Annotated in this window: 60 protein-coding genes, 1 tRNA gene and 1 riboswitch (1 of these 62 cut by a window edge); of the genes, 47 read left to right on the top strand and 14 right to left on the bottom strand. The window is 68.9% G+C overall.

Annotated features, from left to right (window positions below; all coding sequences use genetic code 11):
* On the bottom strand, positions 1-1494 hold the 5' portion of the coding sequence (gene ligD, locus J7E45_RS16640; protein WP_215070790.1) for a non-homologous end-joining DNA ligase. The gene continues 477 nt to the left of window position 1, outside the view; only the first 1494 of its 1971 coding nucleotides appear in the window; it begins with the start codon at positions 1492-1494; the stop codon falls past the left edge of the window.
* 58 nt (positions 1495-1552) lie between these two features.
* On the opposite strand from ligD, the gene J7E45_RS16635 reads away from it, so the two are divergent.
* Positions 1553-2362, top strand: a complete 810-nt coding sequence (locus J7E45_RS16635; protein WP_029262512.1) for a Ku protein — start codon at positions 1553-1555, stop codon at positions 2360-2362.
* Positions 2363-2394: 32 nt separating this feature from the next.
* Here the strand turns inward: J7E45_RS16635 and J7E45_RS16630 are convergent, their stop codons facing one another.
* From J7E45_RS16630 to J7E45_RS16620, 3 genes are all read right to left on the bottom strand, one after another.
* Positions 2395-3159 carry a DedA family protein gene (locus J7E45_RS16630; RefSeq protein ID WP_029262511.1) on the bottom strand — a complete coding sequence of 255 codons (765 nt, stop codon included), beginning with the start codon at positions 3157-3159 and terminating at the stop codon, positions 2395-2397.
* A 96-nt stretch (positions 3160-3255) separates the two neighbouring features.
* Positions 3256-3337: transfer RNA gene (locus J7E45_RS16625), tRNA-Leu, on the bottom strand.
* An 85-nt stretch (positions 3338-3422) separates the two neighbouring features.
* Complete coding sequence (locus J7E45_RS16620; RefSeq protein WP_140403302.1) at positions 3423-3638, bottom strand: hypothetical protein; 216 nt, start codon at positions 3636-3638, stop codon at positions 3423-3425.
* Between the two features lie 189 nt (positions 3639-3827).
* On the opposite strand from J7E45_RS16620, the gene J7E45_RS16615 reads away from it, so the two are divergent.
* From J7E45_RS16615 to J7E45_RS18000, 8 genes are read left to right on the top strand one after another with little or no spacing between them, the layout of a single operon-like run.
* Positions 3828-4310, top strand: coding sequence for a hypothetical protein (locus J7E45_RS16615; RefSeq protein WP_308162168.1), 483 nt, complete (start codon positions 3828-3830; stop codon positions 4308-4310).
* Positions 4226-4930 (top strand): CpaF family protein, encoded by a 705-nt coding sequence (locus tag J7E45_RS16610; RefSeq protein WP_215070785.1) that lies wholly within the window; start codon positions 4226-4228, stop codon positions 4928-4930. Before J7E45_RS16615 ends, J7E45_RS16610 begins: the two co-directional genes overlap by 85 nt.
* On the top strand, positions 4927-5784 hold the full coding sequence (locus tag J7E45_RS16605) for a type II secretion system F family protein (RefSeq protein WP_215070781.1): 858 nt from the start codon (positions 4927-4929) through the stop codon (positions 5782-5784). Before J7E45_RS16610 ends, J7E45_RS16605 begins: the two co-directional genes overlap by 4 nt.
* A complete protein-coding gene (locus J7E45_RS16600) occupies positions 5781-6719 on the top strand; it encodes a type II secretion system F family protein (RefSeq protein WP_215070779.1) in 939 nt (312 codons plus the stop codon). The genes J7E45_RS16605 and J7E45_RS16600 overlap by 4 nt, the downstream gene beginning before the upstream one ends.
* A gap of 33 nt (positions 6720-6752) precedes the next feature.
* A complete protein-coding gene (locus J7E45_RS16595; RefSeq protein WP_215070776.1) occupies positions 6753-6983 on the top strand; it encodes a hypothetical protein in 231 nt (76 codons plus the stop codon).
* A gap of 1 nt (position 6984) precedes the next feature.
* Complete coding sequence (locus J7E45_RS16590) at positions 6985-7386, top strand: TadE family protein (RefSeq protein WP_215070773.1); 402 nt, start codon at positions 6985-6987, stop codon at positions 7384-7386.
* Positions 7376-7810, top strand: coding sequence for a TadE family protein (locus J7E45_RS18005; RefSeq protein WP_308162167.1), 435 nt, complete (start codon positions 7376-7378; stop codon positions 7808-7810). Before J7E45_RS16590 ends, J7E45_RS18005 begins: the two co-directional genes overlap by 11 nt.
* Positions 7807-8247 carry a pilus assembly protein TadG-related protein gene (locus J7E45_RS18000; RefSeq protein ID WP_308162166.1) on the top strand — a complete coding sequence of 147 codons (441 nt, stop codon included), beginning with the start codon at positions 7807-7809 and terminating at the stop codon, positions 8245-8247. Before J7E45_RS18005 ends, J7E45_RS18000 begins: the two co-directional genes overlap by 4 nt.
* A gap of 13 nt (positions 8248-8260) precedes the next feature.
* Here the strand turns inward: J7E45_RS18000 and J7E45_RS16580 are convergent, their stop codons facing one another.
* Both J7E45_RS16580 and J7E45_RS16575 read right to left on the bottom strand, forming a co-directional pair.
* Positions 8261-8821, bottom strand: a complete 561-nt coding sequence (locus J7E45_RS16580; protein WP_215070769.1) for an NUDIX hydrolase — start codon at positions 8819-8821, stop codon at positions 8261-8263.
* Positions 8818-10077: an MFS transporter gene (locus J7E45_RS16575; RefSeq protein ID WP_091030350.1), complete on the bottom strand. Its 1260-nt coding sequence runs from the start codon at positions 10075-10077 to the stop codon at positions 8818-8820. The genes J7E45_RS16580 and J7E45_RS16575 overlap by 4 nt, the downstream gene beginning before the upstream one ends.
* A gap of 118 nt (positions 10078-10195) precedes the next feature.
* Here J7E45_RS16575 and prfB point away from each other — a divergent pair, with 118 nt between their 5' ends.
* Complete coding sequence (gene prfB / locus J7E45_RS16570) at positions 10196-11305, top strand: peptide chain release factor 2 (RefSeq protein ID WP_215070767.1); 1110 nt, start codon at positions 10196-10198, stop codon at positions 11303-11305.
* Positions 11306-11355: 50 nt separating this feature from the next.
* Here the strand turns inward: prfB and J7E45_RS16565 are convergent, their stop codons facing one another.
* Positions 11356-12312: a DUF2510 domain-containing protein gene (locus J7E45_RS16565; RefSeq protein WP_215070765.1), complete on the bottom strand. Its 957-nt coding sequence runs from the start codon at positions 12310-12312 to the stop codon at positions 11356-11358.
* A gap of 25 nt (positions 12313-12337) precedes the next feature.
* The gene (locus J7E45_RS16560; protein ID WP_215070762.1) at positions 12338-13390 is read right to left on the bottom strand and encodes a DUF2510 domain-containing protein; all 1053 of its coding nucleotides are present in this window, start codon (positions 13388-13390) and stop codon (positions 12338-12340) included.
* Positions 13391-13574: 184 nt separating this feature from the next.
* Between J7E45_RS16560 and ftsE the strand changes: the two genes are divergently transcribed.
* The 3 genes from ftsE to smpB all read left to right on the top strand — a co-directional run bounded on the left by ftsE (position 13575) and on the right by smpB (position 16165).
* Positions 13575-14714 (top strand): cell division ATP-binding protein FtsE, encoded by a 1140-nt coding sequence (gene ftsE, locus J7E45_RS16555; protein ID WP_215070759.1) that lies wholly within the window; start codon positions 13575-13577, stop codon positions 14712-14714.
* On the top strand, positions 14711-15625 hold the full coding sequence (gene ftsX / locus J7E45_RS16550; protein WP_091030366.1) for a permease-like cell division protein FtsX: 915 nt from the start codon (positions 14711-14713) through the stop codon (positions 15623-15625). The genes ftsE and ftsX overlap by 4 nt, the downstream gene beginning before the upstream one ends.
* 63 nt (positions 15626-15688) lie before the next feature.
* Entirely contained in the window at positions 15689-16165 is a 477-nt protein-coding gene (gene smpB / locus J7E45_RS16545) for an SsrA-binding protein SmpB (RefSeq protein WP_021199784.1), read from the top strand.
* Positions 16166-16175: 10 nt separating this feature from the next.
* On the opposite strand, the gene J7E45_RS16540 is transcribed toward smpB, so the two are convergent.
* Complete coding sequence (locus J7E45_RS16540) at positions 16176-18041, bottom strand: prolyl oligopeptidase family serine peptidase (RefSeq protein WP_215070755.1); 1866 nt, start codon at positions 18039-18041, stop codon at positions 16176-16178.
* 21 nt (positions 18042-18062) lie between these two features.
* Positions 18063-18749 carry a transcriptional repressor LexA gene (gene lexA, locus J7E45_RS16535; protein WP_215070751.1) on the bottom strand — a complete coding sequence of 229 codons (687 nt, stop codon included), beginning with the start codon at positions 18747-18749 and terminating at the stop codon, positions 18063-18065.
* Positions 18750-19039: 290 nt separating this feature from the next.
* On the opposite strand from lexA, the gene J7E45_RS16530 reads away from it, so the two are divergent.
* From J7E45_RS16530 to J7E45_RS16500, 7 genes are all read left to right on the top strand, one after another.
* Positions 19040-19408: a LysM peptidoglycan-binding domain-containing protein gene (locus J7E45_RS16530; protein WP_215070748.1), complete on the top strand. Its 369-nt coding sequence runs from the start codon at positions 19040-19042 to the stop codon at positions 19406-19408.
* A gap of 57 nt (positions 19409-19465) precedes the next feature.
* Positions 19466-20548 carry a histidinol-phosphate transaminase gene (locus tag J7E45_RS16525; protein WP_215070746.1) on the top strand — a complete coding sequence of 361 codons (1083 nt, stop codon included), beginning with the start codon at positions 19466-19468 and terminating at the stop codon, positions 20546-20548.
* An 8-nt stretch (positions 20549-20556) separates the two neighbouring features.
* Positions 20557-21174 (top strand): imidazoleglycerol-phosphate dehydratase HisB, encoded by a 618-nt coding sequence (gene hisB, locus J7E45_RS16520; protein ID WP_215070744.1) that lies wholly within the window; start codon positions 20557-20559, stop codon positions 21172-21174.
* The gene (hisH, locus tag J7E45_RS16515) at positions 21171-21806 is read left to right on the top strand and encodes an imidazole glycerol phosphate synthase subunit HisH (protein ID WP_215070742.1); all 636 of its coding nucleotides are present in this window, start codon (positions 21171-21173) and stop codon (positions 21804-21806) included. Before hisB ends, hisH begins: the two co-directional genes overlap by 4 nt.
* 103 nt (positions 21807-21909) lie before the next feature.
* Positions 21910-22656 (top strand): bifunctional 1-(5-phosphoribosyl)-5-((5-phosphoribosylamino)methylideneamino)imidazole-4-carboxamide isomerase/phosphoribosylanthranilate isomerase PriA, encoded by a 747-nt coding sequence (priA, locus tag J7E45_RS16510; RefSeq protein WP_091030386.1) that lies wholly within the window; start codon positions 21910-21912, stop codon positions 22654-22656.
* Complete coding sequence (locus J7E45_RS16505; protein WP_215070740.1) at positions 22640-23437, top strand: SseB family protein; 798 nt, start codon at positions 22640-22642, stop codon at positions 23435-23437. Before priA ends, J7E45_RS16505 begins: the two co-directional genes overlap by 17 nt.
* 24 nt (positions 23438-23461) lie before the next feature.
* A complete protein-coding gene (locus tag J7E45_RS16500; RefSeq protein WP_167635010.1) occupies positions 23462-23875 on the top strand; it encodes a hypothetical protein in 414 nt (137 codons plus the stop codon).
* A 1-nt stretch (position 23876) separates the two neighbouring features.
* On the opposite strand, the gene J7E45_RS16495 is transcribed toward J7E45_RS16500, so the two are convergent.
* The gene (locus J7E45_RS16495) at positions 23877-24275 is read right to left on the bottom strand and encodes a DUF1844 domain-containing protein (RefSeq protein ID WP_091030396.1); all 399 of its coding nucleotides are present in this window, start codon (positions 24273-24275) and stop codon (positions 23877-23879) included.
* 230 nt (positions 24276-24505) lie between these two features.
* On the opposite strand from J7E45_RS16495, the gene infC reads away from it, so the two are divergent.
* From infC to argH, 22 genes are all read left to right on the top strand, one after another.
* Entirely contained in the window at positions 24506-25156 is a 651-nt protein-coding gene (infC, locus tag J7E45_RS16490; RefSeq protein ID WP_091030399.1) for a translation initiation factor IF-3, read from the top strand.
* A gap of 72 nt (positions 25157-25228) precedes the next feature.
* Positions 25229-25423, top strand: coding sequence for a 50S ribosomal protein L35 (rpmI, locus tag J7E45_RS16485; RefSeq protein WP_017828564.1), 195 nt, complete (start codon positions 25229-25231; stop codon positions 25421-25423).
* A 35-nt stretch (positions 25424-25458) separates the two neighbouring features.
* Entirely contained in the window at positions 25459-25845 is a 387-nt protein-coding gene (gene rplT, locus J7E45_RS16480; RefSeq protein ID WP_029262486.1) for a 50S ribosomal protein L20, read from the top strand.
* Between the two features lie 84 nt (positions 25846-25929).
* Positions 25930-26742, top strand: coding sequence for an RNA methyltransferase (locus J7E45_RS16475; RefSeq protein ID WP_091030501.1), 813 nt, complete (start codon positions 25930-25932; stop codon positions 26740-26742).
* Positions 26743-26777: 35 nt separating this feature from the next.
* Positions 26778-27449 carry a response regulator transcription factor gene (locus J7E45_RS16470; RefSeq protein ID WP_167635009.1) on the top strand — a complete coding sequence of 224 codons (672 nt, stop codon included), beginning with the start codon at positions 26778-26780 and terminating at the stop codon, positions 27447-27449.
* Positions 27450-27452: 3 nt separating this feature from the next.
* Positions 27453-28829 carry a HAMP domain-containing sensor histidine kinase gene (locus tag J7E45_RS16465; RefSeq protein ID WP_215070738.1) on the top strand — a complete coding sequence of 459 codons (1377 nt, stop codon included), beginning with the start codon at positions 27453-27455 and terminating at the stop codon, positions 28827-28829.
* A complete protein-coding gene (locus J7E45_RS16460) occupies positions 28826-29788 on the top strand; it encodes a TAXI family TRAP transporter solute-binding subunit (RefSeq protein WP_215070736.1) in 963 nt (320 codons plus the stop codon). The genes J7E45_RS16465 and J7E45_RS16460 overlap by 4 nt, the downstream gene beginning before the upstream one ends.
* A 252-nt stretch (positions 29789-30040) precedes the next feature.
* Positions 30041-30790 carry an amino acid ABC transporter ATP-binding protein gene (locus tag J7E45_RS16455; protein ID WP_372466466.1) on the top strand — a complete coding sequence of 250 codons (750 nt, stop codon included), beginning with the start codon at positions 30041-30043 and terminating at the stop codon, positions 30788-30790.
* A gap of 48 nt (positions 30791-30838) precedes the next feature.
* Positions 30839-31753 (top strand): glutamate ABC transporter substrate-binding protein, encoded by a 915-nt coding sequence (locus tag J7E45_RS16450; RefSeq protein ID WP_215070734.1) that lies wholly within the window; start codon positions 30839-30841, stop codon positions 31751-31753.
* A gap of 81 nt (positions 31754-31834) precedes the next feature.
* On the top strand, positions 31835-32482 hold the full coding sequence (locus J7E45_RS16445; RefSeq protein ID WP_091030416.1) for an amino acid ABC transporter permease: 648 nt from the start codon (positions 31835-31837) through the stop codon (positions 32480-32482).
* Entirely contained in the window at positions 32479-33381 is a 903-nt protein-coding gene (locus J7E45_RS16440; protein WP_091030505.1) for an amino acid ABC transporter permease, read from the top strand. The genes J7E45_RS16445 and J7E45_RS16440 overlap by 4 nt, the downstream gene beginning before the upstream one ends.
* A 42-nt stretch (positions 33382-33423) precedes the next feature.
* The gene (pheS, locus tag J7E45_RS16435; protein WP_167635006.1) at positions 33424-34464 is read left to right on the top strand and encodes a phenylalanine--tRNA ligase subunit alpha; all 1041 of its coding nucleotides are present in this window, start codon (positions 33424-33426) and stop codon (positions 34462-34464) included.
* Complete coding sequence (pheT, locus tag J7E45_RS16430; protein WP_215070732.1) at positions 34464-36974, top strand: phenylalanine--tRNA ligase subunit beta; 2511 nt, start codon at positions 34464-34466, stop codon at positions 36972-36974. Before pheS ends, pheT begins: the two co-directional genes overlap by 1 nt.
* A 106-nt stretch (positions 36975-37080) precedes the next feature.
* A complete protein-coding gene (locus tag J7E45_RS16425; protein WP_215070730.1) occupies positions 37081-38043 on the top strand; it encodes an NAD-dependent epimerase/dehydratase family protein in 963 nt (320 codons plus the stop codon).
* Positions 38044-38049: 6 nt separating this feature from the next.
* Positions 38050-38143: riboswitch (TPP riboswitch) on the top strand.
* Entirely contained in the window at positions 38134-38982 is an 849-nt protein-coding gene (thiM, locus tag J7E45_RS16420; RefSeq protein ID WP_215070728.1) for a hydroxyethylthiazole kinase, read from the top strand. Its footprint overlaps the riboswitch before it by 10 nt.
* Positions 38979-41129 (top strand): bifunctional hydroxymethylpyrimidine kinase/phosphomethylpyrimidine kinase, encoded by a 2151-nt coding sequence (locus tag J7E45_RS16415; protein ID WP_215070726.1) that lies wholly within the window; start codon positions 38979-38981, stop codon positions 41127-41129. Before thiM ends, J7E45_RS16415 begins: the two co-directional genes overlap by 4 nt.
* Positions 41130-41369: 240 nt before the next feature.
* Positions 41370-42422 carry an N-acetyl-gamma-glutamyl-phosphate reductase gene (argC, locus tag J7E45_RS16410; protein WP_167635003.1) on the top strand — a complete coding sequence of 351 codons (1053 nt, stop codon included), beginning with the start codon at positions 41370-41372 and terminating at the stop codon, positions 42420-42422.
* Entirely contained in the window at positions 42419-43576 is a 1158-nt protein-coding gene (argJ, locus tag J7E45_RS16405; RefSeq protein WP_215070724.1) for a bifunctional glutamate N-acetyltransferase/amino-acid acetyltransferase ArgJ, read from the top strand. Before argC ends, argJ begins: the two co-directional genes overlap by 4 nt.
* Entirely contained in the window at positions 43573-44490 is a 918-nt protein-coding gene (argB, locus tag J7E45_RS16400) for an acetylglutamate kinase (RefSeq protein ID WP_215070722.1), read from the top strand. The genes argJ and argB overlap by 4 nt, the downstream gene beginning before the upstream one ends.
* On the top strand, positions 44487-45692 hold the full coding sequence (locus tag J7E45_RS16395) for an acetylornithine transaminase (RefSeq protein WP_167635002.1): 1206 nt from the start codon (positions 44487-44489) through the stop codon (positions 45690-45692). The genes argB and J7E45_RS16395 overlap by 4 nt, the downstream gene beginning before the upstream one ends.
* Positions 45689-46618 carry an ornithine carbamoyltransferase gene (argF, locus tag J7E45_RS16390; RefSeq protein WP_091030455.1) on the top strand — a complete coding sequence of 310 codons (930 nt, stop codon included), beginning with the start codon at positions 45689-45691 and terminating at the stop codon, positions 46616-46618. The genes J7E45_RS16395 and argF overlap by 4 nt, the downstream gene beginning before the upstream one ends.
* On the top strand, positions 46618-48048 hold the full coding sequence (argH, locus tag J7E45_RS16385; protein ID WP_215070720.1) for an argininosuccinate lyase: 1431 nt from the start codon (positions 46618-46620) through the stop codon (positions 48046-48048). Before argF ends, argH begins: the two co-directional genes overlap by 1 nt.
* 30 nt (positions 48049-48078) lie before the next feature.
* Here the strand turns inward: argH and J7E45_RS16380 are convergent, their stop codons facing one another.
* Complete coding sequence (locus tag J7E45_RS16380) at positions 48079-48663, bottom strand: DUF1349 domain-containing protein (RefSeq protein ID WP_215070718.1); 585 nt, start codon at positions 48661-48663, stop codon at positions 48079-48081.
* 60 nt (positions 48664-48723) lie between these two features.
* On the opposite strand from J7E45_RS16380, the gene J7E45_RS16375 reads away from it, so the two are divergent.
* Complete coding sequence (locus J7E45_RS16375; protein ID WP_091030464.1) at positions 48724-49368, top strand: SatD family protein; 645 nt, start codon at positions 48724-48726, stop codon at positions 49366-49368.
* A complete protein-coding gene (locus tag J7E45_RS16370) occupies positions 49365-50192 on the top strand; it encodes a hypothetical protein (protein ID WP_215070716.1) in 828 nt (275 codons plus the stop codon). Before J7E45_RS16375 ends, J7E45_RS16370 begins: the two co-directional genes overlap by 4 nt.
* Before the next feature lie 7 nt (positions 50193-50199).
* Here J7E45_RS16370 and J7E45_RS16365 read toward each other — a convergent pair whose 3' ends face one another.
* Positions 50200-50556, bottom strand: coding sequence for a MerR family transcriptional regulator (locus J7E45_RS16365; RefSeq protein ID WP_091030470.1), 357 nt, complete (start codon positions 50554-50556; stop codon positions 50200-50202).
* A gap of 53 nt (positions 50557-50609) precedes the next feature.
* Here J7E45_RS16365 and J7E45_RS16360 point away from each other — a divergent pair, with 53 nt between their 5' ends.
* Genes J7E45_RS16360 through J7E45_RS16350 form a run of 3 tightly spaced genes read left to right on the top strand, consistent with a single transcriptional unit; the run spans position 50610 to position 53727 of the window.
* The gene (locus J7E45_RS16360; protein WP_215070714.1) at positions 50610-51563 is read left to right on the top strand and encodes an aldo/keto reductase; all 954 of its coding nucleotides are present in this window, start codon (positions 50610-50612) and stop codon (positions 51561-51563) included.
* A 39-nt stretch (positions 51564-51602) separates the two neighbouring features.
* Positions 51603-52904 (top strand): tyrosine--tRNA ligase, encoded by a 1302-nt coding sequence (gene tyrS / locus J7E45_RS16355; protein ID WP_208617620.1) that lies wholly within the window; start codon positions 51603-51605, stop codon positions 52902-52904.
* A gap of 28 nt (positions 52905-52932) precedes the next feature.
* The gene (locus J7E45_RS16350; RefSeq protein ID WP_215070712.1) at positions 52933-53727 is read left to right on the top strand and encodes a DUF4184 family protein; all 795 of its coding nucleotides are present in this window, start codon (positions 52933-52935) and stop codon (positions 53725-53727) included.
* Here the strand turns inward: J7E45_RS16350 and J7E45_RS16345 are convergent.
* Positions 53712-55055, bottom strand: a complete 1344-nt coding sequence (locus J7E45_RS16345; protein ID WP_251054534.1) for a CoA transferase — start codon at positions 55053-55055, stop codon at positions 53712-53714. The two genes, J7E45_RS16350 and J7E45_RS16345, sit on opposite strands and share 16 nt — an antisense overlap.
* Positions 55056-55603 lie beyond the last annotated feature (548 nt).

The raw sequence follows: 55603 nt of genomic DNA, 5'->3' as shown, positions 1-55603 counted from the left end.
CCGGCTCGCGGCCAGGGCGGCATCGACGTCGTCGAAGATCGGCGGGAGCTGGACGGGAGCATCGAGATCGGCGATCACGTCCTCGAGCAGTGTGCGCCGTTCCCGCAGCGGCATGCCGGTGAGGTCATGACCGTCGAGCCGCAGCAGATCGAACAGCATGTAGACGATCGGCGTCCGGATGACCTCGCGCTCGATCTCGCGCGGTCGCGTGAGATGCATGCGGTTCTGCAACAGCGAGAAGCTCGGCCGGCCGTGGGCGTCGAACGCCACGATCTCTCCATCCACGACGGCGTCCGCGACCGGGAGGAACGGCGCCCCGTCGGCTGACAGCTCGGGGTAGCGGGCCGTGATGTCGGTGCCGCGACGCGCGTGCAGCCGCATCCGCCCGTCCGCCCACGTGCCCATCGCGCGGATGCCGTCCCATTTCACCTCGACCCAGGAGGGGGCGCTCAGCGCGCGCGCGACCCCGGGGGTGCCGTTCTCCGCGAGCATCGGTGCGAGCGTGGCGGCGGTGCCGTCGGTCGCCGGGATCGGCTCGCTCCGCGGATGGCGCGACGGTCGACGCGGCGATACCGTCGCTGCGGGCGGCGGCGTCGATTCGACGGCGAGAGGCCGAAGGCTCGCGAGGGGGTCGGTGCCGGAAGCTGCCCTGGCCAGTACCTGATCGAAGTCGAGCTGCGCCAGGGCGGGGTCGTCGAGTTCGTCCCAGGTGCGAGGGGCAGCGACCCAGGGCCGTGCGCGGCCACGGAGGGAGTACGGCGAGATGGTCGTCTTCTTGCCGTTGTTCTGACTCCAGTCGAGGAAGACCTTGCCCCCGCGCACCGCCTTCGACATGACGCTGGTGGCGAGGTCGGGGTGATCGTTCTCGATCAGGCGCGCGAGCTCTTTCACGACGGCGGAGATCTCGTCGCTGGTCTGCTCGCCCGGAAGGGCCGCATAGAGGTGGATGCCCTTGCTCCCGCTCGTGACGGGGAACGGATCGAGGCCCATGGCGGTCAGGATGACGCGGGCGAACCGGGCGATCTCCGCGCACTGCGCGAGGCCCACGCCGGGTCCCGGATCGAGGTCGAGGACCAGTCGGTCCGGACGACCGGGCAGACCCTCCGACGTGAAGCGCCATTGCGGCACGTGCAGCTCGATCGCCGCGACCTGGGCGAGCCACACCAGGGTGGGCACGTCTTCGACGAGCGGATAGTCCTTCGGTCCATCGGAGTGCTGGATCGCCTGCCGCGGAATCCACTCGGGTGCCCCGGGTTCGAGCTGCTTCGTGAAGAACGCATCGGCCGGAGCATCCTCCGTCCCGACGCCCTCCACCCAGCGCTTGCGCGTGACCGGTCGCCCGTCCAGGAGGGGGAGCAGAAGGGGAGCGATGGCGCTGTAGTAGGCGATGACCTCGCCCTTGGTGGTGCCGGTCTCGGGATAGACGACCTTGTCGAGGTTGGTCACGCGCAGACGACGGCCGTCGACCTGCACGACCTGCCCCTGTCCGACCATGCAGCCAGCGTAGTCAAGGGTCTGGCCGCGACGGCGTCGGCTGGTGTTCACTGGTCACATGAGAACGATCTGGAAGGGCGCGCTGACGTTCGGCCTCGTGAATGTGCCGGTCAAGGTGTACTCCGCGACCGAGGACCACGACGTGCCGCTGCATCAGGTGCACGAGAAGGACGGCGGGCGCATCCGCTACCAGCGCACCTGCGAGGTGTGTGGCGAGACCGTGGCCTACGCCGACATCGACCGCGCCTATGTCGAGGAGGGGCAGACCGTCGTGCTCACCAAGGACGACCTCGCCGCCCTCCCTGCGGAGAAGAGCCGGGAGATCGACGTGGTCGAGTTCGTCCCGTCCGACCAGGTCGATCTGCTCACGCTCGACAAGCCGTACTACCTCGAACCGGACTCGAAGTCTCCCAAGGCGTACGTGCTGCTGCGGAAGACCCTGGAACAGACCGACCGCACCGCGATCGTGCGGTTCACGCTGCGGCAGAAGACGAGGCTGGCGGCGCTCCGTGTGCGGGGCAAGGTGCTCGTGCTGCAGACGCTCCTGTGGGCCGACGAGGTGCGCGAAGCCGAGTTCCCCGCGCTGGACGAGGACGTCCGGATCTCGAAGAAGGAACTGGAGCTCTCGGCATCCCTCGTCGACAGCTACTCGGCCGATTTCGACCCCGAGGAGTTCGTCGACGAGTACCAGAAGGAATTGCGCACCCTCATCGACGCGAAGATCGAGGCGGGCGACACGTTCGACGTGGCCGAGACCTTCGGCGAAGCCGAGAAGGCGGCCGAGGGCGGCGAGGTCATCGACCTGATGGAGGCCCTCCGTGCCAGCGTTGCGCGCACCAAAGAGGAGCGCGCCAAGAACGCGGGCTGAGAGATCGGCTCCGCGGTGGCGGCGCCGGGTTCTCAGTGCTTGCCGTCGCCGTCCAGGTCGGGCGCGCGGTCGAACACGTCGGCGTCGAGAACGAGTTCCTGCGCCTCTTCGGCATCGGTCACGACGTCTTCACCGGCGGCCGCGGCCTTCTTCGCCTTGTGGCGCTCGGAGAAGTAGTGCCAGAGGGTCACCAGCGCGGTGCCGCCGACCGCGATCAGCAGGATCACGTCGATGTACTCGACGACGAGATCGCGCACCCACGGGATGTACGCGATCAGGTAGCCGACCATCGTGAGGCCGAAGCCCCAGATCATGGCGCCGATGAAGTTGTACAGCGAGTATCGACGCCACGGCATGTGTCCGACGCCCGCTGCGACCGGGGCGAAGGTGCGCACGATCGGGACGAAGCGCGCCAGGATGACCGTGAGACCGCCGAAGCGCTCGAAGAACGCGTTCGTCCGCTCCACGTTCTTCTTGCTGAAGAGCCCCGATTCCTTGCGCTCGAAGATCGCTGGGCCGCCCTTGTGGCCGATCAGATAGCCGACTTCGCCGCCGATGAACGCCGAGAGGGCGATCAGGAGCGAGACGACCCAGATGTTCACGCCGAACACGTTGCTGGTGTGCGTGAGCAGGCCCGCGATGATGAGCAGCGTGTCGCCGGGAAGCAGGAACCCGACCAGCAGACCGGTCTCGGCGAAGATGATGAAGCACACGACGAGAAGTGCCCACGGCCCGGCCGCGCCGATGATCGTCTGGGGGTCGAGCCAGGGGATGAGGGCGGTCGGCGCGTGCAGCATGGTTTCGAGCACTGGGGGAGTCCCGTCGGTCGTGATTGGTCGGCGGTAGAACAGAGCGATGTCGTGGCGGCCTGAGATGGCTGCCGTCGTCTCTCGTGCGGAAGGTGGGACTTGAACCCACACGCCCTGGGGCACAGGAACCTAAATCCTGCGTGTCTGCCAATTCCACCACTCCCGCGCGGTGGAATCAGTCTAGTGATCGCTGAATCCGCGTGTCTGGGGATCAGCCCGCAGTTCGCCCCCGCCGACCGAAGGGCCGCGCGTCACGCTTGAGGAGTCGAGGGCGGGATGCCGGGCTCCGACGGGTTCGGCGCGAGAGGTTCTTCGGGGTTGGGGGCCAGCGGCTCCTGGGGGTTCGGCGCCAGCGGCTCTTGAGGGTTCGGGGCCAGTGGCTCTTCCGGGTTCGGGGCGAGCGGCTCATCGGGGAAGAGCGGAGAGGGCTCGTCGGGGTTAGACGGGGACGGAGTGGTGTCGGTCATGTCGGTGTCCTTTCGCTGAGATCACGGCTTGTTCCCGCGAGTTCAGCAGCGCGACGGCTCGGTGTCTGCTCCCTTGCGCAGCGGTGACGGATGTGGTGGGGGTCGCGGTGAGGCGGCGCTCGCGCCGGTCCGCACGACGGCTGTGGATAACTTCGGACCCGCCTGGCGGATTGTTGCGAGGATGCCGGGGTGAGTCATCCTTCCGCCCTCGTCGCCGAACGCGTGCGGATGCGTCTCCGGTCCGAGGGGGTCGACCCCACCGTCGATCCGGACTCGGCCTGGCGGATCACTCACGCGGAGGTGCGTCGTCATGACGACCATGCCCTGGCGCGTGGGGAGGCCCTGATCGAGGATGAGGCGGCCTGCGTCCGCGAGGTGCTGGCATCCCTCAGTGGATTCGGGGCGCTGCAGCCCCTGCTGGACGATCCCGAAGTCGAGGAGATCTGGCTGAACGGCACCGGGCATGTGCACGTGGCTCGCGAAGGCGTAGCCGAACGAACTCCGTTGCGCCTCGGTGAGATCGCGGTGCGTGACCTCGTCGAACGGATGCTGCAGTCGACCGGACGACGCGTCGATCGCGTCTGCACGTGGCCATCGCCGATGTCGTGCGCGGTTCGTGGGCTGTCAACATCCGCAAGTTCCTACCGAAATACCGGTCTCTTGAGGCATTGACGCTTCAGGGCATGATGCCCGCCACCATCGCGGAGACCTTGAGGGGCGCGATGCACGACGGTCGCAGTGTGATCGTCTCCGGAGCGACGCATGCCGGCAAAACGACCGTGCTCGGGGCGCTGCTGGACTCGTGCGCCGGGTCGCAGCGCATCGTGACGGTCGAGGAGACGTTCGAGCTGGCTGTCGACGGCCCGGACCTCGTCGCGCTCCAGGGGCGTCAGGCCAGCCTGGAGGGCACCGGCGAGATCACCCTGCGCCGCCTGGTCAAGGAGGCATTGCGCATGCGACCCGATCGGTTGGTCGTCGGCGAGGTGCGCGATGCCGAAGCTCTCGATCTGGTGCTCGCACTCAACACCGGCGTTCCCGGCGCCTGTACCGTCCACGCGAACTCCGCCACGGAGGCGCTCGAGAAGCTGAGCATCCTGCCGTTGCTGGCCGGCCGCAACATCGATCGCGGATTCATCGCACCCGCGCTCGCGGGCTCGGTCGACCTCGTGGTGCACTGCGTGCGCGACCGCGCGGGGGAGCGGCGCGTGCAGGAGATCGTCGCCCCCACCGGCGCCGTCGAAGACGGACGCATCCTCACCACCCGGATCTATCACGCCGAGGTCGCGTCGTGACGTTCCTCCTCGGGGCCGTTCTCGCGGCCGGAGTGCTCCTGTGTGCGTCGCCGTGGCTGTGGCCGCCGAGGCCGGACGCGATCCCGACGGCCCCCAGGTCGCGCCTGATCCGGCTGAACGCCGAGGCCGGGTTCGACAGTCTCTCGGCGCGAGCGCTCATCGCCGTGATCGTCGCCGCCGGGCTCATCGGCGCCTCCACGGCGTGGTTGCTGACGGGGCTCCCCGTGCTGGTGCTGCTCGCCGCCTCGGCGGGAGCCACAGCGCCGATCATGTTCCTGCGGGGAAGACGACTGCGCCTGCGACGCCTGCGTCGGCAGCTTTGGCCCGACGTGTGCGATCTTCTGATCGCGTCGATCCGCGTCGGACTCTCCCTCCCCGATGCCGTGGCGAGCCTGGCCGAGTCCGCGCCCACGATGCTGCGGCCCGCGTTCGGCGTGTTCGCCAGAGACCTGCAAGCGAGCGGTCGATTCGAGACGAGCCTCGATCGGCTGAAGTCGTCGTTGGCGGACCCGATCGGCGATCGCATCGTCGAGACCCTGCGGATGGCGCGTCAGGTCGGCGGCACCGAGCTGGTCGGGGTGCTCCGCGCGCTCTCCGCGTCCGTGCGGGCGGATGCCGCCCTGCGGGGAGAGGTCGAGGCGCGGCAGTCGTGGATTCGCGGCGCGGCCGTGCTCGGCGCGATCGCACCGTGGGTCATCCTCGCGCTGCTGGTCATGCGACCGGAAGGCGCCTCGGCGTATGGCACACCCGAAGGCGTGATCGTCATCTGCGTCGGTGCGGGGGTCTCGGTCATCGCCTTCCAGATCATGGTCCGGATCGGGCGGCTCCCGGAACCTCGGCGGTGGTTCGGGTGAGCGGGTTCTCTGCGCTCGCCTGTGCCGTGCTCGTCGGTGGGGGCTTCGCCGCCGGGGTACTGAGCATCCTCTCCGGCCTCCCGCGCTGGAGGGCCGCTTCACTGACCGTGCGGATCGGTCCCTACGTTCGAGACGTGGTTCCGGATCAGGACCTTCCGCGGGGAGTCCTCCCGCTCGCGGGCACCCTGCCCGCGAGCGCCCGAACGTTGTGGGGCGGGCTGCGGGAAGCCTTCGAGCGCATGCTCGGAGGCGGAGAGTCACTTCGGCAGCGGCTCTCCCAGGCCGGTGTTTCGATGGAGCCGGCGACGTTTCGCGGTAGGCAGTTGGGCTGGGCGCTCGCCGGCATCGGTGCGGGCGCCGTCGTCTTGATCGTGCTCGCCCTCACCGGACGACTGTCCGTCCCCACGGGTGTCATGCCATTGCTGTGCGGCGCGGCCGCCGCGGCCGCGTACGACCTGCAGCTGTCGGCGCGGGCCAAAGCGCGCCGTGCCCGCCTCACCGATGAGCTTCCGACGACTCTGGAGTTCCTGGCCCTGTGCCTTTCGGCCGGCGAGGGCTTCCTCGATGCCCTGCGCCGTGTGGCCGCTGTCGGCTCCGGCGAGCTGACCGGCGAGCTCCGCCGGGTCGTGCTCGCGGTCGGCACCGGGTCGCCGCTGTCCGATGCGCTGGGCGAGATGGCGAGACGCCTCGACCTAACCGCGCTGTCGCGCGCCGTCGATCAGGTGATCGCCGCCCTCGAGCACGGTGCGCCACTCGCCGCGGTGTTGCATGCGCAGGCAGGAGACGCGCGGGAAGACGCGAAACGCACGCTGATCGAGCAGGCGGGACGCAAGGAGATCCTGATGCTGCTGCCGCTCGTCTTCCTCATCCTTCCGCTGTCGGTGTTGTTCGCCGTCTACCCGGGACTCTTCATCCTCCGACTCGGTATCGGCTGATCAGCCATGATGATCGGCCATGAAAGGACGACCATGTTTCCACCTTCACAGGACACCCGTCACCGACAGGGCACCCCGCGACGCTGGTGGCGCTCTGCCGCGAGCCGCGTCGACGCGTTCGCCCGCGACGAGACCGGAGACGTACCCGGCTGGGTGCTCGTCACATTGATGACCGCCGGATTGGTCGTCTTGATCTGGGCTGTCGCCGGTCCCGCGCTGACCGCCCTGTTCGAGCAGGCCATTCAGCGCGTCTCCGGGCTCTGACATGCGCTTCGCGCGGGCACTGGTCGACGAACGCGGATCCAGCCCTGTCGAGTTCCTCCTGGTCGGCACGCTCCTCACCGCGCTGACGCTCGGAGTCCTCCAGCTCGCGCTCGCCGTGTACGTGCGCAACGTCGTCCACGACGCTGCCGTGGAGGGCGCGTATCACGCGGCCCTCGCCGACACGACGCATGAGGAGGGGATCGAGCGCACCCAGGAGGTCATCACCCGGGCGATCGGTGCGTCGTATGCCGAGGACGTCCGGATCGGCTCCTCGGGCGCCCAGGGTCAGGAGACCGTCGACGTTCGAGTGCGCTCGACCTTCCCCCTGCTCGGATTGATCGGCGTACCTTTCGCGATGGAGGTGGAGGCGCATGCACCGGTGGAGGTGTTCGGTGATCGATGACGCCGGTTCCGCGGCGCTCGAGTTCATCACCGTCGGCGTGATCCTGCTGGTGCCGCTGATCTACCTCGTCGTCGCACTGGGAACGATTCAGGAGCAGATGCTCGGCGCGGAGGCGGCCTCACGCCACATCGCCCGCGCTATCGCGCAGGCCCCCGACGTCGCGTCGGCAGCGAAGCGCGGCGACCTCGTGCTCGCCGAGGTGATCGAGGAATACGGGCTCGATGCCGGCGCGGTCGACCTCACGCTGTCATGTCGCCCGACCGGCACCGACTGCCCCTCGGCCGGAGCGACGATCATCGTCACCGTCTCGACGCGAGCGCGGCTGCCCCTGGTGCCCGAGATCCTCGCCCTGGACCGATCCACCGCGGTGCCGGTGCAAGCGCAGTCCGTGCAGAAGATGTCGAGGCTGTGGGGCTCGGAGTGAGCGGGAATCGTGCTCCGGCAGTACGGGCGATCGGCGGGGACGATGACGGCAGCGCGCTTCCGTTGATCCTCGGTTACGTACTCCTCGCCCTGGTGGTGATCTTCGTGTGCGTCTGCGCCACCGACCTCTATCTCGCGCAGAAGCGACTGGATGCTCTCGCCGACTCCGCCGCGCTCGCCGGGGCGGACGGGTTCACCGTGCAGGCGATCGATGGTGAGGTTCGCGCCGAGCTGACGGATGCCGCGGTGACGGAGCAGGCGGCGGCGTTGGTAGGCGCGCTGCCGGGCGAGGCTTCCCTCGTCGCGGCCGGCACGCCGGACGGGGTCTCGGCGCGGGTGACCGTGGCGGCAGCGTGGCGCCCGCCCCTGCTTTCGCCGTTCGTGCCCGAGGGCATCCAGCTGGAGGCGACCGCGACGAGTCGCACCGCGCTGCGTTGACGAGCGGGTCGGTTCACCGCGGATCGCGCAGCTGTGCGAGCAGCCCTTCGAGTCGGGGTGCGAGCTGCGGCGGCACTGCGGCAGGCAGGGCGTCGACCGGCCACCAACGCACGTCTTCCGACTCGTCACTCACAGTGAGCGCTGCATCGCGATCGACCACGACGGCGATCCCGATGTCCAGGTGCGAGGCGCAGGCGCCGAAGCGGGAAGACAACCCATGGTGGTCGAGGTCATACGCGAGGGGAGCGGCCGGCGACTCCGTCACGATGCCCGTCTCCTCGCGCAGCTCCCGCAGTGCTGCGCTCACGACCGAGTCATCGCCGTCCTCCACGTGACCACCCGGCTGCACCCAGAATTGTCCCTTGCGATGGAAGACGAGCAGCGTGTGCTCGAGCGAAGCGTCGAAGACCACGCAGGAGGCGGTCAGATGATCCGGGCCTGCCTCGCGATGTACCGGCCCACCGTCGGCGCCGAAGAATGAGGCGAAGTCGGCCTGCGCGGCGCGGTCTCGTTCCGAGTGGGGCCTGAAGGTCGAGACCAGGCGGTGCGCGTCTGCCTCCAGAGCCGGGATCATTCTTGTTCCCCCTCAGACGAGTCGTCGCCGGACGCCGGTCGCTCCCGCGGCACGAACATCGGGATCCAGCGCAGGAACCCGGCCGCGCCGACGAGACCGACCACGCCCATGGCGGCTGCGGCGAACGGGAGTGCCGCGACGGCCGTGATGGCCGAGACGAGCAGGGGAGCGATCGCTCCGCCGGCATCCGTCAGCGTGCGCCAGGATCCGAGGAATGCTGCAGGTTCCCGCGTCGGGGCGACATCTGCCCCCAGCGTCAGCAGGATGCCGCTGGAGAGTCCGTTGCCGACGCCCAGCACCGCCGCGAACATCCCGAACCACAGCACCGCCGCATCGAGATCGTGCGTGAACGACAGGGCGAGGAAGCCGGCACCCATCAGCACCATCGCGGGCATCGCCGCCCACAGCCGCCCGAAGCGGTCCATCACCTGGCCGCTCGCGTAGAACAGCGCGAAGTCGATAGCCCCGGAGACGCCGACCACGAGGGCGATCGTCGAAGCGTCCAGGCCCAGCGAGAGGCCCCACAGGGGGAGCACGACCTGCCGTGCCGATCGCACGGCGGAGAGTGAGGCGGCGGCCAGTCCGAGTCGTCCGAGCACCGCGCGCTGGCGCCACATGGTCTGGAAGATCCCCGCGCGTTCGATGGTCGGGATCGATCCGCTCACGGCCTCGCCGGAGTCTTCCAGATAGCGGTCGTGAGTGGTCGTCGGGACAGGAGGGATCATCTTCTCCGGATCGGGACCGAACAGGACCAGGACGACCATGACCACGAGGCAGCCGAGGAAGAACCAGATCGCGGCACTCTCGCTGCCGAAGAGCTGCAGGAGCCCGGCAGCGACGAACGGGCCGATGAAGATGCCGAGCCGGAAGCTGCCGCCCAGCAGCGAGAGGGAGCGCGCACGGAAGGCGACCGGTACGCGGGTGGTCATGAAGGCATGACGGGCGAGGCCGAAGGCCGCCGCACAGATGCCGAGCAGGAAGACCGACGCCGCCAGCACGCCGAGCGACGGCGCGAACACCATCCCGACCCCCGCGATGATCGCGATCACACCGGCGATCACCATCGTGTACCGCTCGCCGATCCTGCCCACCGCCCATCCCGCAGGAAGGTTGCCGCACAGCTGGCCGATCACGAGCGCGGACGCCACGAGCGCGGCGAACGCCACGTCGGCGCCCATGGATGCCGCCAACACCGGGATGAGCGGGATCACGGCGCCCTCGCCGAGCGCGAACAGGACCGTCGGCAGGTACACCATGGGCCCGAACTGTCGAAGGACCGCTGACGCACTGCTCACGACTTCACGGTACTCCGGCTGATCAGCGGCCGAAGACGACGTCCCCGCGCAGGCAGGCGGCACGTTAGGCTGAGGTGTCATGCTCGAACTAGATCTCTCCGCCGAAATCCAGGCGCTCAGGCACACCTTCGGCGACATCAGCGAGGTCGTCGATGTCTCCCGTCTCCGCGACGACATCGCGCGTCTCAGCGAGGAGGCCGGCGCCCCCGACCTCTGGGACGACACCGAGAACGCGCAGAAGGTGACCAGCGCACTCAGCCACCGTCAGTCCGAGCTCGCCCGCATCACCGGCATCGCGCAGCGTCTCGACGACCTCGAGGTGCTCATCGGCCTCGCGAACGAGATGGGGGACGAGGAGTCCGCGCAGGAGGCCCGTACCGAACTCGCCTCGCTCACCGACCTGATCAACCAGCTCGAGGTGCAGACGCTGCTCGACGGCGAGTACGACGAGAGGAGCGCGATCATCACGATCCGCTCCGGCGCGGGCGGCGACGACGCCACAGACTTCGCAGAGATGCTGATGCGCATGTACCTGCGCTGGGCCGAGCGGCACAAGTACCCGGTCAAGGTCATGGACACCTCCTACGCGGAGGGCGCGGGCATCAAGTCGGCGACGTTCGAGATCGACGCGCCCTACGCGTTCGGCACCATCTCGGTCGAGGCCGGCACACACCGTCTGGCCCGCATCAGCCCGTTCGGATCCGCCGACAAGCGCCAGACGTCGTTCGCCGCGGTCGAGGTCATCCCGCTGATGGAGGAAGCGACCGAGGTCGACATCCCCGAGAACGACATCCGCGTCGATGTGTTCCGCTCTTCCGGCCCCGGCGGTCAGTCGGTCAACACGACCGACTCCGCTGTGCGCCTGACGCACCTTCCGACCGGCATCGTCGTGTCGATGCAGAACGAGAAGTCGCAGATCCAGAACCGTGCCGCCGCCATGCGCGTGCTGCAGACCCGCCTGCTGCTGCAGCAGAAGGAACAGGAAGCAGCGAAGAAGAAGGAGCTGGCGGGCAACATCACCGCGAGCTGGGGCGACCAGATGCGCTCGTACTTCCTCTACGGCCAGCAGCTGGTGAAAGATCTGCGCACCGGCCAGGAGTCGGGCAACCCTGCCGCCGTGTTCGACGGAGACCTGGATGACTTCATCTCCGCAGGCATCCGCTGGCGCAAGCGCAAGATCGAAGACTGAATCCATGAAGAAGGCCCCGGATCGCTCCGGGGCCTTCTTCATGTGGATCGTCAGTACCTCGCGCCCTCGAGGGTGCCGGTCACGTCTTCATGGCTGAAGAGGATGCACTGGACCGTGCGGTCGTCCGCGCGAGCCCAGGATGTCTCCGTCGGCTGATAGTTGTAGAAATCCAGCACCGAATCTTCGTAGGCGACCCCGACGTACGCGTCGAAATGAGACGCGCAGCCGTCCCATGCCGCTTCCTCGAGAGCGTCGTCGCCGGGGAAGTCCTCGCCGTCGAGCTCGAAGATGAAGTACACCTCATCCGTGTGCGGCTGATCGCACGGGACGACGGGCAGCTCGTAGATCTGCCCCGTGTCTCCGTAGTCGACGAAAGGCAGGCAGTCGCCGACCTCGAGCTCGGCGAAGGGCACCATCTCGGCGCCCTCGATCGACGAAGGGTCCGTGAGCCCCTCAGCGCTCGCGGCGTCGTCGGCCGGGACCGAGACGGTCGCGACCAGCAGCAGCGACACGGCGAGCGCCAGGAGCGCTCCGATCGCCGCCACCGACAGACCCGTGATCCCCGGCCACTTGCGGCCACGCAGGAACAGGGAGACGAGCGACAGCACGAATCCGACGCCGAGAAGCGCCCAGCCGACGATCGAGATCACCGGGATGCAGGCGCACACGACGCCGAGGACCACCACGGCGAGACCGATGACTCCGAGCACGGAGACGCCGGGCGCGGGCGGCTGCGGTGCCGGCGCACCCCACACCCCGCCGGGTGCTCCGACGGAATCGGGCGCGATCGCCTGTGCGGTCGATGCCCCCGACGATGGCAGTGCGTACGGCGGAGCGAACGGCGCGATGTCCGGAGAGCGCAGCTCGGATGCGACCGGCTCGACCGAAACTCGTTCGGGGGCCGCCGGCGCACCGTCAGTGGTCCGTACGTGCGCGGTCCACTGCGTGCCATCCCACCACCGCAGGCTGCCGGATCCGTCGTCGTACCAGCCGGCAGGCGTCGTCATCGGATGGTCCCGCTCGTCAGACGGCTCAGGGGACGAAGCACGCCGAGACCGCTTCGGTGTCGCCCAGTACCTCGGCGAAACCGTACGCGGCGTCGACATCCGTCAGCGTGCCGTCGCTCTCCGCGATCGCGCGCAGCGTCGAGTTGTCGAGGTCGGACTCGACGAGCAGATCCGAGAGGCAGGTGATCTGCGGCTCGGTGTAGCCCTCCGTGCCCTCGGATGCCAGGATCGCCGTCAGGCCGACCGCCACCTCGGACGAGGTCGGGCGCGTGGCGTCGTCGGCACCGTCCGTGCCGTCGGTCTCGCTCGGCTCGGTGGCCTCGATCGACGGAGAGGAGCTGGGCAGAGAGTCCATCTCGTCGCTCACGCCCTGTGCGATCGCGAAGAGGTAGACGAACGACATCACGACGCCGATGATCGTTCCCACGACCGCCAGGATGAGACCCGCGATGCCCGGCCACTTCTTGCCCTTGAGGAAGAGCGAGATGAGGGAGACGATGAACGCCGCGGCGAGAAGGACGAACCCGACGACGCCGACCACCGGGATGAACACCAGGATCGTTCCGACGACGGCGAGTCCGAGACCGACCAGACCCAGGACCGAGAGCTTCTTGGGTGCTTCCGGCCCGGTCTGCACATACGGCGCGGCGGCCGGATAGCCGGACGGTGCGCCTGCACCGGGATACGCCGGTGCAGCGCCCGGGTAGCTCGCCGCGAACTGGTCGGGCGCCGGCTGCTCGGATGCGGCGACCGGAGGAACCGGCGTGGCCGCTGCGGAGTAGGCGGCGACGTCATCGCCGAGCGGTGTGGTCGCCGCGGTCGGCGCCTCGGCGGAGGTGCGGATCACCGTGTCATCCGCCGAAGGCGCCTCAGACGCGTCTGCAGAGGGCGCCTCGTCGACGACGGGAACCTCGGTCGCCGGCGTCTCGATGCCGGTCGAACCCTCGGCGACATCCGGTGCCTCTGCATCGGCTGCGGCGGTCGCGTCCGGGGCGAAGTGCTCGGTCCACTGCTCACCGTCCCACCACCGCTGGCGTCCGCTGCCGTCGTCGTACCAACCTGCAGGTGTCGTGCTCATGGGTCCCCCTCGAAGACGATTCGGCCGCTCCATGGTGCGACCGCACCCTTATGTATAGCAGTGGCCGGTGACTTCGCAGGGTGTTCGGCATGGGGAGCAATCCCCATGCTCTCCCGATGCGGACGCGCCGGTGCGGGGTGTCGCTCGCGGTCAGCAGGAAGGGCGCGCTTAGGCTCGAACCGTCATGATTCGGTTCGAGAACGTCACGAAACGCTACCGCGGGACGTCGAAGCCCGCCCTCTCCGGTGTCGACTTCGAAGTGCAACGCGGGGAGTTCGTCTTCCTCGTCGGCGCCTCCGGCTCCGGCAAGTCCTCCTGTCTTCGTCTGATCCTGCGCGAAGACGTACCGACCGCGGGCCGCGTCGCCGTGCTCGGTCGGGACCTCCGCGCGCTCGCCAACCGCAAGGTGCCGTACTTCCGGCGCCACATCGGTTCGGTGTTCCAGGACTTCCGCCTCCTGCCGTCGAAGACGGTCTATCAGAACGTCGCCTTCACCCTGCAGGTGACCGGTTCCTCGCGCGGATTCATCCAGCAGGCGGTGCCCGAGGCGCTCGCGCTCGTGGGGCTCGACGGCAAGCAGAAGCGCATGCCGCACGAACTCTCCGGTGGCGAGCAGCAGCGCGTCGCGATCGCGCGCGCCCTCGTCAACCGTCCGCAGGTGCTGCTCGCCGACGAGCCCACCGGCAACCTCGACCCTGCGACCTCCGTCGACATCATGCAGCTGCTCGCCCGCATCAACGCCGGAGGCACGACCGTGCTGATGGCCACGCACGAGGCCGGCTTCGTCGACCAGATGCAGCGCCGGGTGATCGAGCTGAGTGACGGCGAGATGGTGCGCGACGAGGTGCACGGCGGTTACGGCGACACCTCCAACATCCCGCGCCTCGTTCCCGAGAAGGTGCGCGGTGCGGCCGCAGCAGCGGCGTTGACGGCAGTGCAGGAGGTCCAGCGCCAGACGGCGGATCTCTCCTCGGTCCGCGCTGCTCTCGCCGAAGAGCTCAGCTCGCAGCGGAAGGCCGCCGCAGGCGAGGGCGCGTCGGATGCTCCGGCAGGAGCGCCGCAGACGGTCGAACCTCCGCGCACGGTCGAACCCCCGGAGTCGAGCGCCGTCCCGGCGGCCAGTGTCGCTGCTGTCGTGGAGCCGCCCGCAGCGGTGGAACCACCGGCCGTCGTCGAGCCGCCGACCGCGGAGGAGCCGCCGGCGGTCATCCGCCCCCGCACCCACCCGATCACCCTCCCGACCGTCGATGTCGCGGAGCTCGGAGTCGCAGATCGTCTCGGGCTCTCCGACGAAGACGACGAGGAAGTGGGCCCGACCTCATGAGAATCGGACTCATCCTGACCGAGGCCCTGGGCGGTCTCCGGCGGAACATCTCGATGGTCATCTCGGTGATCCTCGTCACGTTCGTCTCCCTCACGTTCGTCGGCGCGGCGATTCTGATGCAATCGCAGATCGGCGTCATGCGGGGTTACTGGGCCGAGCGTGCCCAGGTCGCCGTGTACATGTGCTCCGCGGTCTCGGAATCAGACACCTGCATCGACGGGGCCGCGAGCGAGGAGCAGGTCGCCGCGGTACGTGCACAGCTCGAAGGCGACGCGCTGGCACCGCTCATCAGCTCGCTGACCTTCGACACCAAGGAAGACACGTACGCCAAGCTCGTCGAGCAGCTCGGCGAGGACCAGGCGAGTGTGCTCACGCCCGACCAGGCGTTCGAGGTCTTCTTCGTGACGATGAAGGACCCAGGGCAGTCGCAGGTGCTCGCCGAGGCATTCAGCGGCCAGGCCGGAGTGGAGCAGGTCAAAGACCAGCTCCAATACCTTGAACCACTGTTCTCTGCCTTGACCGTCGCGACGTACATCGCCGTCGGCATCGCGGTTCTCATGCTGATAGCGGCGACCCTGCTTATCGGGACGACGATCCGATTGTCGGCGTATGCACGGCGCAAGGAGATCGGCATCATGCGCCTGGTCGGCGCATCGAACCGCTTCATCCAGACACCGTTCGTGCTCGAAGGCGTGTTTGCGGCGTTCCTCGGGTCGGCGTTGGCCAGCGCCGCGGTCGTGGCCGGCATGCACTTCGGTGTGAACGGCTACCTGCGAGGCCGCGTCCCGTTCATCACGACGTGGGTGACGATGCAGGACGCGATGCTCGTGGTCCCGGTGCTGATCGGCATCGGCATCGTGCTGGCCGCGCTCTCTGCCGGCTTCGCGATCAGGCGCTGGCTCCGTACCTGATATCCTGAAAGGCTGCTCGGTCGGAACGAACGATCGAGCTCATCACGGCAACAGGAGAGCATCATGCCCAGGGAACGCGGAGAGAAGGTCGTCGCGACCAATCGTCGCGCACGTCACGACTACACGATCGAGAAGTCGTACGAGGCGGGGATGGTGCTCACCGGCACCGAGGTGAAGTCACTGCGTCAGGGGCGCGCCAACCTCAGCGACGGCTACGCGTTCGTCAAGGGCAATGAGGTCTTCCTCGACTCGGTGCACATCCCGGAGTACTCCCAGGGGCACTGGACCAATCACTCTGCGAAGCGCATCCGCAAGCTGCTGCTGCATCGCGAGGAGATCGCCAAGATCGCTCATGCCGTCTCAGCGGGCGGATACACCCTGATCCCGCTCAAGCTGTACTTCTCCGACGGTCGCGCCAAGGTCGAGATCGCCCTGGCCAAGGGAAAGCGCGAGTACGACAAGCGGCAGACTCTGCGCGAACGTCAGGACACCCGCGAGGCGGATCGTGCCATGCGGCTGCGCAATCGCGTGGGCGAGTAGCGACCGGTCGTCACAGCGTCGGCTCGAACCCGAACACGCGGCCGAGGAAGGTCAGTTCGCGTTCGAGCGCGTCGATGATCGTGTCGGCACTGCGGAAGCCGTGTCCCTCCGCGGGGTACAGCGCGTACTCGTGGTCGACGCCCCGGGCGGCCAGTGCGTCTCTGATCGCCTCGGACTGCGACGGCGGGACCACACGGTCTTCTCCGCCCTGCAGCAGCAGCACGGGGACTCCGATGCGATCCGCATGGGTGAGTGGTGACCGCTCGACGTACACGTGCTCGTACTCCGGGAGGGGCCCCACGAGACCGTCGATGTACGACGCCTCGAAGTCGTGTGTCTCGGCCACCAGCATCCGCAGGTCGGCCACGCCGTATCGGCTGATCCCCGCGGCGAAGGTCCCACCGCGCACCAGTGCGGACAGCACCGTCCACCCGCCTGCGGATCCACCGCGGATGGCGATGCGGGACGGATCGGCGAGCCCGGCATCCGCGAGGCCCTGCGCGGCGGCGATCACGTCGTCGACGTCGACGACCCCCCACTGGCCGTCGAGACGCTCGCGGTAGGCGCGACCGTAGCCGGTGGAGCCGCCGTAGTTGACGTCGAGCACGCCGATTCCCCTGCTGGTGTAGAAGGCATTGACTGCCGATGCCGCACCGGTGACGTGCGCGGTCGGGCCGCCGTGCACCAGCACCACATACGGGGGGAGCTCGTCGGCGGGTGCCGTCGCGTCGGGATTCGCCGGAGGGTAGGCGAAGGCATGCACGATGCCGTGCCGACCGTCGACCTCGATCGGCAGGGCGCGCGGCATCCAACCGGTATCCACGGGCTCGCCTCCTCGCACCGCGACGGTCTCGCCGGAGTCGACATCGACGCACCACAGTCCGGCGGTCACTCCCGAACCGTTGCCCGAGAGCAGCACGCGAGACCCGTCCACATCGTCGATGCTCACATGGCCGTCGGCCGGGATATCGATCGGGCGTGCGGCACCGTCCGGTGAGATCAGGACGACCTCGTCGCGCCCGTTCGTGCGGGTCGCGACGATGCGTCCGTCGGCGAGCGGCCGATACCAGCGGTTGCCGAGCACCCAGAGTCCGTAGCCGGTGTCGGCGTCGGCCGGGGCGAGCGCGCGCGGGGCGCCGACCGGCGAGGCGCCGTCGAGCTCGAGGCGGTAGAGCCCCCAGCGGTCGTCCGGATCATCGGCGAACACCAGCTCCGAGTCGCTGAGCCACTCGGGCTGCAATGCCGCCCGAGTAGGGATCTCGTGCACGTCGCCGCCGTCGCTCCTCGCGATCTGCAGGTGGGCGGCCTCCCACGGCATCCGTCCGCGGTGCCAGGCGACCCAGGCGACGCGGCTGCCATCCGGCGAGAGTGCGGGGTGGGCGAAGAAGCCGTCGCCCTCGGCGATCACGCGAATTCCGGACGCGTCTTCCGCGGCGGAGCCGTCGATCGGGATCTCGACGATCGCGCGGGTATGCGGTGCGGTCGACAGGTCTTCGCGCACGGCGAGCAGACGGCGCCCCTGCACGCGCAGACCGCCGTGCGCGGGACCCGCCGGTGTCAGCGGAACGGGCTCGGCCCCCGGAGCCAGCCGATGCACGCGCTGATCGCCCGCATCGACGAAGTACAGGATGCCCGTGGAATCGGCGGTCCATGCCCCGCCGCCGTACTCGTGTACGCGGGAGCGAGCGCTCCAGGGCGCTGGGAGGATCTCGGCGCCCGAGGAGCTTCGCACCGTGACCCGCCCCTTCTCGGCGGGCACGGACTCGCCCCACCAGATCTCGGCACCGACGAAGCGCGCCCCGTCGATTCTCGGGGAGGCTGCCGCGACGGATGCTGCGGAGAACGGAGAGGGCCAGGAACCGTGAGGCGACGACATGCATCGAGCCTATGGCTGACGTCAGACGGCGCGCAGCACCGCCACGACCTTGCCGAGCACCACGGACTCATCGCCGAGGATGGGCTCGAAAGAGGAGTTTCGGGGGAGGAGCCACGTGTGGCCGTCGCGACGGCGGAGCACCTTGACCGTGGCCTCACCGTCGAGCATCGCGGCCACGATCTCGCCGTTCTCCGCGTCGTTCTGCGAGCGGACGACGACCCAGTCGCCGTCGCAGATCGCCGCGTCGATCATCGACTCGCCTGAGACCTTCAGCATGAAGAGGTCGCCCTTGCCGACCAGCTGACGGGGGAGAGGGAAGATCTCCTCCACCTGCTGATCGGCGGTGATCGGCACGCCGGCGGCGATGCGACCGACCAGGGGCACGAGCGCCGCGTCGCCGACCGGAGTCGCCACGTCGGCCGGATTCTCGCCGCCTGTGCCGGGGAGGTCGATCAGGACCTCCATGGCACGAGTCTTGCCCGGATCGCGTCGCAGGTAGCCGCTCAGCTCGAGCTGGCCGAGCTGGTGGGTCACGCTCGACAGGGACTTCAGGCCGACGGCGTCTCCGATCTCGCGCATGCTCGGCGGGTAGCCGTGATGGGCGATGGAGTTCTGGATGACCTCGAGGATCGCCATCTGCTTGGGGCTCAGGCTCTTGCGGCGGCGCGTCCGCGGTGCCTCCGACTCGGGGGCCGAGTTCTCGCTCATGGTGCTCCTTAAGTGCGGTGTTCCGACGTCGCTCTTCGAATGTCGGAGGCCCGTGGTGTGGTGTTCTCATCGAAACCGTATCCGAGAAACGGCCCGATCTGGAAGATCTGTTCGAGCGTGTCGGCAGAATCGTGCATCCGGTTTCGAAGACAACTTGACAGATGTTCGAACTCGAAGATATCTTCGGTACGTAGCTTCGCATTCACGGCTCCCGGCCGAGGCGGGAATGCGAACGCTACGCCAACTTCCCCGGCAGCCTCACCGCTCCGGGACAGGCTAAGGAGCACCACATGAGCAGCATCGGCTTCAGCACCGCAACAGTCATTCCGGCGTCGACCCGTCCTTCGACGCGACTCCGGCTGACGACGCGTGGCCGCGCCGTGCTGCTGGCGGTCGCGTCGGTGCCGCTCGCGATCGGCATCGCGTTCGCCGCGCTCAGCGGTGGTAGTGCGATCGCCTCGGGCGCAGACACAGCAGCTGTCAGTGTCGAGACCGTGACCGTCATGCCCGGCGACACTCTCTGGTCGATCGCCACCGGCGTCGCCCCCGGTGCCGACCCGCGTGACGTCATCGGCGAGATCAGTCGGATGAACCTGCTGCGTGGCGGAGAGCTGCAGATCGGCCAGACGCTCGCGATCCCGGCCCAGTACGTGGACTGATCCCGTCGCGGCGAGGCTGCGGCAACTTTGCGTCATCGACGCGGGGGTCCGCTTAACATGGGAAGGGTGACCTTCTCCCTCAACGATCTCCCGCTACGTGACGATCTTCGCGGACTGACGCCGTACGGTGCTCCGCAGGCGCCGCTCCCGATCGCTCTCAATGTGAACGAGAACACGCATCCCATCCCGGACGCGGTGGCGAGTGACATCCTCGACGACATCGCGCTCGCGATCCGCGATGTGAACCGTTATCCCGACCGAGAGTTCACCACTCTTCGCGAGTCGTTCGCGGAGTACCTGGGGCACGGTCTCTCCCCGGAGCAGATCTGGGCGGGCAACGGCTCGAACGAGGTGCTCCAGCACATCCTGCAGGCTTTCGGGGGGCCCGGACGCACGGCGTTCGGCTTCGCGCCGACCTACTCTATGTACCCGCTGATCGCGCAGGGCACCGGTGCGCGCTGGATTCCCGGGACGAGGCAACCCGACTACACGATCACACCGGAGGAAGCGGCGGAGCAGGTGCGCGCGGCCGACCCCGACGTCATCATCCTGTGCACGCCGAACAACCCCACCGGAACCCCGCTCGGCCTGGACGTCGTCGAGGCCGTCTACGAAGCGGCGCGAGGCATCGTGATCGTCGACGAGGCTTACCAGGAGTTCGCACCGCGCGACGCGCCTTCCGCGCTGACGCTGCTTGAGGGGCGTCCGCGCCTGGCGGTCTCCCGCACGATGAGCAAGGCCTTCGCCTTCGCCGGTGCGCGGGTCGGATATCTTGCCGCCGACCCGACGTTCATCGATGCGCTGCGTCTGGTACGCCTGCCCTATCACCTGAGCACACTCACGCAGGCTGCGGCCGTCGCCGCTCTGCGCAATTCCGATGTGATGCTCGGCATGGTCGAGGAGATCGTCGAACAGCGCGATCGCATCACCGCGACCCTCGAGGCTCTCGGCTATGCGCCGCACGAATCCTGGTCGAACTTCGTCCTCTTCGGCGGCGTCGCCGATCCGCATGCGACCTGGCAGCAGCTCTACGATCGCGGTGTGCTGGTGCGCGACGTCGGAATCCCCGGTCACCTCAGGGTCAGCGCGGGCACCGAGGCCGAGACCACCGCGTTCCTCGATGCTCTGGCCTCGATATGATCGGCATCATGAGCACCCCGTCACCGACCCCGCGCACCGCGAGCCGCGTACGCAGCACGTCGGAGTCCACCGTCGAACTCGAGCTGAACCTCGACGGCACCGGAGCGAGCCGCATCGACACCTCGGTCCCGTTCTTCGACCACATGCTCACCGCCTTCGCGAAGCACTCGCTGACCGACCTGACCGTGCGCGCTTCGGGCGACACCGAGATCGACGCGCACCACACCGTCGAAGACGTGTCCATCGTGCTCGGACAGGCGATCCTCGAGGCGCTGGGTGACAAGTCCGGCATCTCCCGTTACGGCGACGCGCTCGTGCCGCTCGACGAGGCGCTCGCGCAGGCGGTCGTCGACATCTCTGGACGTCCGTACCTCGTGCACACCGGCGAGCCCGCCGGTTTCGAGCACCACCTCATCGGCGGGCACTTCACCGGTTCGCTGGTGCGGCACTCGTTCGAGGCGATCACCTTCAACGCCGCGCTGACGGTCCACGTCCGCGTGCTCGGAGGCCGCGACCCGCACCACATCGCCGAGGCGGAGTACAAGGCGTTCGCCCGCGCGTTCCGCGAGGCCAAAGCACTCGACCCACTCGTCGACGGCATCCCGTCCACCAAGGGCGCACTGTGAGCCAGAGTCCCCGCGTCGCCGTCTTCGACTACGAGTCGGGCAACGTCCATTCGGCCGTCAAGGCATTGGTTGCGGCCGGAGCGGATGCCGTGCTGACCCGCGACCGCAAGGTCGCGCTCGAGGCCGACGGTCTCCTGGTTCCCGGTGTCGGCGCGTTCCAGGCGGTCCGTGACGCGCTCCACGCGCACGGCGGCGACGAGATCATCGACCGTCGTCTGGCCGGCGGACGACCGGTGCTCGGCATCTGCGTCGGCATGCAGGTGCTCTTCGAGCACGGCGTCGAGCGGGGCCACGACACCGCGGGCCTCGGCGAGTGGCCCGGCGCGGTCACCGAGCTCAACGCACCCGTGCTGCCGCACATGGGCTGGAACACCGTCGAGCCCGGTGCCGACAGCGTGCTCTTCCGTGGCCTGGAGCACGAGCGCTTCTACTTCGTGCACTCTTACGCAGCCCAGTCCTGGGAGCTCGACGTGATCCCGCCGTTCCCCGAACCTGTGCTGACCTGGACGACCTACGGCGACCCCTTCCTCGCCGCCGTCGAGAACGGTCCGCTCTCGGCGACCCAGTTCCACCCCGAGAAGTCGGGTGAAGCGGGCATCCAGCTGCTGCGCAACTGGGTCGGGAGCCTCTGACGGCCGCGGCGGACGTCATCCGTTTTGTCACCCGCCGTCCGGCGGACTACCCTCGGTTCTCGTGCCCGTTCCGGGCTGCAGACCTTCCCTAGCCAAGGACCCCATGAACGACTTCGCGCAGTCTCCCTCGCTCACGCTCCTTCCCGCGGTCGATGTCGCCGGGGGCAAGGCCGTCCGCCTCACCCAGGGCGAGGCCGGAACCGAGACGAGCTACGGCGACCCGCTCGACGCCGCAGGGGAGTGGGCCGCACAGGGTGCGAAGTGGATCCACCTCGTCGACCTCGACGCCGCGTTCGGTCGCGGGAGCAACGCGCCGATCCTGCGCAAGGTCATCAAGCAGTTCAAGGGCGTCAACATTGAGCTCTCCGGTGGCATCCGTGACGACGCGACCCTCGAGGCCGCCCTCGAGAGCGGCGCCACTCGGATCAACCTCGGCACGGCCGCACTGGAGAACCCCGAGTGGGCCGCCGACGTGATCGGTCGATACGGCGAGGCGATCGCTGTGGGCCTCGACGTGCGCGGCACCACGCTCGCCGCACGCGGATGGACAAAGGAGGGCGGCGACCTCTGGGAGGTCCTGGACCGCCTGGAAGACGCCGGCTGCAGCCGCTACGTCGTCACCGACGTGACCAAGGACGGCACGCTCCGCGGCCCGAACCTCGAACTCCTTCGCGAGGTGACCTCGCGCACGCCGAAGCCGGTCGTCGCATCCGGGGGGATCTCCAACCTCGACGACATCGCCGCGCTCCGTGAGCTCGTGCCGCTGGGTGTCGAGGGCGCGATCGTCGGCAAGGCCCTGTACGCCGGTGCATTCACGCTGGCTGAGGCACTGGATGTCGCAGGAGACTGACGCGCACGCCTGCGGGCCGGAGCCGCACAACCACGGCGACTCGGCCGGAGTCCCCTGGGAGGGGCGCAGCTTCGAGTCGAATCCGCACGCCGGGGACGACGGTTCGGCCGACCCCGCGCTGCTGGCCGCACTCCTGCGTTTCCGCGCGGGTGAGGGCAGTCAGGTCGAGGTCGTCGACGCCTTCCGCTCCGCTCGCGTGCTGGTCCCCCTGATCGCCGAGAAGGGCGAAGAGGGCCTCGCCCCGAACGGTCTCGCCGTCGACAAGACGCAGGAGCTGTCGATCGTCACGGTCGCGGCGCCCGACGGACGGCGGGTGCAGCCGGTGTTCTCCTCGGTCGAGGCGATGCAGAAGTGGGATCCCGCGGCGCGCCCGATCCCCGTGGAGGCCCTCCGGGCCGCGCTGGCGGCGTCGGCCGATGACACCGACCTGATCGTGCTCGACCCGACCTCCGACACGGAGTTCGTCATCCGGCGACCGGCCGTGTGGGCCATCGCTCAGGAGCATGCCTGGGAGCCGAGCTTCCTCTCCACCGAGGTCTACACCGCGCTCCAGGAGAGCGTGGCGCACGAGCTGGCCGTGATCGACGTGGCGGTGGCGCCCGGTGACCCCGACGCGCGTCTGCGTGGCCCCGAGCTGATCGTCGTCCTGGAACTGGTCGACGGCCTGGAACGCGAGGTGCTCGATGCCGTGCTCTCGCGTCTGGCTCAGCGCTGGGCGTCGGACGACCGCATCGCTGTGCTCGCGGACTCCCTCACGGTCAAGCTCCGCCGCAGCATCTGATCACGCTTCGCTACGATCGGGGGCATGTCCCGACGTCTCCTGCGCACCATCGCGGTCGTCGCTCTTCTCGGGGGTGCGGTCACGGGCGGCTCAGGCTGTGCCCTGGCCTGCCCAGCCATCGGCTGGTTCAACGGGGCAACCCTCGATGCGAGTGCAGTCCCGGGCGCAGCGGGAGTCCAGTTCTGCGTCGACGGGGAGTGCTCGCCGGCGCCGGGTACCGAGCCGACCTCATCGACAAACCTGTTCATGGCGACGCCTCAGGACGACGGGACGTGGGCGCTGTCGTTCGACATGTCGACGCCCGACGTCGTCGAGATCCGCCTGTTCGACGCTCAGAACACGCTCATCCACGAGTCCGAGGAGTCGATCTCGTGGACGCACTCGAATGAGCCGTGCGGGGGCCCCTCCACCGCGGATCCGATCGTCGTCGAACCCTGAACTAATTGACGGGGCCCGTCCACTTCTCGCCCGGGCCCTTGCCGATGGGGTCGGGGATCGAGGAGGCCTCGCGGAAGGCGAGCTGCAGGGAGCGGAGTCCGTCGCGGAGCGAGCGCGCGTGCATGTCGCTGATCTCGGGGGCGCCGGCTGTGATGAGCCCGGCGAGGGCGTTGATGAGCTTGCGCGCCTCGTCGAGGTCGAGCTGTGCCGCCGCGTCGGGGTCGTCGGCGAGGCCGAGCTTGACGGCGCCGGCGCTCATGAGGTGCACGGCCGCCGTGGTGATCACCTCGACCGCGGGTACGTCGGCGATGTCTCGAGTGGCCGACGACGCGGCCTCCTCCTGACGTGCCCAGCGCTCTTCGCGCTCGCGTGCGGCCTCGTCCGGTGCCTGGTTCGTCACTTCGCCTTGCTTTCTGTTAGACTTTGGCGGGCTCCGGAGCGTTATGCTCCGGATCGAAAGAGGATTCACTTCCCACCCGCGCTTGCCGTTCCAGGCTACCGGGTCTTGCACTCCACCGGCCCCGTCCGCAAGACGGACCCGGCAGGTAGGGTGCGGAGCCGGCGTCTGACTGCCGGTGGGTGGGACGATTCCGATTTCGCCCGTGATGCAGACAGCGTCGCGGTGGCCGAATCACATCGTCTAAGGAGTTCCGCATCAGCGATCCCCGTACCAATGAGCGCATCCGCGTCCCCGAGGTCCGCCTCGTCGGCCCCGCGGGTGAGCAGATCGGCGTCGTCCGCATCGAGGCAGCGCTGCGCCTCGCGCAGGAAGCCGATCTCGACCTCGTCGAGGTCGCCCCCAACTCGAAGCCGCCCGTCGTCAAGATCATGGACTACGGCAAGTTCAAGTACGAGGCCGCCCAGAAGGACAAGGAAGCTCGCCGCAACCAGGCGAACACGATCCTCAAGGAAGTCCGCTTCCGTCTGAAGATCGAGGCTCATGACTACACGACCAAGCTCAAGCGTGCCGAGGGCTTCCTCAAGGCCGGCGACAAGGTCAAGGCCATGATCCTGTTCCGCGGTCGCGAGCAGTCGCGTCCCGAGCAGGGCGTTCGTCTGCTGCGCAAGTTCGCCGAAGACGTGGCCGAGCTCGGAACGGTCGAGTCGAACCCGACCATCGACGGTCGCAACATGGTCATGATCGTGGCTCCGCTGAAGAGCAAGTCCGAAGCGAAGCAGGAGCAGAACGCGGTTCGCGACGCGCAGCGCGCAGCGAACAAGCAGGCCGCCCGCGACGCCAAGAGCGATACCGACGCACCGGCGGAAGCTGCAGCGGAGTAGATCCGCCCCCAGAACTCCCGCACCGCGGGTTGACACCGTCGCCTGAGAAGGCGCCATACGAAGGAAGAGAAGATGCCGAAGCAGAAGACCCACTCGGGTGCTAAGAAGCGCTTCAAGATCACCGGCAGCGGCAAGCTGAAGAAGCAGCAGGCCGGGATGCGCCACAACCTCGAGCACAAGTCGAGCCGTCGCACCCGTCGTCTGAACCAGGACCAGGTGCTCTCGAAGGCTGACACCAAGGTCGCGAAGAAGCTTCTCGGCCGCTGACGCGCGCCCGAACGCACGAATAGGAACACAGGAAAATGGCAAGAGTCAAGCGGGCAGTAAACGCCCACAAGAAGCGCCGGGTCATCCTCGAGCGCGCAAAGGGTTACCGCGGTCAGCGTTCGCGCCTCTACCGCAAGGCCAAAGAGCAGGTCATCCACTCGCTGGTCTACTCGTACCGTGACCGTCGCAAGCGCAAGGGTGACTTCCGTCGCCTCTGGATCCAGCGCATCAACGCTGCGGCTCGCCAGAACGGCATCACGTACAACCGCTTCATCCAGGGCCTCGGCCTCGCGGGTGTCACCGTCGACCGTCGCATGCTCGCCGACCTCGCGGTCAACGACGCTGCCACGTTCACGACGCTGGTCGAGACGGCGAAGAAGGCTCTGCCCTCCGACGTCAACGCACCGAAGTCGGCTGCGTAAGCATCTCGCTTCAAACGGGCGCCTCCCTTCGGGGAGGCGCCCGTTTCGCGTATCCGGCGTCCGCAGTGACCCTAGACTGTGAACGTGCTGGAGAACCCCCGTTCGCCCCGAGTCCGTGCCGTCGCGAAGCTGACCAAGCGCAGTGCGCGAACCGAGACGGGCCTGTTCCTGCTGGAAGGTCCGCAGTCGGTGCGTGAGGCGCTCACGTACCGTCCGGAGGCGATCGTCGAACTGTTCGCGACGCCGAGCGGGTGGGAGAAGCATCCGGACATCCGCGCGAAGGCCGCCGACGCCGACATCGATGTCGAGTACGTCACCGAGTACGTGCTGAACGCGATGGCCGACACCGTCACTCCGCAGGGCCTCGTCGCCGTCGTCCAGCAGACCCCGACCTCGGTGCGCGACATCTTCGATGCCTCGCCGCGTCTCGTGGCCATCTGCGAAGAGGTGCGCGATCCCGGGAACCTCGGCACGATCATCCGGGCGGCCGATGCGGCGGGCGCGGATGCCGTCGTGCTGACCGGTCGTACCGTCGACCCCTACAACCCGAAGGTCGTGCGTGCCACGACCGGCTCGCTGTTCCACCTCCCGGTTTCGGTCGGGGGAGACCTCGCCGACGTCGTGAAGCGCGCGCATGCCGCGGGTCTGCGCATCCTGGCGGCCGACGTGAAGGGCGACGACCTGCTGGAGGCCCGGGCGGAGGGCGTGCTCGCCGAGCCGACGGGATGGCTCTTCGGCAACGAGGCCCGTGGTCTGGAAGACGATGCTCTCGCCCTGGCCGACCAGGTGCTGCGGCTGCCGATCTTCGGCAAGGCCGAGTCCCTCAACTTGGCGACCGCTGCCAGCGTGTGCCTGTACGAGAGCGCCTTCGCGCAGCGGGCGACGTCTGTCGGCTGACATCCGGCCGACGAAGGAAGCGGGTAGCAGGGTCGATGAGGATTCTGATCGTCGAAGACGACGACCGTGTCGCTGCGGCGCTCGAAGCGTTCCTCGCGCGGTCGGGCTATGCGACGGTGCGCGCCTGCGATGGGGCCTCGGCGCTGGATCTCCTCGGCGCCGACACCGAGGTCGTGCTCCTCGACCTGGGGCTCCCCGACGTGGACGGCGTCGACCTGTGCCGTCGTATCCGTGGACGCTCCGAGGTTCCGATCATGATCGTGACCGCGCGCAACCAGGTCGCCGAGCGCATCAAGGGATTGCGCGCCGGCGCCGACGACTTCGTGGTCAAGCCCTACGACGTGCATGAGCTTCTGGCCAGGATCGAGGCTGTGACCCGGCGCTCACGGCCGATGCGACCGGAGTCCGACGCGCGGGTACGGCTCCTCGGGGGCTCACTGGAGATCGACCTCGTCGGGAGGCAGGTGCTGGTCGACGGTGTGCCGATCGAGCTCACCCGCAAGGAGTTCGACATCATCGCGGTGCTCGCGCGCTATCCCGGGGTGGCGGTTCCCAAGGAGCGTCTCATCCGCGAGGTGTGGAACACGGACTGGCGGGGCTTCGGGCATTCCCTCGAGGTGCACGTCGGGGCGATCAGGAAGAAGACCCGATCCCGTGGTGTGATCGAGACCGTGCGCGGAGTCGGCTACCGCCTCGTGGGGTCCTGAGTCATGCGTCGGCGTCTGGTCATCGTCTTCCTCGTGCCGCTCGTGGTCATCCTCGTCGCCCTCGGCGGTGCGGCCGGATGGAGTGCGGCACAGAGCGTGCAGCAGTCCTTCTATGCCCAACAGCTCGGTGACCTCGGCTACTTCGTCACGAGCGCGCGTCAGTCGCTGCGTTCCGGCAGCTCGGCGGTGATCGACGCCGAGGTCGACCGCTTCGAGGAGGTGTATGGCATCGAGGTGACGGTGTTCGATCTCGGTGGTGCGCCCTGGGCGGCGGGGGAGCACGGCTCGGCCGTGCTCGCGGAGGAGGACGCGGAGCGGGTGCGGCTGGCACTCTCCGGACGACGCGCCGAGCAACCGGCGGCTGTGTCCCCCTGGACGGTGGCGGATGCCGCGCTGGCGGAGCCGGTCTTCGACGACGGCGACGTGATCGGGGCCGTGCTGGTCGCCGGAGACGTCGATGCCCCGCGGGCCGCGATCGCGCAGCAGCTTCTGGTCATCTCGGCCATCGCTCTCGTGCTGATCGCGCTGGGCGTGCTGCTCGTCTTTCGGCTCGCCCGATGGGTGCTGTCGCCGGTGAGGCGGCTGGACGAGGCGATGGTGGCCATCGAGCGGGGGGAGATGGACGCGCGTGTCCCCGAGGATGCGGGACCACCGGAGCTCCGTCGCATGGCCCAGGTCTTCAACGGCATGGCCGACCAGATCGAGCGCGTCATGACGCGGCAGCAGGAGTTCGCGCTCAACGCGTCGCACGAGTTGCGCAATCCGCTCAACGCGCTGCTCCTGCGCGTGGAGCACCTCGCGACCGGGCTCGGGCGGGAATGGCGTGACGATGTGGAGGAGACGAGGGAGGAGGGGCGCCGGATGACGCGGATCCTCGAGACGCTGCTCGGCCTCGCCCGAGGCGGGCGCGCGGACACCACGATCTCCGCCGTCGACCTCGCGACGCTGTCTGCTCGCCGTCTCGACGCCTGGCGCGATGTAGCCGGGCAGCGGGGGATCGCCTTGCGTTCGACGGGGGAGCCGTCGGTGATGAGCGTGACCGACCGCACGGTCGTGGAGAGCGCGCTGGACGCCGTGATCGACAATGCCGTGAAGTTCTCGCCGGACGGCGCGTGGATCGGCATCGGCGCGCATCGCGAGGGCGACGTCTGCCGGATCACGGTCCGCGATCAGGGTCCGGGGCTGAGTGCCGAGCAGGCGGCGGCGGCGACCGACAGGTTCTGGCGGAGCGCCGAGAGCGCGGACACGCCGGGCTCCGGGCTCGGGCTCGCGATCGCGAGCGACCTGCTGGCGACGGTCGGTGGCGAGGTGGCGGTGGCAGCGGCCGACGGCGGCGGGCTCGAGGTTGTGCTGCTGCTCCCCGACAGGACGACTCCATGACGGCCGTGGCGCGGCGGGTGATCGCCGGAATCCTCTCGGTCATCATGGTCGGGGCGCTCGTCGCCTGCAGCCAGCGCGCGAGCGAGTGGACCGACGCCGAATACGCGATCGCGGCCGGCGGCTCCACGGGCGTCTATTACGACTACGGCACCCATCTCGCCGACGAGCTCGCTGCCGGACTGGACATCAGGATCGTGGGGCAGGAGACAGCCGGGTCCGTGGACAACCTGCTGCGTGTGGACTCCGGCGAGGCGCTGATCGGCTTCGCGCAGGGCGATGCGGCAGCCGATGCGGTGGCGGGAACCGGTGCCTTCGACGAGCCCCTTCCGGTACGCGCTCTGGCGCGTCTCTACGACGAGTACGTGCAGGTCGTGGTGCGTGGCGACTCCGATGTGATGAGCCTCCCCGATCTCGCGGGGCGGACGGTCTCCCTCGGTGCCGAGAACTCCGGCGTGAACGTGATCGCGGCTCGCGTGCTCGACGCCGCCGGTGTCGGCATCGGGTCTCTCCGTGATCCCCAGCTCGACCTCGGCGAGTCGATCGCGGCGATGGAGCGCGGCGAGATCGACGGCTTCTTCTGGGTGGGCGGGCTGCCGACACCGGGAATCGCGGCGCTCTCGCAGACGACATCCGTGCGCCTGCTCCCGATCGAGCAGGACTGGGTGAACGAGGTGAACGACCGGTACTCGGATGCCTATCGACCCGCCGATGTGCCCGCCGGCACCTACGGCATCGCTGCCTCGGCGCCGACCATGGCCGTCCCGAACTATCTCGTCACGAGTTCCTCGACCCCGGACGGGGTGGCGCGCGACATCTTGACCGGACTGTTCGATGCCCGCCTGCGGATCGCAGGGGAGGTTCCGACCGCCGCGCTGCTGGATCGTCGATCGGCGATCTTCACCGGCCCTGTCCCGCTGCATCCGGGCGCGGTCGAGTACTACCGGGACCTGCGCGGTTGACTGCTCAAGAAATCCTCAAGAAGTCTGACACCGGGCCGGAGGCTCTGCCAGTGTGATGTCGATCGCGCGCGATCGGATCCTGCAGCTCAGCTGTCGCTGAGGGTGAGGCCGCAGGACGATCCCGCGGCCCGTGGGGGCGGGCCGTGGGGTACCCATGCAAAGCAGCATTGGTACCGCGATCAGGTGATTACGAACGTGTAAATCTCACCGAGGCGCCTGGAGACCCGCGTCCGACGTGGCTAGTTTGGAGAAATGATGACCTCTGATACACCCCTCGTCGTGGTCGAGAACGTCCAGAAGCACTACGGAGATTTCCAAGCTCTCGCCGACATCGACCTCACGGTCAACTCGGGCGAGGTCGTCGTCGTGATCGGCCCGTCCGGCTCCGGCAAGTCGACCCTGTGTCGCACGATCAACCGGCTCGAGACGATCACCAGCGGCACGATCCGGATCGACGGCAAAGAGCTCCCCGCTGAGGGCAAGGGCCTCGCCCACCTCCGTGCGGACGTCGGCATGGTGTTCCAGTCCTTCAACCTGTTCGCCCACCTCACGATCCTCGAGAACGTGACCCTGGGGCCGATGAAGGTCCGCGGCCTCAAGAAGGCGGATGCCGAGAAGGAGGCGATGATCCTGCTCGAGCGCGTCGGCGTCGCGCAGCAGGCATCCAAGCTCCCGGCGCAGCTCTCCGGTGGCCAGCAGCAGCGTGTGGCTATCGCCCGAGCTCTCGCGATGCAGCCCAAGGTGATGCTGTTCGACGAGCCGACGAGTGCGCTCGACCCCGAGATGATCAACGAGGTCCTCGACGTGATGGTCGAGCTTGCCCACGAGGGCATGACCATGATCGTCGTCACGCACGAGATGGGCTTCGCCCGGAAGGCGGCCGACCGCGTGGTCTTCATGGCCGACGGGCGGATCGTGGAGGAGGCGACTCCTGAGGAGTTCTTCACGCACCCGAAGAGCGACCGTGCCAAGGACTTCCTCTCGAAGCTCCTCACGCACTGACGCCCGATCACACAGACCCTGCACACACAGCACACGAAGGAGACGCACATGCGACGCACACGGACACTGGCAGGCATCGGAATCGCAGCGGTGGCACTGCTCGCGCTCACGGCCTGCAACAGCGGCACGCCGTCGAGCTCGGGAGCCCCGGAAGACGGCGGCGAGGAGGAGACCTCCGGCACGCCGTGGACGGTCCTCGAGGATGTCAGCATCGACGGGAGCCCGACGTTCGATCGGATCTCGTCCTCCGGCACGATCAAGGTCGGCGTGAAGGAAGACCAGCCGGGTCTCGGCTACCTCGACCCGGTCACCGGCGACCGCACCGGCTTCGATGTCGACATCGCCCGCTGGATGGCGGCATCGCTCGGAGTCGACCCGGAGACGATCGAGTTCACGGCGATCGCCTCGGCGAACCGCGAGCAGGCGATCGTGAACGGTGACATCGACTACTACGTCGGCACCTACTCGATCACCGACAAGCGCAAGGAGCAGATCGCCTTCGCCGGGCCCTACTTCCTGACGGGCCAGGGCCTCCTCGTCGGCGCCGACAGCGACATCGAGAGCGTGGACGACCTGAACGACTCGACCACGGTCTGCTCCGTGACCGGCTCGACGCCGATCCAGAACATCAACACCAACTACCCGGATGTCCCGACCAAGGAGTACGACACGTACTCGAAGTGCGTCGAGGACCTCAAGAACGGGCAGGTGGATGCCGTCACCACCGACGAGGCGATCCTCATCGGCTACGCGGCTCAGGACCCGGAGAAGCTCAAGGTCGTCGGCGAGCCGTTCAGCGAGGAGCGCTACGGCATCGGCCTCGCCAAGGGCGATGACGCTCTGGCCGAGTACTTCAACACCCAGTTGACCGACGGCGGCGACATCTGGCAGCAGATCTTCGACAACAACCTCGGTGCCTCCGGCGTCAAGGCGACCCAGCCTGAGGTCGACCCGATCGGTTGATCGTGTGGGGGCGGCCGACACCATCGGCCGCCCCCTCCATCAGCAGGGTCATCGCGAGAACACGAATCGACAGGAGCAGCCGTGGGAGTCATCAGCGACCACCTCGATCTCTGGGGTGAAGCACTGTGGGGAACGATCGTGCTGTTCCTGGGCGGCGGCCTCATCGCCCTGGTGCTGGGACTGATCGTGGGAGCGGCCCGGGTCTCCCCGGTGCCGATCGCCCGGGCAGTCGGCGGCATCTACGTGAACTGGATCCGCAACACCCCGCTCACCCTCGTCATGTTCTTCTTCGCGTTCTGCCTGCCGATCCTTCTCGGCGAGCGGGTGAACGCCCTGCTGCTGGCGGTCATCGCGCTCGGGCTCTACACGGCGACCTACGTCGCCGAGGCTCTGCGGGCCGGCATCAACACGGTGCCGGTCGGGCAGGCCGAGGCGGCGCGGGCGATCGGCCTCAACTTCGGCCAGGTCATGCGCTACGTCATCCTTCCGCAGGCCACGCGCTCGGTGGTCCCGCCGATGATGAGCGTCCTGATCGCCCTCATGAAGAACACGACGGTGGCGGCCGGCTTCTCGGTCGTCAACCTCGGCACCATCCGCGCGGCACTCAGCGAGCGCGGCGAGAACGCCCTCGTCGTCCTGCTGTGGGTCATGGTCATCTTCGTGGTGCTGGTGCTGCTGCTCGCATGGGTGCAGCGCACGCTCGAGAACAAGTGGAGGATCGCGCGATGAGTTCCGTCCTGTTCGATGTCCCCGGCCCCCGGGCCATCGCCCGCAACCGTCTCATCGGAGTCGCGACGGTCGTCGTCGTCCTCGCCGTGCTCGGCTGGGTCGTGTGGCGGCTGTTCGCCACCGGGCAGTTCACCGCCGAGAAGTGGAACATCTTCACGTTCTCCGCCGTCTGGGTCCGTTTCGGCGAAGGACTGCTGGCCACGCTGGCGGCCTTCGGTGCCGCCGGAGTCGGCTCGATCATCCTCGGCTTCGTCCTCGGCATCGGTCGTCTCTCGGAGCATGCCTGGGTGCGTGAGCCGGTCCGCTGGATCATCGAGGTTCTCCGGGCCGTGCCCGTCCTCGTGCTGATGATGCTGCTGTACTACGGCCTGCCCGTGCTCGGTGTGAAGATGCCGCCGTACTGGGCGGTCGTCATCGCGCTCATCGTCTACAACGGGTCTGTGCTCGCCGAGGTGCTGCGCGCCGGCATCGAGTCGCTTCCTCGCGGACAGCAGGAAGCGGGTTACGCGATCGGACTGCGCAAGACCGGGGTGATGTACTTCATCCTGATCCCGCAGGCGGTGCGGGCCATGATGCCCGTAATCATCGCGCAGCTCGTCGTCGCGCTGAAGGACACCGCGCTCGGCTTCATCATCACGTACCAGGAACTCCTCTACGTCATCAACCAGATCGGCAATCAGGCGCCCTACGGCTCCCCGCTGATCCCCGCCGCGATCATCGGCGGATCGATGTACGTGGCCGTGTGTCTCCTGCTCTCCTACGTCGCCTACCGTCTGCAGCGTCGCGCCAAGCGCTCGCCGAAGGCCGGTCCAGCCGTGCCCGATCCCCGTCAGCACGGCGGCGAGACGAACACCTCGCTCATCGTGCTGCAGGGGGATGGCGCCGAGCCGACGCGCTGATCCGCGAAAGGGACCTGCGCGCCCCCGGTAGACTCGATTCTCGTGTCAGAGTCTCCTGAAATCACCCCGGAAGCGGTCGAAGCCGCTGTCGCCGACGCCCTCGCGGCGATCGCCGCAGCCGCAGACACCGCCGAGCTGAAGGCGGCTCGTGCCGCACATGTCGCGGAGGGTTCGCCGCTCGCGGTCCTGAACGCCTCGATGCGCCAGGTCGCCCCCGAGAACAAGGCCGCGTTCGGCAAGCTCGTGGGCCAGGGGCGCGGACAGGTCACGCAGGCGCTCGCTGCCAAGGAGGCCGAGCTGTCCGCCGCAGAGGTCGCCGCGCGCCTCGAGTCCGAGCGCATCGACATCACCGCCGTGCCCTCGCGCACTCGGGTGGGCGCCCGGCATCCGCTCACGCTGCTCCAGGACCAGGTCTGCGACATCTTCGTCGGCATGGGCTGGGAGATCGCGGAGGGACCGGAGCTGGAGCACGAGTGGTTCAACTTCGACGCCCTGAACTTCGACGTCGACCACCCCGCCCGCCAGGAGCAGGACACGTTCTACGTCGACCCGCCCTCGCGTCACCTCGTGATGCGCACGCACACGAGCCCGGTGCAGGTGCGGTCGATGCTCGACCGCGAGGTGCCGATCTACGTGCTCTGCCCGGGGCGGGTGTACCGGACCGACGAGTTCGACGCCACGCACCTGCCGGTGTTCACGCAGTTCGAGGGTCTCGTGATCGACAAGGGCATCACGATGGCGCACCTCAAGGGCACGCTCGATCACTTCGCGAAGCAGCTCTTCGGCCCCGAGGCCGAGACGCGCTTCCGCACCAACTACTTCCCCTTCACCGAGCCCTCCGCCGAGCTCGACCTGTGGCACCCGACCTTCAAGGGCGGCGCGCGCTGGATCGAGTGGGGCGGCTGCGGCATGGTCAACCCGAACGTGCTGCGCGCGGCGGGGATCGACCCCGAGGTGTACAGCGGCTTCGCGTTCGGCATGGGCATCGAGCGCGGACTGATGTTCCGCAGCGACGTGCAGGACATGCGCGACATGGCCGAGGGTGATGTCCGTTTCAGCGAGCAGTTCGGGATGGTGGTGTGATGCGCGTCCCGCTTTCGTGGTTGCGTGAGTACGTCGATCTGGCAGCGGATGCCACGCCCGAGGATGTCCTCGCGGCACTGGTGACCGTCGGCTTCGAAGAGGAGGACGTGCATCGGTTCGAGATCGCAGGTCCCGTCGTCGTCGGGCAGGTCGTCTCGATCGAGGCCGAGCCGCAGTCCAACGGCAAGACCATCAACTGGTGCCAGGTCGATGTGGGCGAGGCGAACGGCGGCATCCGCGGGATCGTCTGTGGCGCGCACAACTTCGTCGCCGGAGACAAGGTCGTCGTCACCCTGCCCGGCGCCGTGTTGCCGGGGCCGTTCCCGATCGCCGCCCGCAAGACCTACGGTCACGTCTCCGACGGCATGATCGCCTCGGCGCGCGAACTGGGCCTCGGCGACGAGCACAACGGCATCGTCGTGCTCTCCGACCTCGGCATCGACGCGCCCGTCGGTGCCGACGCGATCGCCCTGCTGGGCCTCGACGACGTCGCGGTGGAGATCAACGTCACGCCCGACCGCGGCTATGCCTTCTCTCTGCGCGGTGTCGCCCGCGAGTACGCGCACGCCACGGGGGCGGCCTTCCGCGACCCGGCGGAGCGCGACTTCGCCGAGCTGCAGCCCGGCACCGGACACACGACCGTGGTCGACGACGTCGCGCCCGTGCGCGGTCGTGTCGGCGCGAGTGAGTTCGTGACCCGCGTCGTGCGTGACGTCGACCCCGCGCGTCCGACCCCGCCGTGGATGATCGCGCGGCTCAGCCTCGCGGGCATGCGCTCGCTCGGCATCCTGATCGACATCACCAACTACGTGATGCTCGAGCTGGGGCAGCCGCTGCACGGCTACGACCTCGACAAGCTCGCCGGCGGAATCACGGTCCGCCGTGCCACCCCCGGCGAGAAGATGACCACCCTCGACGGCGTCGAACGCGCTCTGCACGTCGAAGACCTGCTCATCACCGACGGGTCCGGCCCGATCGGTCTGGCCGGCGTCATGGGCGGCGGCACCACCGAGATGAGCGAGACCACGCGGAACGTGCTCATCGAGGCGGCGAACTTCGACCCGATCACGATCGCCCGTACGGCACGTCGGCACAAGCTGCCGAGCGAGGCGTCCAAGCGCTTCGAGCGCGGCGTCGACCCGCTCATCCCGTTCGTGGCCGCGCGCCGGGCAGCCGACCTGATGGTCGAGCTCGCCGGTGGCACTCTGACCGAAGAGGGCGGTGCGCTGTTCGCCGAGGTCTTCGTCGAAGACATCGCGCTCCCGGCGGGCTTCGTGCAGGGACTCATCGGCGTCGACTACACCGACGACGAGATCACCGGTGCGTTGACCACCATCGGCGCGGACGTCGCCGCGTCGGAGGACGGCTCCGGCTGGACCGTGATCCCGCCGACCTGGCGCCCCGACCTCACCGACAAGTGGACGCTCGCCGAGGAGGTCGCCCGTATCCACGGCCTCGACCGCATTCCCTCCGTGCTGCCGACGCCGCCATCCGGTCGTGGGCTCACCGCACATCAGCAGGGTCGCCGACGCGTGGCTGACGCCCTCGCGGCCGCCGGTCTGGTCGAGACGCCGTCGTTCCCGTTCACGACCGAGGTGCAGAACGACCTCCACGGCTCCGCCTCGGGAGAGCACCTGCCGAGCATCCGCCTGGCGAACCCGCTCGACGGGCAGGCGCCGTTCCTGCGCCGCTCGCTCATCCCCGGCCTGCTGCAGACCGCGCACCGCAACATCTCGCGCGGACTCACCGACCTGGCGATCTTCGAGACGGGTGCCGTGTTCCTCCCGGAGCCGGGTGTCGAGTACGGCACTGACGACGTGCCGCCGCTGGGTGAGCGTCCGTCGGACGAGACACTCGCGGCATTGAACGCCTCGATCCCGCCGCAGCACCGGTTCGTCTCGGCGCTGCTCACGGGCCACGTCGCGCCGCGTCAGCCCGGACGCCCCGCCGAGGCCGCCGGCCTGACCGAGGCGCTGGACGCGGTCCGTGTGATCGCGGCAGCAGCCGGAGTCGAGATCGATGTGATTCAGGCTGAGCGTGCAGCACTGCACCCGGGTCGTACCGGATCGCTGCGTGTGGCCGGTGAAGAGGTCGGCTACGTCGGCGAGCTGCACCCCGCCGTGGCCGAGGATGCTGATCTCCCCGGACGCGCGACCGTGCTCGAGCTCGACCTCGACCGCATCCTGACGCTCGCGGGTGGGCGGGTCGTCGCGGCCTCGCTGTCGACTTTCCCCGCCGCCACCCAGGACGTCTCGCTCACGCTGCCCGCGGAGGTGCCGGCCGCCGACGTGCAGGCCGCACTCGCCGAGGGTGCGGGTGCGCTGCTCGAATCGGTGCGACTGGTGGACGACTACCGCGGCGAAGGTGTGCCGGAAGGCTCGAAGAGCCTGACGTTCGCACTGCGCTTCCGCGCGGACGACCGTACGCTCACGGCAGCCGAGGCCACGGCGGCCAAGCTCGCCGGTGTGGAGGTCGCTGCCGAACGCTTCGGGGCGGCATTGCGCGACTGAGCGCGACTTCGCTCAAGACGGGCGCCCCGATGGTCGGGGCGCCCGTCTCGCTCTGCTCTGAGCGGAAGGACTTCCTTACGCGTCGGCTTCCTGGTGACATGGGTCCATGACCGACGTGCTGATCCTCGGCGGAACGGGCTGGCTCTCCGGGCGCATCGCCCGCCTATGGCTGGACGCGGGAGCGACGGTGACCTGTCTCGCCCGCGGCGGGAGGCCTGCGCCCGACGGGGCCGTGCTCGTGCGTGGCGACCGCGACGATCCCGCGGCGTACACCGAGCTCGCCCGACGAGACTGGGACCACGTGGTGGATATCTCGTCGCAGGCGTCTCACGCCGTAGCGGCCGTCGACGCTCTCGGAGAGCGAGCCGCGCGATGGACCTACGTGTCCTCCATGTCGGTCTACTCCGACGACGAGACGGTCGGTGCGGACGAGTCGGCTCCGCGGCATCCGCCCGCCCGACCCGGTGACGAGTACGAATACGGGGCGCAGAAGGCGGCGGCGGAAGACGCCGTGGGTACCCTGGGCGATCGTGCGCTCATCGTGCGACCCGGGCTGATCGTGGGCGACGGCGACCCGAGCGATCGATTCGGGTATTGGGCAGCCGCCTTCGCGCGGGCGGGTATCGGGCCGGTGCTGCTGCCGCCGCTCGAGGGGAGGAGCGCCCAGGTGATCGACGTGGACGACCTCGCTGACTTCATCGTCGCGACGACCAGGAGCGGGCCGGTCAACGCCATCGGGGACGGGCATTCCCTCGGCGACGTGCTGCAGGCGGTTCGCGCGGCAGCAGGCCAGACCGGCGAGACCGTCGTCGCCGAGGAGGAGTGGCTCGTCGCACGCGAGGTCGCGCACTGGTCGGGACCGAGATCACTACCGCTGTGGCTGCCGCCGGAGATGACGGGCTTCATGACCCGGTCGAACACGGCGTACCGCGAAGCGGGTGGTCGGCTGCGCCCTCTGACCGACACCATCCGCGCCGTCGTGGCCGATGAGCGGGCGCGCGGCATCGACCGCGACCGCCGTGCCGGACTCACCCGGGCGGAGGAGTCGGCTCTGCTGGCCGATCGCTAGACTGCGAGCAGTGACACGGGGTGCCGCATCCGCGGCTGAGAACAGACCCGTCGAACCTGATCTAGTTCGTACTAGCGAAGGGATGTCGCGATGAGCGATCTTCTGCGTCCTGATTCCACCACCGATCTGCCCGGCGCCGCCGCGGCCCTGTGGGAGGTGCTGCGCGAGACGCCACCGTTGACCCACTGCATCACCAACACGGTCGTCACCGGGTTCACCGCCAACGTACTGCTCGCGCTCGGCGCTGCGCCCGCCATGGTCGACATCGTCGGAGAGGCCGAGATGTTCGCCGGTGTCGCCTCCGGTGCGCTGATCAACCTGGGGACGCCCACCCCCGAGCAGCGGGCGGCGAGTCTCGAGGCCGCCGCCGGGGCTGCAGCCGCCGGAACCCCGTGGGTGCTCGATCCAGTCGCGATCGGGGCTCTGCCGATCCGCACTGCCTTGGCGCACCGGCTGGCGGAACAGCGTCCGACGGCGATCCGCGGCAACGCTTCGGAGATCCTCGCGCTCGCCGGCCTCAGCGCCGGCGGCCGCGGGGTGGATGCGACGGACAGCACGGATGCCGCAGCCGACGCGGCCGCTGCTCTCGCGCGACGGACGGGTGCCGTGATCGCCGTGTCTGGTCCGATCGACTTCCTCACCGATGGGGAGCGGGTGCTGCGCCTCGCGAACGGGCACGAGCTGCTGACCAAGGTCACCGGCGGGGGCTGCGCTCTCGGGGCGGTGATGGCGGCATTCCTCGGTGCCGCGCGGAACACCGAGCACGACGCGCTCACGGCCGTCGCTGCCGCGAGCCTCGTGTACACGATCGCGGCCGAGCGCGCCGCCGCGATCGCGACCGGCCCCGGCAGCTTCGCCGTGGCGCTGTTGGACGCCCTCGCCACCGTGGGCGCCGCCGACGTGATCGCGGACGCCCGTGTGGAGGTGGGGGCGCTGTGAACGCCGATCTCTCCCTTTACCTGGTCACGGATGCGGGTCTCTGCGGCGACCGCGGCGTCGTCGATACCGTCCGCCGTGCCGTCGACGGGGGCGTGCGCATCGTGCAGCTCCGCGACAAGACCGCATCCGATGCCGAGACGGCCGAGCAGCTGCTTGCACTTTCGCAGGCGATCGACGGTCGTGCGCTGCTCGTGGTGAACGACCGACTGGATGCCGCGATCGCCGCCCGCGCCCGCGGTGCACGCGTCGACGGCGTGCACCTGGGTCAGGGGGACGCTTCGGTGCTGCAGGCGCGCGAGGCTCTCGGGCCGGATGCGCTGATCGGCCTCACCGCGAACAGCGCAGCGCACCTCGACGCGGTTCGCGCGTTGCCTGCCGGAACCGTCGACTATCTCGGCGTCGGGGTGATCCGTCCCACCTCGACCAAGCCGGATCACCCCGAGCCCCTCGGCGTGGACGGGTTCCGTGACTTCGTGACGCGCAGCCCGCTCCCGTGCGTGGCGATCGGCGGTGTCGGCATCGACGACACCGAGGCGCTTCGTGAGGCCGGTGCCGCCGGGCTGGCCGTGGTCTCGGCGCTGTGCGCGGCCGACGATCCCGCCGAGGCCGCCCGCGAATTCCGGCGACGGTGGCTCGCGGGCTCCGTGCCGCGCGTGCTCAGCATCGCGGGGAGCGACCCATCGGGAGGAGCGGGCGTCCAGGCCGACCTCAAGTCCATCGCCGCGAACGGCGGGTACGGCATGGCCGTCCTCACGGCGCTGACCGCGCAGAACACACAGGGTGTGCGGGCGGTGCATGTGCCGCCGGTGGACTTCCTCCGCGCGCAGCTCGACGCGGTGTCGGACGACATCGTGATCGACGCGGTGAAGATCGGGATGCTCGCCGAGACCGAGGTGATCCGCGCGGTGGGCGAGTGGCTCGACCGGGTGCGTCCGCCTGTCGTCGTGCTCGATCCGGTCATGGTCGCGACCTCGGGGGACCGGCTCCTGTCGTCGGATGCCGAGGCGGAGCTGCGTGGTCTGCTCGGCCACGCGACGCTGATCACCCCGAATCTCGCCGAGCTCGCGGTGCTGTCCGGCCGTGACATCGTCGACTGGGCGGACGGCATCGTCGCCGCCGAGGAACTGTCGGCCGAGATCGGTGCCGCCGTGCTCGTCAAGGGCGGTCACCTCACAGGCGACGAGGCCCCGGACGCCTTGGTCGACGCGCGGCGCGGGCTGCGTCAGGAGTTCACCGGGCCGCGCATCGTGACGTCGAGCACGCACGGCACGGGCTGCTCGCTCTCTTCGGCCCTGGCCACGCTGCTGGCGCAGGGCAATGAGCCCGAGGAGGCGGTGCGCGCGGCACGCGCCTGGCTGCGCGAATCCCTCCGCGCGGGGGACGGGCTGCGCGTGGGGCGCGGACACGGACCGATCAGCCATTTCGCCGGGCTCTGGGAGCGTGGTGGCACGGCGACGCGACCGGGGTCGACCGACATCGCCGCGGACTGGTGGCAGGAGATCGCCGGCATCCGCGCGGGGATCGACGAGCTGCCGTTCATCCGCGCGCTCGCCGACGGCTCTCTCGAGCGCGCGCCGTTCCTGTCGTACCTCGCCCAGGACGCGCTGTATCTGCGCGACTATGCCCGGGTGCTGGCCGAAGCCGCCCGCCTCGCGCCGACCTCGGCCGAGCAGGCGTTCTGGGCGGACTCCGCCCACGGTTCGATCGTCGGCGAGCTCGAACTGCACGCGTCGTGGCTGACCCCGTCGCAGGGGGTGAGCGCGGCGACGTTCGCGGCGGAGCCCTCGTCGGCGACGACGGCGTACCTCGATCACCTGCGGTCCGTGGCCTTCGGCGGCGACTACGCCGAGATCGTCGCCGCCGTGCTCCCGTGCTTCTGGCTCTACACCGATCTCGGCCGGCGCCTGCACGCGGGAGAGTTCGGTGAATACGCGACGGATCCGCAGCACCCCTATGCGTCCTGGCTCACGACCTACGCCGATCCCGCCTTCGAGGAGGCGACCCGCGCGGCGATCGGCTACGCGACCGCGGCCGCTGCGGCGGCGGATGACGACACCAGGACGAGGATGCGGCGGGCGTTCGTGTCATCGAGCGCGCATGAGCGTGCCTTCTTCGCCGCTCCGCTGGAGTCGCCGCCCCGCGGATGACGGTCCGGATTTGCGGTGGCTGCCGGGGCCGCGCTACTGTCGCGACATGCCTTCGGCCGCCACCGCTTCTTCGACGCTCGCTCCGAGCGTCATCGCTGTGCGCCGACGCCGCGGCCGCCGACTGTAGGCGACCCCGCCCTCCTGCCTGCGCCCGCGCGGCGGTCGAGAGCCGGTGTCGCCGCCTCCGGCCCCGCCCCCGGTCCTCCTTTCGAGGGAGGACCCGACCGTTAAGGTAGAAGCATGACGTATACCGTCGCCGTCTCCGGCGCATCCGGCTACGCAGGCGGCGAGATCCTACGCCTCCTGGCCGACCATCCCGACATGGAGATTCGCACCGTCACGGCGCATTCGAACGCCGGACAGCCTCTCGTCGACCACCAGCCGCATCTGCGCTCGCTCGCGCACCTCACCCTGCAGGACACGACGCCGGAGATCCTCTCCGGCCACGACATCGTGTTCCTCGCGCTTCCGCACGGGCAGTCGGGGCAGTACACCGACGCTCTGGGTGACGCGCCCCTCGTGATCGACGCGGGCGCCGATCACCGGCTCACGTCGGCGTCGGCATGGGACGCGTTCTACGGCGGCGCCTTCCACGAGCCGTGGACATACGGTGTCCCCGAGCTTCTGGTCGACGGCGTGAAGCAGCGCGAGCACCTCCGCGGGGCGACGCGCATCGCTGCCCCGGGCTGCAACGCCTCCACGGTGAGCCTCAGCCTCGCCCCGGGTGTCGCGGCCGGAGTCATCGACCCCGCCGACATCGTCTCGGTGCTGGCCGTCGGCCCGTCCGGAGCCGGCAAGAGCCTGAAGACCAACCTCCTCGGCAGCGAGATCCTCGGCACCGCGAACCCCTACGCGGTCGGCGGAACCCACCGGCACATCCCCGAGATCCGCCAGGCGCTCGCCGCGGCGTCCGGGGCCGATGCCGCGAGCATCCGCATCTCGTTCACCCCGGTGCTCGTCCCGATGTCGCGGGGAATCCTGGCCACCTCGACGGCGCCGATCGTCGACGGTGCGACCGATGCGCAGATCCGCGACGCCTGGCAGAGCGCCTACGGCGACGAGACGTTCGTGCAGCTGCTGCCCGAGGGGCGGTTCCCGCGCACGGCCGACGTGCTCGGAGCCAACACCGCGCTCATCGGCCTCGCGATCGATCGCGCAGCCAACCGGGTCACGGTGGTCACCGCGGTCGACAACCTCGTCAAGGGCACCGCCGGCGCTGCCATCCAGTCCATGAACATCGCGCTGGGTCTTCCCGAGAACCGCGCCCTCTCAGTGAACGGAGTCGCGCCGTGAGCGTCACCGCCCCCGCAGGATTCGAGGCGGCCGGAGTCGCCGCAGGCCTGAAGTCCACCGGCAAGCCCGATGTCGCCGTCGTCGTCAACCGGGGACCGCGCAAGGTCGGCGCGGCCGTCTTCACCAGCAACCGCGCCAAGGCGAACCCGATCATCTGGTCGCAGCAGGCCGTCGCCGACCGCATCGTCGAGGCCGTGGTGCTCAACTCCGGCGGGGCGAACTGCTTCACCGGGGCCTTCGGGTTCCAGACCACGCATCAGACCGCCGAGAAGGCCGCCGAGCTCCTCGGCGTGAGCGCCGGTGACGTGCTGATCTGCTCGACCGGACTCATCGGCACCGGCGACGAGACATTCCGGCAGCGGGTGCTCGCCGGCACGGAGCAGGCGATCGCCGCACTCAGCACCGACGGAGGCGACGCTGCCGCGCAGGCCATCATGACCACCGACACGGTCGCGAAGACCGCGGTGATCAGCCGCGACGGCTGGACGATCGGAGGCATGGCGAAGGGCGCGGGAATGCTCGCGCCAGGGCTCGCCACGATGCTCGTGGTGATCACGACCGACGCGGTCCTCGAACCGCTGCAGGCCGACGAGGCGCTGCGCCGCGCGACCGGGCAGACCTTCGACCGGCTCGACTCCGACGGGTGCATGTCGACGAACGATCAGGTGACGCTGCTGGCCAATGGCGCATCCGGAGTCGTCCCGGACCTCGACGAGTTCGCCGCCGCACTGACCGAGCTGTCGCAGGAGCTGGCGGTCAAGCTTCAGGGCGACGCCGAGGGCGCCAGTCACGACATCACCATCGAGGTGCAGCACGCGGTGTCCGAGCAGGACGCGGTCGAGGTCGGCCGGTCGGTCGCGCGCAACAACCTCTTCAAAGCCGCGATCTTCGGAAACGACCCGAACTGGGGTCGAGTGCTGGCCGCGATCGGCACCACGAGCGCGCAGTTCGACCCGTACGACGTGGACGTGTGGATGAACGGCGTGCGCGTCTGCACGGAGGGCGGCCCGGATCGCCCCCGCGAAGAGGTCGACCTGACGCCGCGCGCCACGCACCTCGTGATCGATCTGAAGGTCGGGGATCAGGCGGCCACCGTGCTCACGAACGACCTCACCCACGACTACGTGCACGAGAACAGCGCGTACGCCTCATGACCGACATCCAGGACACTCCCGCCGAGGTCGCCGCGCAGAAGGCCACCACCCTCATCGAGTCGCTGCCGTGGCTGAAGAAGTTCCGCGACCAGATCGTCGTCATCAAATACGGCGGAAACGCGATGGTGTCGGAGGAGCTGCAGGACGCGTTCGCGCAGGACATCGCCTACCTCCGCTACGTCGGAGTGCTGCCGGTCGTCGTGCACGGCGGCGGTCCGCAGATCTCGAACATGCTGCAGCGACTCGAGATCCCCAGTGAGTTCAAGGGCGGCTACCGCGTCACCAACACCGAGGCGATCAGCGTCGTGCGCATGGTGCTCACCGGTCAGGTCAACCCGCAGCTCGTGACCAAGATCAACTCCCACGGGCCGATCGCGACCGGTCTCAGCGGTGAGGATGCGGGTCTCTTCGGCGGACGCCGTCGCGGTGTCGTGATCGACGGCGAAGAGGTCGACCTCGGCCGTGTCGGCGATGTCGTGGAGGTCGATCCGACCCCCGTGCTCGATCACCTCGCCGCCGGCCGCATCCCGGTCGTGTCGAGCATCGCGCCCGACCTCGATCACCCGGGTCAGTCGCTCAACGTCAACGCGGATGCCGCAGCCGCCGCACTCGCGGTGTCGCTGAACGCGCGCAAGCTCGTGATCCTCACGGATGTACCGGGTCTCTATGCCGACTGGCCCCACCGTGACTCGCTCGTCTCGCACCTGACGTCGGAAGCCCTCATCGAGATGCTGCCGAAGCTCGAGTCGGGAATGATCCCGAAGATGCGCGCCTGCCTGGACGCGGTCGAGGGTGGCGTCGATGCGGCAGCGATCATCGACGGCCGAGTGCCGCATTCGGTACTCGTCGAACTTTTCACCAGCAAGGGAATCGGGACCGAAGTGGTCCTGGGAAAGAATGAGGTGACGGCATGACCGTCTGGCAGGACGACGCGGCACGCGATCTCGTGCTCAACGCAGGGGACCGGCTTGCGATGCTGGTCCGTGGCGAGGGCTCGCACGTCTGGGACGCCGACGGCCGACGCCACCTCGACTTCCTGGCCGGCGTCGCGGTCACCTCCCTCGGGCACGCGCACCCGGTCTTCGTGGAAGCTGTCTCGAAGCAGGCGGCCACGCTCGCGCACGTGTCGAACTACTTCGCGACGCCGCCGCAGCTCGCCCTCGCCGCGCGACTCAAGCGCTTGGCCGGTGCCGGTCTCGACGGTCGGGTGTTCTTCTCGAACTCGGGTGCCGAGGCCAACGAGGCCGCGTTCAAGCTCGCCCGCCTGCACGGCGGCACCGAGCGCCCGCGCATCCTCGCTCTCGAAAACGGCTTCCACGGCCGCACCATGGGGTCGCTCGCACTGACCGCGAAGGTGTCGATGCGGGCGCCGTTCGAGCCGATGCCTGCGGGCGTCGAGCACATCCCCGCCACGATCGAGGCGCTGGAGGCGGCGATGGACGACCGTGTCGCCGCCATCATCGTCGAGCCGATCCAGGGCGAGGCCGGTGTCGTCGAGCTGCCGGAGGGCTACCTCGCGGCCGCCCGCTCGCTGACACTCGCGCACGGGGCGCTGCTCATCCTGGACGAGATCCAGACCGGCGCTGGTCGCACCGGCGCGTGGTTCGGCTTCAGCCATGAGGGCATCACGCCCGATGCCATCACCCTCGCGAAGGGCATCGGCGGCGGCTTCCCGATCGGAGCCCTGGTCACCTATGGGGCGGCCAGCTCGCTCTTCACCCCGGGATCGCACGGCTCCACCTTCGGCGGCAACCCGCTCGCGACCGCGGTCGCCGATGCGGTGCTCACCGAGATCGAGAGCGCGGGGCTGGTGGAGAATGCGGCTCGCCGCGGTGCGGAGCTGCGCGAGATCCTGCTCGGCATCGATTCCCCGCTGATCGACGGTGTGCGCGGACGCGGACTGCTGGTCGGCGTCGCGCTGACCGAACCGGTCGCCGGTGCCGTCGTCGCCGCCGCGCAGGAGCGCGGTCTGATCGTGAACGCCGCCAATCCCGAGACCGTGCGCATCGCACCGGCTCTCACGATCGGCGACGCCGAGCTCGCCGAGTTCCGCGAGCTGTTCACCGCCGCTCTCGCCGACGTCCAGGCCTCTGTTGCCGGAAAGGTATCCGCATGACCCGCCACCTGCTGCGTGACGACGATCTGACGCCCGCCGAGCAGGCCGAGATCCTCGATCTCGCCATCGAGCTGAAGAAGGATCGGTGGGCGGACAAGAGCCTCGCGGGTCCGCAGACCGTCGCGGTGATCTTCGACAAGTCCTCCACGCGCACCCGCGTCTCGTTCGCGGTGGGCATCGCCGATCTCGGCGGGTCGCCCCTCATCATCACGACCGCGAGCAGCCAGCTCGGCGGCAAGGAGACGCCCTCCGACACCGCGCGGGTGCTCGAGCGCCAGGTCGCGGCCATCGTGTGGCGCACCTACGCGCAGTCCGGGCTCGAGGAGATGGCGGCAGGCACGCGTGTCCCCGTGATCAACGCGCTCTCGGACGACTTCCACCCGTGCCAGCTGCTGGCCGACCTGCTGACGATCCGTGAGCACAAGGGCGCGCTGAAGGGGCTCACGCTCACGTTCTTCGGTGATGGGCAGAGCAACATGGCGCACTCCTACGCGCTCGCGGGCGTGACGGCGGGAATGCACGTGCGCATCGCGTCGCCCGAGGACTACGCGCCGCGGGCGGATGTCATCGAGGCTGCGGACCGCCGTGCCGCCGAGACCGGTGGTTCGATCACGCTGTACACCGATCCGGTGGAGGCCGCAGCGGGTGCCGACGTCGTCGTCACCGACACCTGGGTGTCGATGGGCAAGGAGGAGGAGAAGCTCGCGCGCATCCGCGATCTCGGCGGCTACAAGGTCACGCCCGAGACGATGACCCTCGCGGACCCCGAGGCGATCTTCATCCACTGCCTTCCCGCCGACCGCGGCTACGAGGTCGACTCCACCGTCATCGACGGGCCGCAGAGTGTGGTCTGGGACGAGGCCGAGAACCGACTGCACGCGCAGAAGGCGCTCCTGGTCTGGCTGCTCGGCAAGAAGGACGCCTGATGACCGACTCGACGCACGAAGGCACCAACGAGGGCGCGCTCTGGGGTGCCCGCTTCGCCACCGGGCCGTCGCCCGAGCTGGTGGAGCTCAGCCGCTCCACGCACTTCGACTGGATCCTCGCGCCGTACGACATCGCCGGCTCGCATGCACATGCCACGGCGCTCGAGGCTGCCGGGTATCTCGAGCCTGATGAGGCTCGGCGGATGCACGACGGGCTGGATGCCGTGGCGCGCAAGGTGGCCGACGGCACTCTGCGCCCGGTGCCCACCGATGAGGACGTGCACGGCGCCCTCGAGCAGGCACTGATCGCCGAGCTCGGCCCTGAGCTCGGAGGCCGCCTGCGTGCCGGCCGGAGCCGCAACGACCAGATCGCGACGCTGGTGCGCATGTACCTGATCGACCACGCGCGGGTGATCGCCCGCGACATCCTGCGGGTGATCGACGCGCTGGTCGCCCAGGCCGAGGCGCACCCCGATGCCATCCTCCCCGGGCGCACGCATCTGCAGCATGCGCAGCCCGTGCTCGTCGCCCACCACCTGCAGGCGCACGGCTGGCCGCTGGTGCGCGAGCTCGAACGCCTCGTGGACTGGCGCCGTCGCGCCGGTGTCTCGCCCTACGGCGGGGGAGCACTGGCCGGTTCCACGCTCGGTCTCGACCCCGCGCTCGTCGCGACCGAGCTCGGCCTCGATCGTCCGGCCGAGAACTCTCTCGACGGCACGGCCGCCCGCGATGTGGTGGCGGAGTTCGCGTTCATCACGGCGATGACCGGAGTCGACCTCTCGCGGCTCTCCGAGGAGATCATCCTCTGGAACACCCGCGAGTTCGGTTTCGTCACCCTCGACGACGGCTACTCGACGGGGTCGAGCATCATGCCGCAGAAGAAGAACCCCGACATCGCCGAACTCGCCCGAGGCAAGTCGGGCCGTCTCATCGGCAACCTCTCCGGATTGCTCGCCACGCTCAAGGGACTCCCGCTCGCGTACAACCGCGATCTGCAGGAGGACAAGGAGCCGGTCTTCGATTCGGTGCAGACGCTCGAAGTCGTGCTCCCCGCCTTCGCGGGGATGGTCGCCACGCTGCGTTTCGACACCGAGCGGATGGCGGCGCTGGCACCGCAGGGCTTCTCGCTCGCGACCGATGTCGCGGAATGGCTCGTGAAGCGGCGGGTGCCGTTCCGCGACGCCCACGAGATCTCGGGTGCGCTCGTGCGCGCGTGCGAGGAACAGGGGATCGGGCTGGAAGACGCTTCCGACGAGCTGCTGCTGTCGGTGTCGCCGCATCTCGTACCCGAGGTGCGTGAGGTTCTCACGATCGAGGGTTCGGTCGCGTCTCGGACCGGCGTCGGCGGCACCGCACCGGTCCGCGTCGCCGAGCAGCGCGCCGAGCTGGTCGCCCGGGCCCAGGCCGCCGCTCACGCACTCGGCCTGTAGCCGGACTCGCGGTCGGCGGCCGTGTCGAGCTCAGTGCAGTTCGGCGTCGGCCGCGGACCGCACCCACTTGGTGAAGCGCACGGTGAGACCCGCACGAGTGGGGGCGGCGAGGAAGGGCCCGGCGGATGCCGCAGCCTGGCCGTCAAACGGAGCGACGCGCACGAGCCGCCACGGCTCATCGTCGGCGCGCGCCCGCACGATCACGGAATCCGCCCAGCGGCTGACGCGCACCGTGATCTCCGTCTCGAGCCACTCGTCGACGAAGCCGACCGACCAGTCCGACGCACCGGCGGTGACCACGGCACCGAGCCCGAGGTGGTCGTCGGCGTACTCGACGCCGGTCTTCACCCAGTGCTCATCGTCGATGCGTACGAAGACCCCGGCCTGGTCGAACTGGCCCTCCCACGGCGCGCGGAACGACACCTCCATCGCCTCGCCCACGGCGAGCGGCGCGAGCAGGGCGTGTTCGGTGTCGTGCACGAACCCGTAGGCGGTGTGCCGCCAGGCGTCACTGCCTTCGACGGCGGTGACGTCGAGGTGTTCGACGTCGTCGACTGCGGCGGGGGCGTGGGTCCAGGTTCCCTCGGACCAGGCAAGAATGCTCGAATCAGGCATATTTCCAATCCATAACCACATAGTGCATATATCTAAGAATATTCCTGATAAGGTTATCGCATGGTCATCGCTGTGATCGCAGACATCGTGGGCTCCCGTGAACTCGGGGACCGCGGTGCCGCGCAGCGCGTGCTGGACGAGACCATCGCGCAGGCCGAGAGCGACCTCCCGCTGGCGGCGCAACCGTTGACGCCCACGGTAGGGGACGAGCAGCAGGGCGTCTACCGAGAGCTCGGCGATGCGCTCCGCTCACTCTTCCTGATCCAACTGCGACTGCCCGAAGGGATCGCCTTCCGATTCGGCATCGGCGTGGGGGAGGTGCGCGCCGTCGCCTCCGTGCACGGCGAGCTCGCCGACGGGCCCGGCTGGTACGCCGCGCGGGCCGCGATCGAGACCGTGCACTCCCGTGAGCAGCGCGCCGTGCCGCGCACGCGCACCTGGATTGTCGGAGCCCCGGGCCAGGATGAGGTCATGGCGTCGACGATCGCAGTCTCCAATGCCTACCTGCTCGCGCGTGACGAGCTCGTGGGCGCGATGAGCGCGCGGGAGCGGCGGCTCACCTACGGGCGCCTGGTCGGACGCTCGCAGCAGGAGCTCGCGGCCCAGGAGGGCATCTCCCAGCCGAGCGTCTCGAAGTCGCTGCGCCGCGCCGGATCCGCCGCGCTCATCGAGGGGCTCGACGCTCTGAGAGGGGAGTCGGCATGATCGTCGCAGGATTCATCCTGCTCGCCATCGGAGCCGCAGACCTCGTGCGGCAGTTCGTCCCACGGCGGTGGATCGGATATCTGGCCGCGGCCGTCGTGCTGCTGCTGCTCGGCAGCGTCAGCGACGCTCTCCTCCCGATGATCGCCGCGCTCGTGTCCGGCGCGCTCTGGGTCTGGTGCATGCCCGACGGGCGGGCGTCGCGCGCCGGCTTCTGGCCCGCCGTCGTCCTCGCTCTCATCGTCGTCGGAGCCGTGATCTCGATGGGCGCACGCGCCCGAGCCGGTCTCATCGGCGAGGTGTGGCAGCTGCGTTCGCCGTTCGGCGAGGTCACGTTCGACCTCGCGATGCTGGTGCTCGGGGTGTCGGCGTTCCTCCTCGAGTCCGCGAACCTCGTGGTGCGCGCCGCTCTCGATGGGGAACACACTTGGCGCCCCGCGGAGCAGATCGCCGAGCCCGCACGGGCCGTCGAGCCCGCCACCGTCGCCGATGCCGCGTCAGATGACGCGGAGGCGCGTCAGGCCCTCGCCGAACCGACAGCAGGCCCGATACCTGTGGGGGAGACCGCCCCCGATCCGCGGGCGGGCTTCCAGGGCGGGCGACTGATCGGTCCGCTCGAACGCATCCTCGTCTTGATCCTCACGCTCGCCGCCGCATATCCGATCCTCGCGGCGATGCTGGCGGCGAAGGGGATCGTGCGCTTCCCGGAGATATCCCGCGACGGCGAGACCGGCGCCAGAGCCGAGTACTTCCTCGTGGGCAGCCTTGTCAGCTGGGTCATCGCCCTCGGCGCCGCCTTCCTCGTCTGGTGGGCGGCGCACAGCTGACGGCGGTTCAGTCCAACGATCGGTACCAGTCCAGCTTCTCCGCGAGACGCCGCTGCTGTGCGAGGACCTCGGCGAGCTGCCTCTCGACCGTCATCGCATGCTCTTCGAGAAGCGCTATCCGCTCCGGGATGGAGTCTTCGCGCTGGCAGAGCCGGCCGTAGCGGCGCAGTCGTTCCACCGGCATGCCGGTCTCGCGGAGGCACTTGAGGAACTCGAGAAGTCCGAGCTCGACATCGGTGTACGCACGATGCCCGCCGGCCGTGCGCGAAACCGCGGGAAGGATGCCCTCGCGCTCGTAGTACCGGAGCGTATCGATGCTGAATCCGGAGCGGGCAGCGGTCTCCGCCGGCGTGTACGTGGTCATGGCTCGAGCATAGGACTTGACCTGGAGTGCGCTCCAGGTTGCACAGTGAAGTCATGACCAACCGGAACACCCTTGCATCCCCGCTCGTCCTCGGAGCGATGTCGTTCGGCACGCTCGTCGACGAGGAGACCTCTTTCGCTCTGCTCGACCGCTTCGTCGACCGTGGCGGCATCTGGATCGACACCGCCGACTGCTACAGCTTCTGGACGAGCGCGACAGGGCAGGGGGGAGCCTCCGAAGAGGTGCTCGGACGCTGGCTGGCGGCGCGACCGGATGCACGAGCGCAGATCCGCATCTCGACCAAGGTCGGTGCCGAGCCGCTGTGGCCCGGCTCCTGGCCTGAGCACCGGGCGGGGCTCGCTCCGCGGGCGATCCGAGCTGCTCTCGAGGGCAGCCTCGAACGCCTGGGCGTCGACAGGGTCGACCTGCTCTGGTTGCACCAGGAGGATCGGACGGTCGCCATCGAGGACACAGTGGACGCCCTCGCGGCGCTCACTGCCAACGGGACGGTGAGTCGAGTCGGTGCCTCCAACCACCCGGCCTGGCGCATCGAGCGCGCCCGTGCGCATGCGAGGTCCATCGGCAGCGTTCCCATCGACGCGTTCCAGTTGAACAGCACCTATCTGCGCACGCGACCGGGGACGCGTCCTCCCGGAGTCGCGCACCCCTTCGGCGTCTTGAGCGACGAGCAGCGGGACTTCGCCCTGGCGAACGGGATCGAGATCTGGGCGTACACCCCGTTGCTCTCCGGCGCCTACGACAACCCGGCGAAGCCCGTGCCCGAGGTGTATGACCACCCCGGGACAGCGCGTCGGCTCGCGGTGCTGAACGAGATCGCGGCGGCGCGGGGCGTCGGCCGAGGGCAGATCGTGCTGGCGTGGCAGCTCGCGCGCGGCATCCGTCCTATCCTCGGCGGCAGCAAGCTCGCTCAGCTGGATGTCGCGATGGATGCCTCGTCGATCACCCTGTCCGACGAGGAGATCGCGCTCCTCGACGAGCCGGTGTGAGGCGATTCGACGGTGCGCGGCGCTGATAGCCTGGAGCGCGTGTCAACTCCCGATCTGACGACCGCACCCCAGGCGATCGACCCCGCGTTCGAGAACGTGTGGGACGAACTCGTGTGGCGTGGCCTGGTCCAGGTGTCCACCGACCAGGAGGCGCTGCGCGCCCTGCTCGCGGGAGACCCCATCACGTATTACTGCGGGTTCGACCCGACGGCACCGAGCCTGCACCTGGGCAACCTCGTGCAGCTGCTCACGCTGCGTCGCATCCAGCTCGCCGGGCACAAGCCTCTCGGTCTGGTCGGCGGGTCCACCGGACTCATCGGCGATCCGCGCCCCACGGCAGAACGCACACTGAACACGCGTGAGACCGTCGAGGAGTGGGTCGGGCGCCTGCGTGCGCAGGTCGAGCGCTACCTCAGTTTCGAGGGTGACAACGCCGCCCGCATCGTGAACAACCTCGACTGGACGGCGCCGCTGAGCGCGATCGACTTCCTCCGGGAGATCGGCAAGTACTACCGCGTCGGCACGATGCTCAAGAAGGATGCGGTCGCCGCGCGGCTGAACTCCGATGAGGGCATCAGCTACACCGAGTTCAGCTACCAGATCCTGCAGGGGATGGATTACCTCGAGCTCTACCGCCAGTACGACTGCGTGTTGCAGACGGGTGGGTCCGACCAGTGGGGCAACCTCACCAGCGGGACGGATCTGATCCGTCGCGCAGAGGGATCGTCCGTGCATGCGATCGGGACGCCGCTGATCACCAACAGCGACGGCACGAAGTTCGGCAAGAGCGAGGGCAATGCGATCTGGCTCGACGCCGAGATGTGCAGCCCGTACCGGATGTACCAGTTCTGGCTGAGCACCGCGGATTCCGACGTCGTCGACCGCCTGAAGGTCTTCACGTTCCTGAGCCGCTCGGAGATCGAGGAGTACGCCGAACTCGTGGCGGCGGAGCCGTTCCGCCGCGCCGCCCAGAAGCGTCTCGCGCTCGAGGTGGTGGCGACCGTGCACGGCCTCGACGCGGCAGCGGCGGTGATCGCGGCATCCGAGGCTCTGTTCGGGCAGGGTGATCTGACCGCGCTGGACGCGGCAACGCTTCGCACCGCGCTGGAAGAGCTCCCGAACGCGACCATCGCCGCCGGCACCCCGGTGGTGGAGGTCCTGGTCGCGACCGGGCTGGTGCCGAGCATCTCCGAGGCGCGGCGGGCGATCGCGCAGAACGGTGTCACGCTCGACGGCAAGCGCGTCGAAGACGAGACTGCCACGGTCCAGGGGACACTGCCCGGGGGAGTGTCCGTAGTCCGTCGTGGCAAGAAGACCCTTGCCGGCGTGTTCCTCGGCTGAGCTTTCGCTCTTCGGATAGCAGAGACGGATGCCCTTCACTCCCAGTCACGCGCTCGTCGCGCTGCCGTTCATCCGGACGCCGCTGGTGCCGGCGGCGATCGCGATCGGTGCCATGACGCCGGATCTGCCGTTGTTCGTGCGCGGTGTCGGGCTGAACTACTCGTTCACCCACACGTTCGGCAACGTCCTGTGGACGGCACTGCTCGCGTTCGTCCTCTTCCTCATCTGGCGTGTGATCCTGCGTCCCGCAGTGCCGGAACTCGCGCCGCTGTGGCTGGCGCGTCGGCTGCCGGAGGACTGGAGCGAGGGCGGCGTCGAGGCCGCGGGTCGAGCCGTCGGCGTGGGGGAGAAGCGCTGGTACCCGGTGCTTCTCGCGGTGTCATTCCTGATCGGCGTGGCCTCGCACATCCTCTGGGATCTCTTCACGCATGAGGGTCGTGTCGGCGTGGAGTTGCTCCCCGGGCTCGATGCGATGTGGGGTCCGCTGCCCGGATTCAAGTGGCTCCAGCACGGGTCGAGCGTGATCGGCCTGCTCATCATCGGTGTCTGGGCGCTGCTGTGGCTGCGTCGGCGGGAAGCGCAAACGAGTGTGACTCAGTGGCTGCCGCAGGGAGTGCGCATCGCGTGGTGGGTCTCGCTTCCGGTGATCCTGGTCGCCGCGCTCATCTGGGGGATCATCGCGTTCGGCCCGATCGACGCGGAGTTCACCGTCCAGCATCTGGCCTATCGCGTGCTGCCTCCAGCATGTGCACTCTGGGGAGCGATCACGTTCGTGCTCTGCGTCGTCCTGGCGGTTCGCGGCCGTCGTCACCAGCTCGGCTGATCCGACCCCCAGGGGTGCGGAGCGTCGAATTCGAGACCGGTCATCGCCGGTCGCGAGGTCACGAGCGCTGTGCCGTCGACTTCGAACCGCGCCAGGTGCGGGCGGATGTCGAACTCGACTTCGCCGTGCGGTTCCCGGTCGCGCGGCATCCCGAGCAGTTCGGCGGCGATGCGACGGAGCGACGTGCCGGTGTACCAGGACCCCCCCTCGCGCATGCGGCGTTGCAGCAGCGTGGTCACCGCAGCGGCCAGCAGGTACCCGGCGCTGTGGTCGAGCGCCTGGGCGGGAAGCGTGCCTGGGCGGTCCCCGTCCGGTGACTCGATGAGCGCGATACCGGATGCCGCCTGCACGAGACTGTCGAAGCCCGCGCGATCGGGATGATCCACACCCCAGGCGCTGAGCTGGGCGACGACAAGATTCGGATACCGTTCGGCGAGCACAACCGGGTTAAGGCCGAGTCGGTCCAGGGCGACGGGGCGGTAGCCGAGCACCACGGCATCGGCGGCCGCGAGCAGTTCGTGCATCCGCTCGGTGCGCGCATCCAGGAGCGCCGAACGCTTGCCGTGTCCGGTGTCGAGGTGCTGCCACTCGGGCTCGGGCAGGTGCGGCGGGTCGATGCGCAGCACGTCGGCGCCGAGGAGGGCGAGCGTGCGGGTGCAGACGGGGCCGGCGATCACGCGGGTGAGGTCGAGCACGCGCATACCGGCGAGGGGAAGACGATCGTCTTGCGGCGCCGTCGCTCGTGAGTGGTGTGGGTGGCGACGTGCGGAGGTGGCGATGTGTCGGACCTCGAGAAGCGGAGCCGCTCGGAGGGCTCGATCAGCGGCGGGGTCCTCGGCGGACACGGCGACGGCGAGTCCACCGAGCCGAGTGATCGCCGCGACGGCATCAGCCGTGGTTCGCTCCTCGAGTGCGGCGTGGACCGCATCGGCGTCGGCGTCATCCTGCAGTCCGAGTGCGGTGCGCAGAGCGGCGGCGTGATGCGGGTAGTTCCCATGGGTCCTGACCCATCCGTCCGTGGTCCGCCAGAAGCCGGAGTAGGGCGACCACACCGGGGGAGCGCCGCCGTCGATCGCGAGCACTCGATCACTCCGGTAGGCGGTGGCCACGCGGTGCGGGTCGATGACCGTGGGAGAGAGCCCAGCGGCGAGCATGGCAGAGGCCACGCTGGCCCAGGCGATCTCGGCGGTCGCCAGCCTGGAGGGGAGCGGGACCGTCGCGTGAGTGTCGAGCGCTGGACCGACAGGAGGGAGATCGAGCAGGATCCTGACCCGATCGAGCAGAGCAGCCCCTGGACTGATGGTCGGGTCATCGGTGGGCGAGAGCATGGCCAGATCGTACTCTCGAGCGCTCCTGGCGGCGAAAATCAGGGCTGATCCGGAGTAAAGCACCGAGGGTGCCTGCACGACACGCCCGGGGTGTATGCCCCGATTTGCCAGAACCCCAGAACCCCCGTAACTTATTACTTGTTCGCCCCACAGGGAAGCGGAGGAGCCAAGAGCTTCACCCCCCTCAAGCGGAGAACCACTCCCGATCCACTCTCACTTGAGAGATCAGGCGCTTGCGTCTAGGATAGGGAATCCACCTCTTCTGCGGCTGTCATCAGCTGCGCTGCGGATCTCTGATTCGCACGGCGCGCCGATTTGACAAGCGGGACAGGGTGGGTAAGATAGAGAAGTTGCCCTGCGGGCCTGGCTGTGATGGCTGGGTCGTGGGAGCATCCGATCCTTGAGAACTCAACAGCGTGCACTTGTCAAATGCCAAATTATCCTCGTCTCCACTTCGGTGGGGGTGAGAATTCCTTTGGATCAAAGACCAACCTCCTTGTGGGGTTGGCAACGGATAAAGTCAGCAATGAATTTGTCTCTTTGGTCAG

The sequence above is a fragment of the Microbacterium sp. ISL-59 genome (genome assembly GCF_018613945.1).
Classification (GTDB): domain Bacteria; phylum Actinomycetota; class Actinomycetes; order Actinomycetales; family Microbacteriaceae; genus Microbacterium; species Microbacterium oxydans_B.
This window is presented reverse-complemented; position numbering and strand designations above follow the sequence as displayed.

Coding starts and splice junctions, on each gene's coding strand:
- argC (WP_167635003.1), top strand. CDS start 41,370: ATGACGTATACCGTCGCCGTCTCCGGCGCATCCGGCTACGCAGGCGGC.
- pheT (WP_215070732.1), top strand. CDS start 34,464: ATGCGCGTCCCGCTTTCGTGGTTGCGTGAGTACGTCGATCTGGCAGCG.
- J7E45_RS16530 (WP_215070748.1), top strand. CDS start 19,040: ATGAGCAGCATCGGCTTCAGCACCGCAACAGTCATTCCGGCGTCGACC.
- argB (WP_215070722.1), top strand. CDS start 43,573: ATGACCGACATCCAGGACACTCCCGCCGAGGTCGCCGCGCAGAAGGCC.
- J7E45_RS16425 (WP_215070730.1), top strand. CDS start 37,081: ATGACCGACGTGCTGATCCTCGGCGGAACGGGCTGGCTCTCCGGGCGC.
- J7E45_RS16370 (WP_215070716.1), top strand. CDS start 49,365: ATGATCGTCGCAGGATTCATCCTGCTCGCCATCGGAGCCGCAGACCTC.
- J7E45_RS16635 (WP_029262512.1), top strand. CDS start 1,553: ATGAGAACGATCTGGAAGGGCGCGCTGACGTTCGGCCTCGTGAATGTG.
- J7E45_RS16360 (WP_215070714.1), top strand. CDS start 50,610: ATGACCAACCGGAACACCCTTGCATCCCCGCTCGTCCTCGGAGCGATG.
- J7E45_RS16500 (WP_167635010.1), top strand. CDS start 23,462: ATGTCCCGACGTCTCCTGCGCACCATCGCGGTCGTCGCTCTTCTCGGG.
- J7E45_RS16620 (WP_140403302.1), bottom strand. CDS start 3,638: ATGACCGACACCACTCCGTCCCCGTCTAACCCCGACGAGCCCTCTCCG.
- J7E45_RS16540 (WP_215070755.1), bottom strand. CDS start 18,041: ATGTCGTCGCCTCACGGTTCCTGGCCCTCTCCGTTCTCCGCAGCATCC.
- J7E45_RS16365 (WP_091030470.1), bottom strand. CDS start 50,556: ATGACCACGTACACGCCGGCGGAGACCGCTGCCCGCTCCGGATTCAGC.
- lexA (WP_215070751.1), bottom strand. CDS start 18,749: ATGAGCGAGAACTCGGCCCCCGAGTCGGAGGCACCGCGGACGCGCCGC.
- J7E45_RS16525 (WP_215070746.1), top strand. CDS start 19,466: ATGGGAAGGGTGACCTTCTCCCTCAACGATCTCCCGCTACGTGACGAT.
- argF (WP_091030455.1), top strand. CDS start 45,689: ATGACCCGCCACCTGCTGCGTGACGACGATCTGACGCCCGCCGAGCAG.
- J7E45_RS16505 (WP_215070740.1), top strand. CDS start 22,640: ATGTCGCAGGAGACTGACGCGCACGCCTGCGGGCCGGAGCCGCACAAC.
- J7E45_RS16395 (WP_167635002.1), top strand. CDS start 44,487: ATGACCGTCTGGCAGGACGACGCGGCACGCGATCTCGTGCTCAACGCA.
- rpmI (WP_017828564.1), top strand. CDS start 25,229: ATGCCGAAGCAGAAGACCCACTCGGGTGCTAAGAAGCGCTTCAAGATC.
- J7E45_RS16630 (WP_029262511.1), bottom strand. CDS start 3,159: ATGCTGCACGCGCCGACCGCCCTCATCCCCTGGCTCGACCCCCAGACG.
- smpB (WP_021199784.1), top strand. CDS start 15,689: ATGCCCAGGGAACGCGGAGAGAAGGTCGTCGCGACCAATCGTCGCGCA.
- J7E45_RS16590 (WP_215070773.1), top strand. CDS start 6,985: ATGCGCTTCGCGCGGGCACTGGTCGACGAACGCGGATCCAGCCCTGTC.
- J7E45_RS16455 (WP_372466466.1), top strand. CDS start 30,041: ATGATGACCTCTGATACACCCCTCGTCGTGGTCGAGAACGTCCAGAAG.
- J7E45_RS16375 (WP_091030464.1), top strand. CDS start 48,724: ATGGTCATCGCTGTGATCGCAGACATCGTGGGCTCCCGTGAACTCGGG.
- J7E45_RS16560 (WP_215070762.1), bottom strand. CDS start 13,390: ATGAGCACGACACCTGCAGGTTGGTACGACGACGGCAGCGGACGCCAG.
- J7E45_RS16470 (WP_167635009.1), top strand. CDS start 26,778: ATGAGGATTCTGATCGTCGAAGACGACGACCGTGTCGCTGCGGCGCTC.
- J7E45_RS16575 (WP_091030350.1), bottom strand. CDS start 10,077: ATGGTGTACCTGCCGACGGTCCTGTTCGCGCTCGGCGAGGGCGCCGTG.
- J7E45_RS16345 (WP_251054534.1), bottom strand. CDS start 55,055: ATGCTCTCGCCCACCGATGACCCGACCATCAGTCCAGGGGCTGCTCTG.
- argH (WP_215070720.1), top strand. CDS start 46,618: ATGACCGACTCGACGCACGAAGGCACCAACGAGGGCGCGCTCTGGGGT.
- ftsE (WP_215070759.1), top strand. CDS start 13,575: ATGATTCGGTTCGAGAACGTCACGAAACGCTACCGCGGGACGTCGAAG.
- J7E45_RS16460 (WP_215070736.1), top strand. CDS start 28,826: ATGACGGCCGTGGCGCGGCGGGTGATCGCCGGAATCCTCTCGGTCATC.
- J7E45_RS16465 (WP_215070738.1), top strand. CDS start 27,453: ATGCGTCGGCGTCTGGTCATCGTCTTCCTCGTGCCGCTCGTGGTCATC.
- J7E45_RS16350 (WP_215070712.1), top strand. CDS start 52,933: ATGCCCTTCACTCCCAGTCACGCGCTCGTCGCGCTGCCGTTCATCCGG.
- thiM (WP_215070728.1), top strand. CDS start 38,134: ATGAGCGATCTTCTGCGTCCTGATTCCACCACCGATCTGCCCGGCGCC.
- hisB (WP_215070744.1), top strand. CDS start 20,557: ATGAGCACCCCGTCACCGACCCCGCGCACCGCGAGCCGCGTACGCAGC.
- prfB (WP_215070767.1), top strand. CDS start 10,196: ATGCTCGAACTAGATCTCTCCGCCGAAATCCAGGCGCTCAGGCACACC.
- priA (WP_091030386.1), top strand. CDS start 21,910: ATGAACGACTTCGCGCAGTCTCCCTCGCTCACGCTCCTTCCCGCGGTC.
- J7E45_RS16595 (WP_215070776.1), top strand. CDS start 6,753: ATGTTTCCACCTTCACAGGACACCCGTCACCGACAGGGCACCCCGCGA.
- J7E45_RS16450 (WP_215070734.1), top strand. CDS start 30,839: ATGCGACGCACACGGACACTGGCAGGCATCGGAATCGCAGCGGTGGCA.
- J7E45_RS16380 (WP_215070718.1), bottom strand. CDS start 48,663: ATGCCTGATTCGAGCATTCTTGCCTGGTCCGAGGGAACCTGGACCCAC.
- J7E45_RS16580 (WP_215070769.1), bottom strand. CDS start 8,821: ATGATCCCGGCTCTGGAGGCAGACGCGCACCGCCTGGTCTCGACCTTC.
- J7E45_RS16440 (WP_091030505.1), top strand. CDS start 32,479: ATGAGTTCCGTCCTGTTCGATGTCCCCGGCCCCCGGGCCATCGCCCGC.
- rplT (WP_029262486.1), top strand. CDS start 25,459: ATGGCAAGAGTCAAGCGGGCAGTAAACGCCCACAAGAAGCGCCGGGTC.
- ftsX (WP_091030366.1), top strand. CDS start 14,711: ATGAGAATCGGACTCATCCTGACCGAGGCCCTGGGCGGTCTCCGGCGG.
- J7E45_RS16565 (WP_215070765.1), bottom strand. CDS start 12,312: ATGACGACGCCTGCCGGCTGGTACGACGACGGATCCGGCAGCCTGCGG.